The 40,383-nt window shown below is 70.4% G+C and carries 30 protein-coding genes and 1 pseudogene; 8 read left to right on the forward strand and 23 right to left on the reverse strand.

Annotated elements, in window-relative coordinates:
* From ACWGE1_RS19340 to ACWGE1_RS19355, 4 genes and pseudogenes are all read right to left on the reverse strand, one after another.
* Positions 1–726 (reverse strand): annotated as a pseudogene (locus ACWGE1_RS19340) (hypothetical protein); the annotation flags it as partial.
* A 100-nt stretch (positions 727–826) separates the two neighbouring features.
* Positions 827–1,207, reverse strand: coding sequence for a PPOX class F420-dependent oxidoreductase (locus ACWGE1_RS19345; protein WP_453421706.1), 381 nt, complete (start codon positions 1,205–1,207; stop codon positions 827–829).
* A gap of 43 nt (positions 1,208–1,250) precedes the next feature.
* Positions 1,251–2,450 (reverse strand): alginate lyase family protein, encoded by a 1,200-nt coding sequence (locus tag ACWGE1_RS19350; protein WP_453421707.1) that lies wholly within the window; start codon positions 2,448–2,450, stop codon positions 1,251–1,253.
* A 108-nt stretch (positions 2,451–2,558) separates the two neighbouring features.
* Complete coding sequence (locus ACWGE1_RS19355; protein ID WP_453421708.1) at positions 2,559–2,810, reverse strand: helix-turn-helix domain-containing protein; 252 nt, start codon at positions 2,808–2,810, stop codon at positions 2,559–2,561.
* Between the two features lie 64 nt (positions 2,811–2,874).
* Between ACWGE1_RS19355 and map the strand changes: the two genes are divergently transcribed.
* Positions 2,875–3,642 carry a type I methionyl aminopeptidase gene (gene map / locus ACWGE1_RS19360; protein WP_453421709.1) on the forward strand — a complete coding sequence of 256 codons (768 nt, stop codon included), beginning with the start codon at positions 2,875–2,877 and terminating at the stop codon, positions 3,640–3,642.
* Positions 3,643–3,650: 8 nt separating this feature from the next.
* On the opposite strand, the gene ggt is transcribed toward map, so the two are convergent.
* On the reverse strand, positions 3,651–5,450 hold the full coding sequence (gene ggt, locus ACWGE1_RS19365; RefSeq protein ID WP_453421710.1) for a gamma-glutamyltransferase: 1,800 nt from the start codon (positions 5,448–5,450) through the stop codon (positions 3,651–3,653).
* Positions 5,451–5,551: 101 nt separating this feature from the next.
* On the opposite strand from ggt, the gene ACWGE1_RS19370 reads away from it, so the two are divergent.
* Positions 5,552–6,277: a hypothetical protein gene (locus tag ACWGE1_RS19370; protein WP_453421711.1), complete on the forward strand. Its 726-nt coding sequence runs from the start codon at positions 5,552–5,554 to the stop codon at positions 6,275–6,277.
* Here ACWGE1_RS19370 and ACWGE1_RS19375 read toward each other — a convergent pair.
* The 6 genes from ACWGE1_RS19375 to ACWGE1_RS19400 all read right to left on the reverse strand — a co-directional run bounded on the left by ACWGE1_RS19375 (position 6,237) and on the right by ACWGE1_RS19400 (position 13,100).
* Complete coding sequence (locus tag ACWGE1_RS19375) at positions 6,237–7,496, reverse strand: cytochrome P450 (RefSeq protein WP_453421712.1); 1,260 nt, start codon at positions 7,494–7,496, stop codon at positions 6,237–6,239. The two genes, ACWGE1_RS19370 and ACWGE1_RS19375, sit on opposite strands and share 41 nt — an antisense overlap.
* 72 nt (positions 7,497–7,568) lie before the next feature.
* The gene (locus ACWGE1_RS19380) at positions 7,569–8,105 is read right to left on the reverse strand and encodes a GerMN domain-containing protein (RefSeq protein ID WP_453421713.1); all 537 of its coding nucleotides are present in this window, start codon (positions 8,103–8,105) and stop codon (positions 7,569–7,571) included.
* Positions 8,102–9,547 (reverse strand): ATP-binding protein, encoded by a 1,446-nt coding sequence (locus tag ACWGE1_RS19385; protein WP_453421714.1) that lies wholly within the window; start codon positions 9,545–9,547, stop codon positions 8,102–8,104. The genes ACWGE1_RS19380 and ACWGE1_RS19385 overlap by 4 nt, the downstream gene beginning before the upstream one ends.
* A gap of 6 nt (positions 9,548–9,553) precedes the next feature.
* Positions 9,554–10,237: a response regulator gene (locus ACWGE1_RS19390; RefSeq protein WP_453421715.1), complete on the reverse strand. Its 684-nt coding sequence runs from the start codon at positions 10,235–10,237 to the stop codon at positions 9,554–9,556.
* A 41-nt stretch (positions 10,238–10,278) separates the two neighbouring features.
* Positions 10,279–11,988 (reverse strand): murein biosynthesis integral membrane protein MurJ, encoded by a 1,710-nt coding sequence (murJ, locus tag ACWGE1_RS19395; protein ID WP_453421716.1) that lies wholly within the window; start codon positions 11,986–11,988, stop codon positions 10,279–10,281.
* A complete protein-coding gene (locus ACWGE1_RS19400) occupies positions 11,985–13,100 on the reverse strand; it encodes a lipid II:glycine glycyltransferase FemX (protein ID WP_453421734.1) in 1,116 nt (371 codons plus the stop codon). Before ACWGE1_RS19400 ends, murJ begins: the two co-directional genes overlap by 4 nt.
* Positions 13,101–13,401: 301 nt before the next feature.
* Here ACWGE1_RS19400 and ACWGE1_RS19405 point away from each other — a divergent pair, with 301 nt between their 5' ends.
* Together ACWGE1_RS19405 and ACWGE1_RS19410 are read left to right on the forward strand one after the other, a co-directional pair.
* Positions 13,402–14,571, forward strand: a complete 1,170-nt coding sequence (locus ACWGE1_RS19405; RefSeq protein ID WP_453421735.1) for an Ig-like domain-containing protein — start codon at positions 13,402–13,404, stop codon at positions 14,569–14,571.
* Between the two features lie 137 nt (positions 14,572–14,708).
* Positions 14,709–16,295 (forward strand): CocE/NonD family hydrolase, encoded by a 1,587-nt coding sequence (locus ACWGE1_RS19410; RefSeq protein WP_453421717.1) that lies wholly within the window; start codon positions 14,709–14,711, stop codon positions 16,293–16,295.
* 46 nt (positions 16,296–16,341) lie between these two features.
* Here the strand turns inward: ACWGE1_RS19410 and ACWGE1_RS19415 are convergent, their stop codons facing one another.
* The 9 genes from ACWGE1_RS19415 to ACWGE1_RS19455 form a co-directional block, all read right to left on the reverse strand.
* The gene (locus ACWGE1_RS19415; protein ID WP_453421718.1) at positions 16,342–17,085 is read right to left on the reverse strand and encodes an amino acid ABC transporter ATP-binding protein; all 744 of its coding nucleotides are present in this window, start codon (positions 17,083–17,085) and stop codon (positions 16,342–16,344) included.
* A 126-nt stretch (positions 17,086–17,211) separates the two neighbouring features.
* A complete protein-coding gene (locus ACWGE1_RS19420) occupies positions 17,212–17,652 on the reverse strand; it encodes a DUF6278 family protein (protein ID WP_453421719.1) in 441 nt (146 codons plus the stop codon).
* A gap of 68 nt (positions 17,653–17,720) precedes the next feature.
* Complete coding sequence (locus tag ACWGE1_RS19425) at positions 17,721–18,506, reverse strand: exodeoxyribonuclease III (protein WP_453421720.1); 786 nt, start codon at positions 18,504–18,506, stop codon at positions 17,721–17,723.
* Positions 18,507–18,536: 30 nt separating this feature from the next.
* On the reverse strand, positions 18,537–19,169 hold the full coding sequence (locus tag ACWGE1_RS19430) for an MBL fold metallo-hydrolase (RefSeq protein ID WP_453421721.1): 633 nt from the start codon (positions 19,167–19,169) through the stop codon (positions 18,537–18,539).
* Positions 19,170–19,196: 27 nt separating this feature from the next.
* Entirely contained in the window at positions 19,197–19,787 is a 591-nt protein-coding gene (locus ACWGE1_RS19435) for a hypothetical protein (RefSeq protein WP_453421722.1), read from the reverse strand.
* A complete protein-coding gene (locus ACWGE1_RS19440; protein WP_453421723.1) occupies positions 19,784–20,956 on the reverse strand; it encodes an ROK family glucokinase in 1,173 nt (390 codons plus the stop codon). The genes ACWGE1_RS19435 and ACWGE1_RS19440 overlap by 4 nt, the downstream gene beginning before the upstream one ends.
* A complete protein-coding gene (locus ACWGE1_RS19445; RefSeq protein WP_453421724.1) occupies positions 20,953–21,933 on the reverse strand; it encodes an ATP-binding cassette domain-containing protein in 981 nt (326 codons plus the stop codon). Before ACWGE1_RS19445 ends, ACWGE1_RS19440 begins: the two co-directional genes overlap by 4 nt.
* Positions 21,900–22,943: an ABC transporter permease gene (locus tag ACWGE1_RS19450; protein WP_453421725.1), complete on the reverse strand. Its 1,044-nt coding sequence runs from the start codon at positions 22,941–22,943 to the stop codon at positions 21,900–21,902. Before ACWGE1_RS19450 ends, ACWGE1_RS19445 begins: the two co-directional genes overlap by 34 nt.
* The gene (locus tag ACWGE1_RS19455; RefSeq protein WP_453421726.1) at positions 22,940–23,950 is read right to left on the reverse strand and encodes a substrate-binding domain-containing protein; all 1,011 of its coding nucleotides are present in this window, start codon (positions 23,948–23,950) and stop codon (positions 22,940–22,942) included. Before ACWGE1_RS19455 ends, ACWGE1_RS19450 begins: the two co-directional genes overlap by 4 nt.
* Before the next feature lie 217 nt (positions 23,951–24,167).
* Between ACWGE1_RS19455 and ACWGE1_RS19460 the strand changes: the two genes are divergently transcribed.
* Complete coding sequence (locus ACWGE1_RS19460) at positions 24,168–25,181, forward strand: Gfo/Idh/MocA family protein (RefSeq protein WP_453421727.1); 1,014 nt, start codon at positions 24,168–24,170, stop codon at positions 25,179–25,181.
* Positions 25,182–25,250: 69 nt separating this feature from the next.
* On the opposite strand, the gene ACWGE1_RS19465 is transcribed toward ACWGE1_RS19460, so the two are convergent.
* Positions 25,251–26,165, reverse strand: a complete 915-nt coding sequence (locus ACWGE1_RS19465) for a DMT family transporter (RefSeq protein WP_453421728.1) — start codon at positions 26,163–26,165, stop codon at positions 25,251–25,253.
* Between the two features lie 133 nt (positions 26,166–26,298).
* Between ACWGE1_RS19465 and ACWGE1_RS19470 the strand changes: the two genes are divergently transcribed.
* Positions 26,299–26,667 carry a hypothetical protein gene (locus ACWGE1_RS19470; RefSeq protein ID WP_453421729.1) on the forward strand — a complete coding sequence of 123 codons (369 nt, stop codon included), beginning with the start codon at positions 26,299–26,301 and terminating at the stop codon, positions 26,665–26,667.
* Between the two features lie 269 nt (positions 26,668–26,936).
* On the opposite strand, the gene ACWGE1_RS19475 is transcribed toward ACWGE1_RS19470, so the two are convergent.
* Positions 26,937–27,551, reverse strand: a complete 615-nt coding sequence (locus ACWGE1_RS19475; protein ID WP_453421730.1) for a dihydrofolate reductase family protein — start codon at positions 27,549–27,551, stop codon at positions 26,937–26,939.
* 600 nt (positions 27,552–28,151) lie between these two features.
* Positions 28,152–35,513 (reverse strand): polymorphic toxin-type HINT domain-containing protein, encoded by a 7,362-nt coding sequence (locus tag ACWGE1_RS19480; protein ID WP_453421731.1) that lies wholly within the window; start codon positions 35,511–35,513, stop codon positions 28,152–28,154.
* Between the two features lie 575 nt (positions 35,514–36,088).
* On the opposite strand from ACWGE1_RS19480, the gene ACWGE1_RS19485 reads away from it, so the two are divergent.
* Positions 36,089–39,211 carry a DNRLRE domain-containing protein gene (locus tag ACWGE1_RS19485; protein WP_453421732.1) on the forward strand — a complete coding sequence of 1,041 codons (3,123 nt, stop codon included), beginning with the start codon at positions 36,089–36,091 and terminating at the stop codon, positions 39,209–39,211.
* A 171-nt stretch (positions 39,212–39,382) separates the two neighbouring features.
* On the forward strand, positions 39,383–40,120 hold the full coding sequence (locus ACWGE1_RS19490) for a 3-oxoacyl-ACP reductase family protein (protein WP_453421733.1): 738 nt from the start codon (positions 39,383–39,385) through the stop codon (positions 40,118–40,120).
* The last annotated feature ends 263 nt before the right edge of the window (positions 40,121–40,383 follow it).

Genomic DNA, 40,383 nt, shown 5'->3' on the forward strand with positions numbered 1-40,383 from the left:
ATCCGGTGTGCCGTCCCCGCCGGGATGGCCCGGCGGCGGGGTGAAGGCCGGGGCCGCGGGGGCCGCCGAGCCCGCGTAGCGGGCGCCTCCGGCGCGCCGGGCGCCGCGCAGCCACCGCCCCTCGGCCCGCCCGACCGGCGCTTCGGCCGGTGCAGGGGGCTCCGCCGCCGCGGCCGCTTCCTGCCCGGCGGGCTGTTCGGCCCGCGCCGTCCGCTGCCGGGGCACGCCGGGCAGCCACTTCGCGTCCTCCGGCCGGTCGGGCCACAGCCCGTCGGGGCCTGCCCGCAGGGCCCGCAGGCGCGCCGCCAGGTCCTCGTGCCGGGCCGCGGCGCGGGCCACGTCGTCCTGGGCCCAGGAGAGTTCCCGGGTGAGCAGGTCCGTCTCGGCCCGGTCGGTGGCCCCGCCGAGCCGCACCGTCAGGCTGCGCAGGGCCTCCTGCGACTCGGCCCGCTGGGCGATCGCCGCCGCGAGCAGGGTGCGCAGCTCCACCTCGCCGCCGGGCAGCCGGTCCCACACCGTGACGGCCGCGGCCCGCAGCTGGGCCGCGTATACGGTCTCGCGGGCCGCGAACTCCGCGCCGCGCGCTCCGGCGAGGTCCCGCAGCAGGGATTCCACCAGGTCCCACGGGGGCATTGCCGCCCCGTCGAGACAGGCCCGCAGGCCCTGCGGATCCCGGCGCAGGAACTCCCCGTACCAGCCTGCCCCGGGATCCAGCCTTTGCGTCAATCCCCGCAAGTATCCGGAGAGTTGACTGATCGCCAGTGAAGTCGCGGTCTCCATGGACCGCATTGGATCCCACCCGTGTTACGGGCGGGCTACGGGAATCTCAAAGCTTGACGGCGATCGCGGTGTGCGGGCGCTTGCCGCGGCGGGCCACCGTGGCGGGCACGTCCAGGACCCAGAACTGCCAGGTGTACTTGCGCGACATCAGCTTGCGCACCCGCCGCAGCCCCGCCTCGTCGAGCAGCCGGGCCTCGCCCTCCCACACCCGCGCCCCTTCCTCGACACGTCCGCGCAGGTCGCACGCGGTGACGGTGACCCGCCCGCTGTTGCGGATCCGCTTGACCTTCCACGTATCGGTGCGCGTCCACACGTAGAGCTCACCCCCGTCGGCCACGGCCCACACCGGTGTCGCCACGGGCGTGCCGTCCTTGCGGAAGGTGGTGAGACTGACGTACCGCGCTCTGCCGAGCTCTTCGAGATCCATACCGGCACCCTAGGGGGTGTCCCGCGGGCCGTGTCGGGCCGTGTCAGGACGGCGGGGTCTCTCCGTGGCTGACCGTCTCCCAGGCCACGAACAGCTCGTCCGTCCCGGCCGGCCGCGTCTTCTCGACCAGGGTGCGGGTGTACGGGAGTTTCGCGCCGGTCCGCGTCTCGTAGTGGTGCAGAGCCACCTCCAGGTCGGGTCCCATGGTCCGCTCCACCTTGCCGCCGCACAGCCACTTCGGGGCCTCGGCCCCGAGCTGGTACTTCGCGTGGAACTCCAGCGCGGTGCGCAGCCGGGCGGACTGCTCCCCGTACAGGTCGACGCCCTGGTGCCAGGCGGTCTCGGCGATGTGTGCGGACGCGGCGAGCGCGTAGCCGACGTGCATGAGGTTGCGGCAGGTCTCCTGGGCGATGCCGTCGACGTAGGTGCCCTGGTCGAACCAGTACGCCTTGACCTGGTCGGCGGTTTCGATGGCGGCGTAGGGCGGGGCCATCGGGCGCGGGCCGTCCATCCTGAGGTAGAAGTACGCCGGCACGCGCGCCCGGAAGCGTTCCAGGGACTCCCGGAAGACCGCCTGGTCCTCCAGGAAGACCGCGATGGAGACGGCGGCGTCGGTCATGGCCAGTTCCCAGTTGCCGTTGTAGGCGGGCACCTGGGCGCGGACGGCCGGCAGGTAGGCCCTCCGCAGCATCTCCTTGAACCGGGTGACCCGCGGTTCCTCCCAGTTCGGGTAGTCGGCGTGCACGATCTCGGCGGCCCGGGCCCAGCTGGATCCGGACCAGGCGGCCTGGAGTCCGGCGTTGTCCTCGCGGTGCTTCTTCATCACGGCCGACCATGCGTCCATGATCTGCACGGCCTTGCGGGCGTGGGCAGTCCTGCCGTTCACCGACCACAGCAGGGCGTGGGTGTAGGCGGCGATCGCGTCCTGCCGTTCGTCGAGGCAGGACTGGGGGCCGCTGTTGAAGGGGCAGGGCACGACGTCGGCCGGGTGCGGGGTGTAGTCGAGCGAGGCGTAGCGGGTTTTCAGGAGTGCCCGGTACGCCGAGAGCCACGGTTCCCTGCCGGCCGCGACCATCCGCTTCGCCTGCCGGAGCTGGTCGTGGCTGACGACGACGCCGGGATGGTGGAAGACCACGTCGCCGGGGCGGGGGCGGTCCTCGGGGGCGGCGCACGCCGCGAGCAGCAGGCCGCTCGCGAGGAGGGCGCCGACGACTGCGAAACCGACTCGCTTGGATGCGTTCATGGCTGACACGCCTTCACGCTTGCCCCGTGCTCCGGGCACCCCACCGCCGATTGGGCCGTTCGGCCGCCGGGCCCGCCCGAACGGCAGGCCCGGGCCGCCCCTTACGGATCAGGCGGGTACGACGGCGCAGCGCTGCAGCAGGTCGTCGAGCGAGAGCCCGAGCGCCGCGGCGAGGGCGGCGACCGTGAAGAAGGCGGGGGTGGGCGCGCGGCCGGTCTCGATCTTGCGCAGGGTCTCGGCGGAGAGCCCGGCGCCGGCCGCGACCTCGACCATGCTGCGGCTGCCGCGGGCCTCGCGCAACAGGACGCCGAGCCGCTCGCCGCGCTCGCGCTCTTCGGGTGTGAGGGGGGTACGGACCATGCCGTCATCCTACCCCGCACACCAATAAGTATCCCGTTATTGTTATACCGGTATAGTTATTGGCATGGTGAGACTGAAGACGGACCGAGAGATCGACGAGATGCGCGCCGCGGGCCGGGTGGTCGCCCGCGCCCTGGCGGCCGTACGGGAGGCCGCCGACGTGGGGGTGTCCCTGCTGGACCTGGACCGGGTGGCCCGCGAGGTGCTCCGCGAGGCCGGCGCCGCCTCGCCCTTCCTGGGCTACCGGCCGCAGTTCGCGCCGGTGCCCTTCCCCGCCGTGGTGTGCCTCTCGGTGAACGACGCGATCGTGCACGGCATCCCCGACGGGTACCGGCTGCGGAGCGGCGACCTGGTCAGCGTCGACTGCGGGGCCGTGCTCGGCGGCTGGGCCGGGGACGCGGCGGTCAGCTTCACCGTCGGCCGGGCCCGCCCCGCCGACCTCCGGCTGATCGAGACCTCCGAGGCGGCCCTCGCCGCCGGGATCGCCGCCGCCGTACCGGGCAACAGGATCGGCGACATCGCCCACGCCATCGGGACCACCTGCCGCGCCGCCGGGTACGGCGTCCCGGACGGCTTCGGCGGCCACGGCATCGGCCGCGCCATGCACGAGGACCCGGGCGTGCCCAACGAGGGCCCGCCGGGGCACGGCATGAAGCTGCGCCCCGGCCTGGTCCTCGCCATCGAGCCGATGCTGATCGCCGGCGGCATGGACGACTACGCCTGCGACCGGGACGGCTGGACCCTGCGCACCGTCGACGGCAGCCGGGCCGCCCACTCGGAGCACACGGTCGCGATCACCGCCGACGGCCCGCGGATCCTCACCGCCCTCTGACCGCCCCCCTACGGCTTCCCGTGCGGGTGGACCACCATCGCCGAGCCCCCGCCGCGGCGGCTGGTCTCGGCCGCCGCCAGCCAGCGCCCGTCCGGCAGCCGCTGCACACCGGTCGCCGCGCCGATCTCCGGGTTCTGCCGGAAGGCCTGGCCGATCGCCTCCAGCTCCGCGCGCAGCGGGCTGTTCCACAGACCCGGTTCCAGCTCGGTGGTGGTCTGGTTGCGCTGGCTGGCCCGCGGCGCGGCGATCGCGTCGACCAGCGGCAGCCCCCGGTCGAGGTGGCCGGTCAGGGTCTGCAGCACGGTGGTGATGATGGTGGCACCGCCCGGCGAGCCCATCGCGAGCACCGGGCGGCCGTCCTCCAGCACGATCGTCGGAGCCATCGAGGAGCGCGGCCGCTTGCCGGGGCCGGGCAGGTTCGGGTCCGGAACGCCCGGCGCGGCCGGGGCGAAGGAGAAGTCGGTGAGCTCGTTGTTGAGCAGGAAGCCGCGGCCCGGGACGGTGATCGCACTGCCGCCCGTGGACTCGATGGTCAGGGTGTAGGAGACCACGTTGCCCCAGCGGTCGGCGGCCGTCAGGTGCGTGGTGTTCTCCCCCTCGTACGTGGTCGGGGCGGCTTCGCCCGTGGTGGCGCAGGGCGCGGGGTGGCGCGGGTCACCGGGCGCGAGCGGGCTGGTCAGCGCACGGTCCGGCGAGATCAGGCAGGCGCGCGAGTCGGCGAACCGCTGCGAGAGCAGTTCGCGCGTCGGCACCTTCACCGCCGCCGGGTCGCCGACCCAGCGGCCCCGGTCGGCGAAGGAGATCCGCGAGGCCTCGATGAAGCGGTGCAGGTACTGCGCCTCGGAGAGCTTCGAGAGGTCGGTCCGCTCCAGGATGTTCAGCGCCTCGCCGACGGTCGTGCCGCCCGAGGAGGAGGGCGCCATGCTGTAGACGTCCAGGCCCCGGTAGCCCACCCGGGTCGGGTCCTGCCGCTTGGTCGCGTACGCGCGCAGGTCGCCGGTGGTCAGGTCGCCGGGGCGGACCTTGCGGGTGGCCGCCGGGCTCACCGGGGGTGTGCGGACGGTCCGGACGATGTCCTCGGCGATGGGCCCCCGGTAGAGGGCGCCGGTCCCCTTGCGGCCGAGTTCGGCGTAGGTGGCGGCCAGGTCGGGGTTCTTGAAGGTGGAGCCGACCACGGGCAGGGCGCCCCCCGGCAGGAAGAGCTTCGAGGTGTCCGGGAAGTCCTTGAAGCGGTCCTGGTTGAGCTCGGTCTGGGCCCGGAAGGTGGCGTCCACCGTGAAGCCGTCGCGGGCCAGCTTCTCGGCGGGCCGCAGCAGTTTGTCCAGCGGGCGTGTGCCCCAGGCGTCGAGGGCGCTCTTCCAGGTGGCGGGGGTGCCGGGCACGCCGACGCCGAGACCGCTGGTCTGGCCCTCCGCGAAGGGGATGGGCAGACCGTTCTCCTGGAACAGCCCCTCGGTGGCCGTGGCGGGTGCGGTCTCGCGGCCGTCGATGGTGTGCACCCGGCTCGATCGCGCGTCGTAGTAGACGAAGTAGCCGCCTCCGCCGATGCCCGCCGAGTAGGGCTCGGTCACCCCGAGGGCGGCGGCGGTGGCGATCGCCGCGTCCACGGCGTTGCCGCCGGAGCGCAGGACCGCGATGCCCACGGCGGAGGCGTCTGCATCGACGCTGGCGACCGCCCCGCCGTGACCGACGGCGACCGGCACCTTGGCCGGCGGGGCCGCGGCGGTGGGCGGGGCCGCCGCCCCCGTGGAGACGAGCGCCCCGGCGAGGGCGACGAGCGCTAACTGACGTGCGGCGGGACCACGCATCCGGTTCCTCCAGTCGACGGCCGGTCAGGCCTGGCTCGCGCAGCGTAACTTCACCGCACCCCCCGCGTCAGGAAGGCGGGGCGGCGGCTACCATCCGCCGCATGAACGACGACGTGCGCAACATCGTGCTCGGGGTGATAGCCACCGCCGTCAGCGGCGGGTTCGGCTGGTTCGCCCGGACCTATCTGTGGCGCCGTACGCTGCGCCGCAAGCAGGGGTTCTTCGGGCTGCCGGCCGGCGCCGAGTGCCTGTTCGTGGTCAACCGGCAGATGGGCGGCAAGGAGTCGTCGGTGCACCGCAACGACGCCTTCGCCCTGCTGGAGATATCCGCGCTGATCAAGGACTGCGGGGCCAACGTCCAGATCGTCACGCACGACGAGGCGCGTCAGGGCTTCGGCGACCGCGCCGAGTTCTGTGTCGGGGGCCCGACGTCCAACGCCCGTACGGTGGCGCACCTGGCCTCGATGCTGCCGGGGGTACGGGTGAACGTCGACACGCGGGAGAACGAGGACCGGGGCGCGATCCAGGTGGGCGGCGAGAGCTACCGGTGGGCCAAGGGGCGGGTGGAGTACGTGCTCCTGGCCAGGCTGACGGGCGCGCAGGGCGGCCGTCCCGTCTTCCTGCTCTCCGGGCAGACGGCGGTCAGCAACCAGGCTGCCGCCCGCTATCTGGCCCGCAACCACGAGAGGCTGGCCCGCAAGTACGGGAAGGATCCCTTCTGCCTGGTGCTGAAGGTGGTCAACTCCGACGCCTACGGCCCCGATGTGACCGAGCTGGCGGCCGATGTCACCCGGGCCGCCCTGACACCCGAACCGGCAGCCGCGTGATCCCGTTGATGAAGTTGGAGACCAGCCGCCGGGGCGGGCCCGCCAGTTCCGGCACGGGCATGGCCGCGCACCACTCCTCGTAGAGCGTGCGCAGCTGGAGCCGGGCGAAGTGGGCTCCGAGGCAGACGTGCGGGCCGTCCCCGAAGGAGACGTGCGGGTTGGGCGTGCGGGCCAGGTCGAGACGGCGGGGGTCGGCGAAGACGCGCTCGTCGTGGTTGGCGGAGGCGTGGAAGACCACGACCTTGTCCCCGGCGCGGATCGGCTGCCCGCCCAGTTCGGTGTCGACGGCGGCCGTGCGGCGGAAGCTGAGCACCGGCGGGTGGACGCGCAGGAGTTCGTCGACGGCCCGGTCGAGCGGGACGGAACCGGCCGCGAGCCGGCGGTAGGCGTCCGGGTCCTGCGCGAGGGCGAGCAGGCCGCCGGGGGCGGCGCTGCGCACGGTGTCGTTGCCGGCGACGGTGAGCAGGAAGAAGAACATCTCCAGTTCGGCCGGGTCGAGCCCGGCCTCGGCGAGGGCGGTCATCACGTCGTCGCCGGGGTGCGCGCGCTTGTGGGCGGCCAGTTCGCGGGCGTACGCGAACATCTCGCCGAGCAGGGCCGGGGAGCGCGGGTTGAGCGGTGTGCCGTCCGGGCCGAGGACGGGCGCCGGGACGTCGTCGGGGTCCTGGTAGCCGATGATCCGGACGGTCCACTCCAGCAGCAGGGCCCGGTCGGCGGCCGGCACGCCCAGCAGGTCGGTGAGGTTCAGCAGCGCGTATTCGTCGGTGACGGTGCGCACCAGGTCGGTGCAGCCGTCCTCGGCGCCCTCCCGGGCCGCGGCGAGCAGGGAGCGGGCGCGGTCCCGTACCCGCTGGGTGAAGGCGTCGACGCGGGCGGGGGTGAAGGCGCGGGACACGAGGCGCCGCAGCCTGCCGTGCTCCGGCGGGTCCTGGTTGAGCATGGTGCGGCGCAGGAAGGGCAGGTCGGCCGGGTCGGGGTCGCGGATCTGGGTGGCGCCCAGCCAGGAGGTGTACGTCCGGTGGTCGCGCAGGACCCGTACGACGTCGGCGTGCCGGGTGACCGCCCAGAAGCCGGGGCCTGCGGGCCAGCCCTGGATCTCCGGCTCCGCCTGCCGGGCCACGGGGTGCCGCTCGCGCAGGAGCCGGTAGCTGTCGTGCGGGATGCCGGAGGCGTAGATGCGGGGGTCGAAGACGTCGGGAACGTCCGCGGCGTGATCCATGGGGTCACCGTGACGGGTGCGCGGCCCGCCCGCAAGAGCGCGGGCGCAGCGGCTCGCGGACGGCGGCGCCCGTCAGCGCAGCACGTCGCATTCGGCGGGCGGGAGGGTGGTGTCGGTGCCCTGCAGGGTGACCGGGCTGAGGGTGTCCGCCACGGCGGAGATGCCGACGGTGCACACGAGTTGCTTGCGGGCCAGTGCCGACAGGTCACCCACGGCGAACGGCACCCGGACCGTCATGCCCCCGTCCCGCGTGTACGGGCTCACGGTCACCGCGTCCCCCTTGCCGGCGGGCAGTTTGGGCAGCGCCGTGGTGAGCCCGGCCTCTCCGGACCGGCCGCGGGGGCCCTCCAGCAGCAGGCGCACCAGCGCCGCGGGCGCGATGGTGTAGCCGTCGAACAGCGTGGACGGCGCCGGGACTAGCCGGTCGCCCTCCTTGGAGACGAAGTAGAGGACGGTGCTCTTGCCGGCCCCGGGGACCTTGACGGTGGCGGCGTGACCGCTCTCGATCACCCCGGTGCGTTTGATCCCGCATCCGGTGAGCAGCAGGGCGCAGCCCACCAGTACGGCCGTCGCCGCGGCGGCCCGGGATCTCGTCTTCCGCCCTGTCATACGCGGGCCTCCAGCGGCATGTCGAGGGTGAAGACCGCTCCCCCGGACGGCCCGTTGCCCGCGAGGAGGGTCCCGCCGTGCAGGCGGACGTTCTCCAGGGTGATCGCGAGCCCGAGGCCGCTGCCCGCGGAGCGGGTCCGGGCCGCGTCGGCCTTGAAGAAGCGGTCGAAGATGTGCGGCAGCACCTCGGGGGCGATGCCGGGGCCGCTGTCGGCGACGTCGATCAGCAGCCGTTCGCCGTTCTCGCCGGGCACGGTCCGTACGGTGACGCGTACGGGGGCGCCGCCGTGCCGCAGGGCGTTGCCGACGAGGTTGGCGAGGATCACGTCGAAGCGGCGCGGATCGAGCCGGGCGCGCACCCCGTCCGGCAGCTCGGTGACGATGCGGTCGTCGGTCCAGTGGCGGCGTTCCAGGGTCTTGCGGACGGCTTCGGCGATGTCCACGTCGTCGAGGTTGAGCTCGGCCGCCCGTGCGTCGAAGCGGGAGATCTCCATCAGGTCCTCGACGAGAACGGCGAGTTTGCCCGTCTCTGCGCTGACCAGGCGCAGGGCCTTGGCGGTGTCGGCGTCGAGGCGCTCGGCGTCCTCGTCGAGGACCTCGGTGACGGCGAGCATCCCGGCGAGGGGGGTGCGCAGTTCGTGGGAGACGTCGGAGGCGAAGCGGCGGGCCCGGGTCTCCGCGTCCTGGAGTTCGCGCACGGACTGCTCCAGGGCGCGGGCGGTCTCGTTGAAGGTGCGCGCGAGCCCGGCGAGTTCGTCGGCGCCCCGGACCTCGATACGGGTGTCGAGGCGGCCTCGGCCGAGGTGCTGGGCGGCCCGGCGCATGTCGCGGACCGGCCGCAGCACGCTGCGGGCGGCCAGCAGCGCGGGCACGACGGCGATGGCCAGCCCCGGGACGGCGCCCTGCTGGGCGGCGTCGACCATGGCCTCGACGGTCTGCTTCTCGGTGGAGAGCGGCACGCTGGCGAAGAAGACGGCCCCGGTGGCTTCGGTGTAGCCGTTGTGTTCGAAGAGGGCGGGGACGCCGATGGTGAGCCACGGGTTGCCGCGCTGGTCCTCGACCCGCTGGAAGGCGGTGTACTTGTTGCTGCGGACCTTTTCGCGCAGGCTGTCGGTGATCACACCGGAGGTGGGCGTGCCCGGGTTGGTGGAGACGCGCACGCTGCCGTACTCGCCGAAGACGATCCACGGGTGCGGCTTGCCGCGCTTGCCGAGCTCGATGACGATGCGCTGGAGCTCCGGCTGGTCCAGCGGAAGGGTGATCTCCTGCTGCTCGACCTGGTCCCGCAGGGTGCTGACGGCGGTGTCCTGGGTCTGTTTGAGGATCGCGTTGCGCGCCTGCTGGTAGGTGAGGGCGGCGGTGGTCACCGCGCTGATCGCGGCGACCAGCAGGAAGGCCGCGATCAGCCGGGTGCGCAGGCCCAGGGGCGCTATGCGTCGCACCGCGGCCTACAGGGGGCCGAAGCGGTAGCCGAAGCCGCGCACGGTCTGTATGTAGCGGGGGCTCGCGTCGGGGTCCTCGACCTTGTGGCGCAGCCGGCGGACGCAGGCGTCCACGAGCCGGGCGTCGGCGTGGTAGCTGTGGTCCCACACGTACTCGAGGAGTTGCTGGCGGGAGAAGACCTGCTCGGGCGAGGCCGACAGGTGCAGCAGGAGCTTGATCTCGCTGGGGGCGAGGGGGACGCGCTCGCCGTTCTTGGCGACGCTCAGCCCGGCGCGGTCGATGGTCAGTTCACCGTGGTGCTCGACCCCGGGGCGGGCGCCCACGGGGTCGCTGAGCCGGCGCAGTACGGCTTTGATGCGGGCCTCGATGACCTCGGTGCGGGCGGGTTTGACGATGTAGTCGTCGGCGCCGGCCTCGAGGCCGATGACGATGTCGAAGTCGTCGCCGCGCGCGGTGAGCATGATGATCGGCACCTGGCTGGTCTCGCGGATGCGGCGGCAGACCTGGACCCCGTTGATCCCCGGCAGCATCAGGTCGAGCAGGACGAGCTCGGGGCGGAAGCCGCCCATCAGGGCGAGCCCCTCTTCGCCGGTCTCGGCGGAGCTCACTTCGTGGCCGCGGCGGCGCAGGCCGAGGCCCACGCCCTCCCTGATGGAAGGGTCGTCCTCGATCAACAGTACGCGTGGCATCCGGTCAGTATCCCAAGGTGTTGCGTGGCCCTGTCTCTTCGCTAGCGGCCGCTCCTGCGCCGCAGGGAGTCCAGCAGGTCGGTGATCTCCGTCAGGCGCAGCGGCCCCGCGAGGAGTACGACGACCAGTGCCAGCGCCGTGGTTCCCGCCCCTACCGCGGCGAAGTCGCCGAAGCGGTCGGCGGCGCGGGCGGCGGCGTATCCGGCGACGGCGGCCGGGACGCAGGCGACCAGCAGCCGCAGGTGGGTCCGTACGGCGGTCGCGCGCCGTTCGGTACGGGTCCCCGCGCGCGGGCCGAGCCTGCGGGTGAGGGCGTAGGCGGTGACGGCGGCGCCCGCGAGGAAGGCGATGGAGGAGGCCGCGGCCATGCCGGTGACCACCCAGCGCGGGGACAGCAGGAAGTAGGCGGCGGCGGACAGTCCGGCGGTGAGCGCGGCGATGACCAGGTTGAGGAAGAAGGGGGTCCGGGTGTCGGAGAGGGCGTAGAAGCCGCGCGAGAGGACGTACTGCGCGGAGTAGGCGATCAGGCCGGGCGCGAAGGCGATGAGGATGCCCGCCATCACCTCGATGTCGGCGGCGCCGGTGCGGCCGTACTCGAAGACGCTGCCCATCACCCAGGGGGCGAGGGCGGCGAAGAGCGCGGCGGCGGGTACGACGAGGGCGGCGCTGGAGCGCAGGGCGTAGGAGATGTCGCGGCGCACGGCGCCGAGGTCGCCCTCGGTGGCGGCCGAGCTCATCCGCGGCATGAGGGCCGTCACGAGGGAGACGGTGATGATGCCCTGCGGGACGATCCACAGCTGGTAGGCGTTGCTGTAGGCGGTGTAGCCGGCACCGCCCGCGAGTCCGGCCTCCACGGCGTGCTGTCCGGTGGTGGTGGAGAGCCTGGTGACGACCCAGTAGGCGATCTGGTTGGTGAGGACGAGCATCACCAGCCAGCCCGCGTTGCGCAGCGGGCGGCCGAGGCCGCTGCCGCGCCAGTCGAAGCGGGGGCGCCAGCGGAAACGGGCGGCGCGCAGCGAGGGGACGAGGGCGAGGGCCTGGATGACGATGCCCAGGGTGGTGCCGAGGCCCAGGAGCCGGGTCTCGGCGGCGGTGAGGCCTGCCGCGGCGTCGTGGGAGAGGTGGAGGAAGAGCCCGAAGACGCCGATGATGACGAGGTTGTTGAGGACCGGGGTCCACATCATGGCGCCGAACCGGCCGCGGGCGTTCAGCACCTGTCCGAGCAGGGTGAAGAGCCCGTAGAAGAGGATCTGCGGCAGGCAGTACTGGACCAGGGCCACGGTGGTGCTCGCCTGGGCCCCGTCGTAGTCGGTGTACACCGAGACGATCAGCGGGGCGGCGAGGACCGCGACGGTGGTGAGCGCCACGAGGGCGGCGGTGCAGGCGGTGAGCAGCCGGTCGGTGTAGGCGGCTCCGCCGTCCGCGTGCTCCTTGGCGGCCCGGACGAGCTCGGGTACGAAGACGGCGTTGAGCGCGCCTCCGATGAGCAGCATGTAGATGATGTTCGGGACCGTGTTGGCGACGGCGTAGCTGTCGCCGAGGAGTCCGGTGCCCAGCGCCGCGACGACGACGGCGGAGCGGATGAAGCCGGTTGCGCGGGAGACGATCGAACCGGCCGCCATGAGGGCGCCGCTGCGCAGCACCGAGGTCTTCCCCGGTGTCGGGCCGCCGCCGTCCGGGGCGGCCGCCCTGCTGCCGGTGCCGGATTCGGCGTCGGTTTCGGCGCCGGTTTCGGTGTCGGTGGCCGTCACCGGCGGGCCAGGTATGCCTGGAACGCCTTGTAGAGCGCCGTGTTGGCGACTCCGTCCATCGGTATCTCCCACTCTCCGAGCGTCTCGACGACCTGTCCGCCGGTGCCGAGCTTCCAGCGCAGCAGCCCGAAAGAACGTTCGTCGGGGTCGAGGGTGGAGGGTACCCCGCGCATGTCGTACTCGTCCGCTCCGAGGGCGTGGGCGTCGCGCATCATGCGCCACTGCAGGGCGTTGCTGGGGCGCACTTCGCGCCGGTGGTCGGCGGAGGCTCCGGTCTGGTACCAGACCCGGTTGCCGGCGGAGATCATCGTGTGGGCGGCCAGGATCTCCCCCCGGTGGATGCCCAGGTAGAGCCGCATGCGGCCGGGCTGTTCCTCGTTCAGGACCCGGTACTGCTGCTCGTAGTACGCGAGGGAGCGGCCGAGCCGGAAGCCGTCGCGCTCCTCGGTGATGCGCAGCAGCCGGTAGAACTCGGGCAGGTCGGCGAAGGTGCCGATGACCGTCTCCACACCGGCCTTCGTGGCCTTGCGCACGTTGCGCCGCCATTCCTGGTTGAGGCCCGACCACACCTCGTCGAGGGTGCGGCCGGCCAGCGGCACGCGGAAGACGTGGCGGGGCTGTGCGTCGCCGTCGTCCTCGCCGCCGCACCGCTTCCACCCGCGGGTGCGCAGCCGGTCGGCGAGGGCGGCACCCACCGGGTCGACCTCGGTGGCGAGCACGTCGGAGATCTGCCGTCCGGGCCCGGTCGCGGCCTTGGCGGTGGCCGCGTCCCAGCGGCGGTAGGCGGGGGTGGGACCGATGCGGACGGCGAAGGCGCCGGAGGCGCGCAGGTGGCGCAGGAGCGGCTTCAGCCAGCGGTCGATGTGCGGATCGGACCAGTCGACGACTGGCCCTTCGGGGAGATAGGCGAAGTATTTACGGGTGCCGGGGAATTGCCGGTAGAGAACGAGCCCGGCTCCCTGAATCTCGCCGTCCGGATAGTGCCATCCGACCCTTTCCGAGCGCCAGAGGTCCTTTACCCGGGCCCAGGAGGGGTACTGGAGAAAGCTCGCGCCTCCGTGCCAGTGGAGGAAGGTCTGGTATTCGGTGACGGACAGGGCGCGCACCCGCAGCTCCCCGTCCTGGTCATGGTCCTGCTGGGCGGGGTTCACGAGCAGTGCACACACGGCCGGCGACCTTCCTGTTCGTACTGACGGTCTCTCACAGGACTCTCACAGCCGACCGTGACCGAAGTGCGCAACGTTTGTGACCGAATGATGACCGTTTCGCTGCGGTCGACGTCACAAGAGATGGCACGAGCTTTTCTGCCGAATGCGGAACCTAAAGTCGCCTCGTTCGCATCTCCTTTTGCGGACGTTCACCGCCACCACCACTCGAAGGGGCCCTTCGTTGAGCCGTATACGCCGCACCGCCATGGCGGGCACCGCACTTCTGGCCGCCTCGCTCACCGCCTGTTCGGGCGGGAGCGACGGTGGCGGCGACGACAAGGGCAAGGCCGAGCTGAAGCCGAAGGCGCCCATGGCGGTCGCGGTGAACCTCACGGGCGATCAGGTCAAGGCGGGCCAGCCGGTGACGGTGACCGTCGCCGAGGGCAAGCTGGCCCAGGTGAAGGTGACCGACGCCAAGGGCGCGGAGCTGCCGGGGAAGATATCCGACGACGGCAGGACCTGGACCTCGGAGCGCAACGCCCCGCCCGGCGCGGAGTACAAGGTCGAGGCGCAGAACACCGAGAGCCAGAGCGCCACCACGCAGTTCAAGACCGGACCCGCCGACAAGGTGAACAAGGTCTCGATCAACATCTCCAAGGGCAGCTCGGTGGGCGTGGCAATGCCCGTGTCGCTCGTCTTCGACAACCCGGTGACGAACAAGGCCGAGGTCGAGAAGCAGCTCAAGGTCACCACCTCGGACAACACCGAGGGCTCCTGGGGCTGGATCAAGGATCACGACGGCAAGGACCGCGTCGACTGGCGGCCCAAGGACTACTGGAAGTCCGGCACGGACGTGAAGGTCGACATGCACCTGAACGGCGTGGACTCCGGCAAGGGCGGCGGGCTGTTCGCCCGGGACTACAACACCGAGTTCAAGATCGGCAAGGACCGCCGGGTCCAGGTCAGCCTCGACACCAAGAAGATGTCGGTGACCCAGGACGGCCAGGCGCTCAGGACGATCCCGATCTCGGCCGGCACTCCCGGCGGCAAGAAGGCCTCCTGGTCCGGGAAGATGGTGATCATGACGAAGGAGGGCACCATCCGGATGGACTCCCAGACGGTGGGCCTGGACAACGCCTACGACAAGATGGTCGATTACTCGATGCGGCTGACCTGGTCCGGCATGTACGCGCACGCCGCCCCGTGGAACGCCGGCAACTTCGGCCGCACCAACAGCAGCTCCGGCTGCGTGGGGATGAGCGACGCCGACGCCAAGGAGTTCTTCGGCCAGTCCCAGGTCGGCGACCTCTTCGAGGTGGTCGGCGAGGGCTCGAAGGGCCAGGCGCCGATCGGCAACGGCTACGGCGAGTGGAATCTGTCGTGGGACGAGTGGAAGACCAAGAGCGCCCTGTCCGGCGCCCCGCAGAACGGCTGACGGCCGGCCTGCGGCCGTCCACCGCAATCATCCAATCGTTACCAGTGCGTAACTTACTCATGGGTTACTTTCGGTAACACGCTCCCGTTACCGTCGGGTCACTTTGATAATCCCGGCGCACGCGCGAGGAGCGACAGATGCAACGCACCACCACCGCCGCGACCGTGGCGACCCTTCTGGCGGCAGCCGTCCTGGGCCTGGCCCCCCATCAGGCCCAGGCGGCTCCCGTCACCACCGCGGCAACAGCAGCCGACGCCTCCTCGCAGGTGCGCTTCCACGACATCCCGGGTTCCGGCGGCATCACCCTCAAGGGCAACGTCTTCACCCCGGCCGGCGCCGAGAGCGGCCGGAAGTACCCGCTGATCGTGCTGCCCACCAGCTGGGGCCTGCCGCAGATCGAATACATCGCCCAGGCCAAGAAGCTCGCCGACTCCGGCTACATCGTGGTCAGTTACACCTCGCGCGGCTTCTGGCTCTCCGGCGGCAACATCGAGGTCGCCGGCCCGCCGGACATCGCCGACGTCAGCGCCGTCATCGACTGGGCCCTCGCCAACTCCCCCGCCGACGCGGACCGCATCGGCCTCGGCGGGGTCTCGTACGCCGCCGGCATCACCCTGCTGGCCTCCGCCCACGACCCGCGCGTCAAGGCCGTGGTCGCGATGAGCGGCTGGGCCGACCTCATCGAGTCCATCTACTCCGGCCGCACCCAGCACCTCCAGGCCGCCGCGATGCTCGGCGCCGCCGGATACCTCACCGGCCGCCCCGGACCCGAACTCCAGACGCTCCTCGGCAACTTCCTCGGCTCCCGGCTGGACCAGGAGCAGCAGATGATCGAGTGGGGCAAGAAGCGATCGGCCTCCGAGCAGGTGGACCGGATCAACGCCAACGGCGCCGCCATCATGCTCGGCAACGCCTGGGGCGACACCATCTTCCCGCCCAACCAGTACGCGAAGTTCTACGAGCGGCTGACCGGCCCCAAGCGGCTGGAGTTCCGGCCCGGGGACCACGCAACCGCCGAGGGGACCGGCCTGCTGGGCCTGCCCAACGACACCTGGACCAGCGCGCACCGCTGGTTCGACCGCTACCTCAAGGGCGAGCGCAACGGCATCGACGCCGAGGCCCCGGTGCAGATCAAGTCCCGCAGCAACGACGGGTACGAGGGCTACGCCGACTGGAAGTCGGTCGGCTCCGGCGGCACCGAGAAGCTCGCGCTCTCCGACAGCGAGCACCTCTTCGCCAATGTCGACTCCGGCGCCAACGGCGGCATCCTCCTCCTCTCCAGCGCCCTCGACCAGTTCGTGAAGGCGCCGCCGATCGCCTCCGTCCCGCTCCTTCCCCGGGCCTTCGCCGCCGTCTGGCAGTCGGGGCGCTACGACGAGGACCGCCGCGTGCGCGGCACCGTGAAGCTGCACACCACCGTCACGCCCACCAAGACCGACGGCACCTTCGTCGCCTACCTCTACGACGTCGGCCCGCTCGGCATCGGCAAGTTGATCACCAACGCCCCGTACACCTTCCACGGGAAGGCTCCGGGCCGGGCCTTCGGCGTGGACCTGGAGCTGTTCTCCACCGCCTACGACGTCCCCGCGGGCCACCGGCTCGCCCTGGTCGTCGACACCGTCGACCCGCTCTACATCGAGCACAACCCCACGGGGGCGCAGCTGACCTTCTCCTCGCCGCGCACCGACCCCAGTTACGTGTCGGTGCCGCTGCGCGAGCAGTGACGCACGGCTGCTGCCGGGTCCGCCCGGCAGCGGCCGCCCGCTGCCGTCAGTGCTTGAGGATCTTGGAGAGGAAGTCCTTGGCCCGGTCGCTCTCGGGGGCGGTGAAGAACTGCTCCGGGGTGCGGTCCTCGATGATCTGCCCGTCGGCCATGAAGACCACGCGGTTCGCGGCGGACCGGGCGAAGCCCATCTCGTGGGTGACCACCACCATGGTCATGCCCTCGCGCGCGAGCTGCTGCATGACCTCCAGCACCTCGTTGATCATCTCCGGGTCGAGCGCGGAGGTGGGCTCGTCGAAGAGCAGGGCCTTGGGGTCCATGGCGAGGGCACGGGCGATGGCCACGCGCTGCTGCTGACCGCCGGACAGCTGGGCCGGGAACTTGGCGGCCTGGTCGGCGAGGCCCACCCGCTCCAGGAGTTCCCGGGAGCGCCGGTCGGCGTCGGCCCGCTTGCGCCCCCGGACCTTGACCTGCGCGAGCGAGACGTTGGCGAGGACGGTCTTGTGCGCGAAGAGGTTGAAGGACTGGAAGACCATCCCCACCTCGGCGCGCAGCCGGGCCAGCTCCTTGCCCTCGGCGGGCAGCGGCTCACCGTCGAGCAGGATCCTGCCCGACTCGACGCTCTCCAGCCGGTTGATCACCCGGCACAGGGTGGATTTCCCGGAACCGGAGGGGCCGATGACCACCACCACCTCCCCGCGGCCGACGGTGAGGCTGATGTCCCGCAGTACGTGCAGGGCTCCGAAGTGCTTGTTGACGTCATGCAGCTCGATCAACGGTTCGACGGCCATGTGCTGCCCTGCCCACTTGTCGGTGAAGCTGTGTCCGGGTGTCCGGGTGTCCAGCGCAAACTATCCGGCCGCGGAAGGGCACTTCGCACGGTACGGGGGCTGCGACACGCCGGGGCACCGGCCGCGTCAGCCCTCGGATGCCTCCGCGTACGCCTGGCTCAGCTCGGGTGATCCGGTCACCGCCCAGGACACCCCCGACTCGATCACGTTCAGCTCCCGGCCCGAGGCCAGCCGGATCACCGGCTGGCCGTTGGGCCACACCCGCCAGCCGGCTCCCGGGATGGTCCGGATGATCACGGTCCCGAGGTAGAAGCCGGCGTCGTTGCCGAGCCAGGGCACCACCTCGGGGTCCCGCCGCCAGCGCGGCATGAGCTGGTCGAGGGCCTCCAACGAGGCCCCGGTCTCATCGAGTTCGAGCCCGGCCGCCCGTGCCTGGCTGCGCAGCATCTCGCACTCCGAGAACAACTCGGCGACACCCTCGGGGTCGTCGGCGAAGGCGGCGGCGAGTCCCGTGCCCTGTTCCGTTTCGCGTCGGTTCAGCCAGTTGGCCAGGAAAGGGATGTTCATACCGCCCAGCGTCGCACCAGGATCCGCCGCTGGCCACAGGGCGCGCCTGGATCCGCCGGCCCGGATGGCTACCGGCCGAGATCCAGGTCCACGACCACGGGTGCGTGGTCGGACGCGCCCTTGCCCTTGCGCTCCTCGCGGTCGACGTAGGAGTCGATGACGGCCTTGGTGAAGGGCTCGTTCCCGTAGACCAGGTCGATGCGCATGCCCTTGTTCTTGGGGAAGGCGAGCATCCGGTAGTCCCAGAAGGTGTACGGCCGGTCGTACTTCAGTGCGCGCGGGAACACGTCCGAGAGGCCGGCCGCGCGCAGCGCCTCCAGGGCGGCCCGCTCGGCGGGGGTGACGTGGGTGAGGCCCGCGAAGACGGCCGGGTCGTAGACGTCCTCGTCGGTCGGGGCCACATTGAAGTCGCCGAGCACCGCGAAGGGGCGCGGACCCGCCGCGTCCTCGGCGACGGCCGTGGCCAGGGAGCGGAACCACTCCAGCTTGTAGCCGTAGTGGTCGTGCTCGACCTCGCGGCCGTTGGGCACGTACACCGACCAGACCCGCACGCCGCCGCAGGTGGCGGAGATCGCGCGGGGCTCCTGGACGCCCTCGTAGTCGGGCCCGCCGGGCAGCCCCGGGGTCACGTCCTCCAGGCCGACCTTGGAGAGCAGGGCCACGCCGTTCCAGCGGCCGGTGGCGTTGACCGCCGATTCGTAGCCCAGCTCGCGCAGCTCGGCGTGCGGGAACTGCTCCGCCGAGCACTTGGTCTCCTGGATGCACAGGACATCCGTGCCGGAGCTCTCCAGCCAGGCCAGCAGGCGCGGCAGCCGGGCGGTGATGGAGTTGACGTTGTAGGTGGCGATACGCATACGTGCCAACCTACCGCCCGGCACCGACAGTCACAGGTCGGTGGAGTCCCCCGCGGTGAGTCGCCCGTGATCGGTGCCCCCGAGGGCGTTCAGGGCGTGGTCGTAGATCGGCCGGGCGATGTCCGACAGGTAGGCGTCGTGGATGTCGAGGGCCCGGCGCGGCTTGACCTCGCGGAGGTAGTCGATCACCTCGGAGACCTTGTTCCAGGGGGCGTGCACCGGGACCATCAGGGTCTCCACGGGCACCCCGGGCACGGTCAGCGCGTCCCCCGGGTGGAAGAGGGAACCCTCCACGAGGTAGCCGACGTTCGTCACGCGCGGGACGTCCGGGTGGATCACCGCGTGCAGTTCCCCGTGCACCTGGACCTCGAATCCGGCCGCGGTGAAGGCGTCGCCGTGGCCGACCGTGTGCACCCGGCCCGGATAGGCGGGGGCGAGCTTCTCGGCGACGCTGCGCAGGGTCCACAGTTCGACCGCGGGATCGGCGTCGAGGGCGGCCCGCAGCCGGCCCTCCTCGAAGTGGTCGGGGTGTTCGTGCGTGACCAGCAGGGCGTCCGCCCCCAGCCCCGCGTCCGGTTCGCTGAAGGCGCCCGGGTCGATGACGAGCGTGCGCCCGTCCTTCTCCAACTGGACGCAGGAATGCAGCCGCTTGGTGAGCTTCATGATCCCAAGGCTAAGGGCTCGGGGGCCTCAGGGGGTGGTGGAGGAGACGACGTAGACCTTGGAGACCTTGGGGTCCGTGAGATCGACGGTGATGTCCCGGGTGGGTCTCGGGTCGGCCTGTTCGAGGGTGGTGCCGAGCCACTCGGTGCGCGGTGTGAAGTTCCAGCCCGCGACCGAGGTGTCGTGGTCGGAGATGGACACGCCCGGGGTCAGCTTCTCCCGGCTGGTGCCGACGGAGGCCAGGAAGGCGTCCAGGTCGGACGGGGTGACGGCGAACTGGGTGTACAGCCGGCTGGTGCGCCAGTTGTTCGTCTCCAGGAACCCGACCCGCCATGCCTTCGGGGGGATCGGCACCTCGTAGATGCTGCGCTGCACCTTGGAGGGCCAGCCGGGGCGCACCTTGGACGCACCGATCCTGGCGGCCTTGTCGCGGCCGCTCTCGCGGCTCTGCTGGGTGGAGATGGCGAGGTAGCCCGCCGGTACGCCGACCAGCAGCAGGATGATGATCGCGGTGATCCAGCGGCGCTTGACGACGTGCCTGCGGTCCTCGGCGGCGGGGCGCGGCGTGCCTTCCGCGTCGGGGGCGGAGGCCTGGTGGGGCAGGGTGGGCGGGTTCACTGTTTGTCCTGGTCATCGGGGACTGCGGGCTCGCGCCGGCCCAGCTGCTGCGCGTAGCGCTCGTACCGTTCGTAGCGCTCGACCCGCCGGCGGGTGGCGCGGCGGAAGCGGCGGGCGACGAGGCGGGCGAGGTCGGCGGCGCCGACCATGCCCGCCTCGGGTCCGAGCTGGGCCTTGGCGATACGGGCCTCGGGGCGGTAGCCGCGGCCTGTGAGGTGGCGGCGGAAGGCGTCGCGGGCCGGGCCGATCAGGAGGTCGTCGGCGGCACTGACTCCACCGCCGATGACGAAGCAGGACGGGTCGAGGGCGGCGGCGAGGTTGGCGATGCCGACGCCCAGCCACTGGCCGATGTCCTGGAGCAGCTCGACGCACATGGCGTCGCCCTCGCGGGCCAGCTCGGTGATGAGCGGGCCGGTGATCTCGGAGACGTTGCCGCCGACCCTGGCGATGATGTTGTACGCGACCGGCGAGTCGGCGGCGGCCAGCTCGCGGGCCTCGCGGACCAGGGCGTTGCCGGAGCTGTACTGCTCCCAGCAGCCGCGGTTGCCGCAGGGGCAGCGGTGGCCGCCGGGGACGACCTGCATGTGGCCGAATTCGCCCGCGACCCCGTACCGGCCGCGTTTGACCTGGCCGCCTTCCAGGATGGCCCCGCCGATGCCGGTGCCGAGCGTGATCATGACGAGGTGGTCCTCGCCGCGCCCGGCGCCGAAGCGCCATTCCGCCCACGCGGCGGTGTTCGCGTCGTTGTCGACCATGACGGGGACCGCGAGCCGGGACTGGAGCGCGTCGCGCAGCGGCTCGTCGCGCCAGGCCAGGTGGGGTGCGAACAGCACGCGCGAGCGGTCGGCGTCGACCCAGCCGGCCGCGCCGATGCCCACCGCGTGCACGTCGTGCCGGTCGGAGAGGTCCAGCACCAGCTCGACGATGGTGTCCTCGACGACCTTGGGGCTCTTGGACTTGTCGGGGGTCTCGGTGCGGATCTTCTCCAGGATGATCCCGTCGGCGTCGACGACGCCGGCCATCACCTTGGTGCCGCCGATGTCGATGCCGACCGTGGGGACGCGCGGGGCCGTCAGGTGCGACCGGCGCTCCCGGGTCCCGATGGTCCGCAGGACGGTGCCTCGCGCCGACCCGCGGTGGGTGAGCGTGAAGTCCCGGTACGTGCTCATCGAGTCGTGTCGTCCCTCTTGGGTGCGGTGGTTTCGGGAGCCGGGTCGGCCCGGTCGGCCTCGTCGGCCGGGGTGTTTCGGCCGGCCGCGCCGTCCGTGGCGGCCGTGGCGTGGGGGGCGCCTGCCCCTGATTCTGCCACTCGCTCCAGTTCGTGGCTCAGTTCGTCCAGCTCGGAGCCGCCCGCCATCTGGCGGGTGAGCTCGTCGAGCGTGATCGATTCGCGGGTGTGGCTGCCCGCCATGGTGCCGCGCTTGAGGAGGACGAAACGGTCCCCCACCAGGTACGCGTGGTGCGGGTTGTGGGTGATCAGGACCACGCCGAGGCCCGCGTCCCGGGCGGCGGCGACGTACTTGAGGACCACGCCGGACTGCTTGACGCCGAGGGCCGCGGTGGGCTCGTCCAGTACGAGGACCTTCGCGCCGAAGTGGACGGCGCGGGCGATGGCCACGCACTGCCGTTCGCCACCGGACAGGGTGCCGATGGGCTGGTCCACGTCCCGCAGGTCGATGCCCATGCGCAGCAGCTCGGCGCGGGTGGTCTCGCGCATGAGCTCCACGTCGAGGCGGCGCAGGGGGCCGCGGCCCCGGGTGGGCTCGGAGCCGAGGAAGAAGTTCCGCCAGACGGGCATGAGCGGGACGACGGCGAGGTCCTGGTAGACGGTGGCGATGCCGCGGTCGAGGGCCGCGCGCGGGTTGGCGAGCGCGGTCTCCTCCCCCTCGATCTCGAAGGTGCCGGCGTCGTGCCGGTGCAGCCCTGCGATGATCTTGATGAGGGTGGACTTGCCGGCGCCGTTGTCGCCGAGGACACAGGTGATCCCGCCCGCGGAGACCTCCAGGGAGACCCCCTGCAGGGCGCGGATGTTCCCGTAGTACTTGCTGACGCCGGTCAGCCGCACCAGGGGGGCGGGCGCTCCGGGCGCGGTGGCGGTCGGTTCGGTCGCGGTCACTTGGTTGCCTCCGCCCGCTTGCGGACCCATGCGTTGAGCAGCGTGGCCAGCAGCAGCATCGCGCCGAGGAAGAACTTGAACCAGTCCGGATTCCACTGGGCGTACACGATGCCGTTGCTGGTCATGCCGAAGATGAAGGCGCCGACCGCCGAGCCGATGGCGGAGCCGTAGCCGCCGGTCATCAGACAGCCGCCGATGACGGCCGCGATGATGTAGAGGAACTCGTTGCCCACGCCCTCGCCCGACTGGACCACGTCGAACGAGAAGAGGATGTGCTGTCCGGAGACCCAGGCGCACAGGGCGACGCCCATGTACAGCCCGATCCGGGTCTTGACGACCGGCACGCCGACCGCGCGGGCCGCGTCGGCCCCGCCGCCCACGGCGAAGATCCAGTTTCCGGCGCGGGTGCGCAGCAGGATCCACGTGGCGACGGCGACGATGGCGAACCACCACAGGACGGTGACCTCGAGGGTGACCGACCCGATGGTCCACTGCGAGGCGAAGAGGGCGCGGGCCGAGGAGAAGCCCTCCATGTCGGCGATGGTCTTGGTGGAGACCGTGCCGGTGATCAGCTTGGTGAAGCCGAGGTTCAGGCCGGTCAGCATCAGGAAGGTGCCGAGCGTGATGATGAAGCTGGGCAGCTCGGTGCGGGTCAGCATGAAGCCGTTGAAGAAGCCGATGGCCAGGGTGACCAGCAGGGACACGCCGACTCCGACCCAGACGTTGGCGGTCATCTGGTAGCTGAACATCGAGCTGACCAGCGCCGAGGTCGTGACCATGACACCCGCGGAGAGGTCGAACTCGCCGCCGATCATCAGCAGGGCCACCGGAGCGGCCATGATCCCGATGGTGGAGGCCGAGTACAGGATCGTGCTCAGGCTGGAGGCCTGCAGGAAGGTGGGCGCGACGATGGAGAAGAAGACGAAGACGGCGACGGCGCCGACCACCGAGCCCAGCTCCGGGCGGGCGAGCAGCTTGCGCAGGGTGGAGGTGGGGGCGAGCCGTTCGTCGCGCCCGCCGGCGGGTGCGGCCGCGCTCATCGGCTGCCCCGCTTGATGTACTCCTCCAGCTTGCCCGCCTCGGCGGCGGTCACGATCTGCGGTCCGGTGAGCACCGGGCGGCCGCCACCGAGCACGTTCGCGTTGTAGCGGTAGAGCCAGAGCAGGTCGATGGCCTCGTAGCCCTGCAGGTAGGGCTGCTGGTCGACGGCGAAGCCGAGCGCTCCGGACTTCAGGTCGCGGGCGACCGATTCGTTGAGGTCGAAGGTGTCCACCTCGGCCTTGCTGCCGGCCGCGTCCTTCGCCTTGACCGCGGTGGGCGCGAAGGGCGCGCCGAGGGTGACGATGGCGTCGACGGAGGGGTCGGCCTGCAGCTGTGCCTGGATCGCCGCCTGGACGGAGGGCATGTTGGTGCCCTCGACGTACAGGTTCTCCATCGTCCCGGAGAAGGTCTTCTTCGCACCGGCGCAGCGCTGCTCGTGGCCGACGTTGCCCTGCTCGTGCAGGACGCAGACGGCCTTCTTGCGGCCTCGCTTGTTCAGCTCGGTGCCGACCGCCTCGCCCGCGATCTCCTCGTCCTGGCCGATGTGGGTCAGTGCCCCGTACGCGGCGGACTGGGCGGAGCCGGAGTTCACCGTGATCACCGGGATACCGGCCTTGACGGCCTTGGCGAGGACGTCCTTGAGGGCCTCGGGCTTGGCCAGGCTGACGACGATCCCGTCTACCTTCTGGTCGATGGCGTTCTGCACGAACTGCGCCTGCTGCTGCGCCTGGTCGTCGTGGGCGTAGACGAAGTTGATGTTGTCCTTCGCCGCGGCCTCCTTGGCACCCTTCTGGACGATGTCCCAGAAGGTGTCGCCGTCGCCCGCGTGCGTGACCATCGCGAAGGTCCAGCGCGGGGTGGAGACGGCGGGCCGGCCCGCCTCGGCGGCCCGCGCGCGCTCCTCCGCGCGCTTGCCCCCCGTACTGCTGCAGCCCGCGAGCGAGGCCCCCAGTACCGCCGCGAGCACCGCGCCCACGACGCGTACCCCTGTCCGAACCCTAGCCACGTCGCCGCGCCCTTCCCTCGTCACCAATGCGGTCCGTCGTCGAGACCAATGCGGTCCGTCGTCGAGCCGGTCACCAATCCGGTCATTCCGGCTCCATTCCGGTCCAGCCGTTCAGTATCCGCCACAGTCGACCATGAAGGGTCATCGGGGCACGCACGGGCAGGTTGACATGCGTGGGCAGATTGACAGGTCCCCCGTACGGGGCCAGGTTGAGTGCATGCGCATCGGGCTCATCGGAACGGGCCGGATCGGGTCCTTCCACGCGGCGGTACTGGCCCGTCACCCGGAAGCGGGCTCGCTCCTGCTGGCGGACGCCGATCCCGCGCGGGCGGCGCGCCTCGCCGACCGGCTCGGGGCCACCGCCGCGCCCTCCGTGGAGCAGGTCTTCACCTGGGGCGTGGACGCGGTGGTGGTGGCGTCCGCGACCGAGGCCCACGCGGACCTCGTGGTACGGGCGGTCCGCGGCGGGCTGCCGGTGTTCTGCGAGAAGCCGCTGGCCCCGGACCTGAACCGGTCCCTGGCGGCGCTGCGGGAGGTCGCCGCTGCGGGCGGACTGCTCCAGGTGGGCTTCATGCGCCGCTTCGACGCGGGCTACGGCACGGCCCGCGAGCTGGTCCGTTCGGGAGCCCTGGGGCGGCTGCACACCGTCCGGACGATGACGGCCGATCCGGCGCCGCCGGCGGCCGCGTACCTGGCGACCTCCGGCGGGCTGTACCGGGACTGCCTGGTGCACGACTTCGACATGGTCCGCTGGGTGACCGGGCACGAGGTGGTCGAGGTGTACGCGGCCGGGTCGGACGCGGGACCCTCCCTGTTCCGGGAGACGGGCGACATCGACACGGCGGCCGCCGTCCTGACGCTGGACGACGGGACCCTGGTCACGGCCACCGGCACGCGGTGCAACGGCGCCGGGTACGACGTGCGGATGGAGCTGGCCGGGGAGCTGGACCAGGTGTCGGTGGGCCTGGACGACCGGACGCCGATCGCCTCCACCGAACCGCACGGACCGCCCCCGGCGAGCAAGCCGTGGACCGGCTTCCTGGAACGTTTCGCCCCGGCCTACGAGGCCGAGCTGGCGACCTTCGTCCAGCTGGTGCGGGGCGAGGCCGCCAATCCGTGCGACGGCCGGGAGGCGCTGGCGGCGTTCCGGATCGCGGAGGCCTGCGAGCTCTCGCGCCGGGAGCGGCGCCGGGTCCGGCTGGAGGAACTCCCGGACCTGCCGGCTCGGTAAGGGGGGCACGGGCATTGGGCCACCCTACGGCGGGGGTTCACCCCTGGCTGCGGCGTTTTTCGGCCACCCTCAGGCGGTGGTGACGGCGCGCCGGCCCCAGGCGGTGCCGACCAGCACGAGGGCGGCGCCCGCGTACCCGGGCAGGCCCAGCTCCTCCCCGCCGACGGCGATACCGGCGACGGCGGCCCACAGCGGCTCGGTGCCGAGCAGCAGGCTGACCCGGGAGGGCGAGGTACGGCGTACGGCCCACATCTGCACGAAGAAGGCGAAGAGCGTGCAGAAGACGGAGAGGAAGGCGAGCCCGGCCCACTCGGCGGGCCCGAAGTCCGCCGCGGCGGACCACGGGGTCGCGCCGGTGCCGGGTACGGCGGCCAGCAGCGCAAAGACGAGGACCGCGGCGCCGAGCTGCACGGTGGTCAGGGACAGCGAGTCGGCGTCCTGGACGGCCTCGATGCGGGCCATGAGCAGGACGTGCAGGGTCCGTGCGAGGGCGGCGCCGAGGATGAGCAGGTCACCGGGGCTGGGCGCGGTGAAACCGGCGCCCTGGGTCAGCAGCACGACGCCGGCGACGGAGACGGCGGCGGCCCCGAGGAATCCGGCGGAGGGTGCCTGCTTGCGTACGGCGGCCTCGGCGAGCGGGGTGAAGATCATGGTCAGGCTGATGATCAGACCGGCGTTGGTGGCGGAGGTGTGGACGACCCCGTAGGTCTCCAGGAGGAAGATCCCGCCGAGTACGAGGCCCAGTCCCCCGGCGCCGCGCAGCTGGGCGGGGGTCAGGGCCCGCAGCCGCGCCCACCCGGCGACGACGAGCACCGGCAGCACGAGCGCGAACCGCAGCACGAGCACGGCGATCACGGTGTGGCCGGTGGTGATCCCCTTGGCGGCGAGGTAACTGCCGCCCCAGACGACGGCGACGGCCAGCACGGGCAGATCGGCGAGCCAGGCCCGGCGGGGCGCTTCGAGGGCGGGCGAGATCACGGTCAACGAAGGTCTCCGACGTCACGGCGGGGGTGGAGACATCGGCGGCTCGCACGGGTGCGGGCACACCGTACCGGAGCCGATCATGCCGGGCGACCCATTTCCGGGCCGCGGGCGACAGCCCCGTAGCATCGGCGACATGGCTGATCTCTACGCCCTGGACCTGGCGTTCGACCTGCTCGACACCACGCCCGACGACGTGCTCGCGGAGGTGCGGCGCCAGCTGACGGGGGACGGACTGCTCTCGACCCGGGGGCCGGCGTGGCGGGTCGGCGGCATGCTCGTCGGCGAGTTCGCCCCGACCGACCGCGGCGGCTGGGCCCTGACCAGCCGCCAGGAGGTCCACGAGGAACAGCTCCCGGAGGTGGAGGACCTCCTGCTGCTCCTCGCCCCCCACATCCGCCCGCCGGGCCCGGTCGGCCGCCTCCGCTTCTACGAGCACGAGGCCCCGGACCTCCTGGTCCTGCGCGAGGGCCGCGTGGTCCAACTGGCCCTGGACCCGCGGTAGGCCGTCCCTTTCGGTTCTCGCCGGGCGGGACCAGCTCCACGTAGCCTGGGCGGCCGGTCCGGAGAGCCGTCCGAACCTCGGTGGCATCGGCATCCACTACGACGGGCCGACCCGGTTGCTCACCGCGCACCGGCAGCCGGCGGACGGTGCGCGGCGGCTGGTCGGCGAACCGGGGTCCGACGCCGACGCCCGCATGCCAGGTCGGCGGGCTCGACCATTGGTTCCAGTGGCATCCGAGCAGCTGAGGACCGATCCGACGGCCTCCTCCGTCATCCGATGGTGCCGAAGGTGGCCCGCCCCGTCGGCCGGTAGGTGTGGATGGCGGTGCCGGCCTGCGTCGTACGGGAGGCGGTCAGCTCGTAGGCCGTCGGCAGTCCCCCGGTGGGGAACAGCCGCCGGCCGGCCCCGAGCACCACCGGGAACACCATCAGATTGATCTCGTCCACGAGGTCCCGGGCCAGCAGCCACTGCGCGAGCTGCCCACTGCCGTGCACCTGCAGCTCCCCGCCCAGCGTGTCCTTGGCCCGCACGATCTCGCTCTGCAGGTTCTCCCCGTCGAGCACGGTGGCCGGCCCCCAGGCCGGCTCCTCGATGGTGGTGGAGGCCACGTACTTGGGCAGCCGGTTCAGCTTGCCCGCGACGGGGTCGGCCGGATCGTCGTGGTGCGGCCAGTACGAGGCGAAGATCTCGTACGTCTGCCGCCCGAGCAGGAACGCCTCGGCCCGGCCGAACACCTCGGTGATGAACTCCCCCATCCCCTCATCGGCGAACGGCACGAGCCACCCGCCGTACTCGAACCCCCCGCTGCGATCCTCATCGGGCCCCCCGGGCGCCTGCATCACGCCGTCCAGCGTCACAAAGGTGGTCAGGGTCAGCTTCCCCATGTCTCCGCGCTCCTTCTCGGCAGTCCGTCCACAGATGCAGACTCCCGGACCCCCAGGAACTCATCGCGACGCCACGCGAGCCCCCACCCGTTTCGACCGATCAGACGACGCGTCTCGTACGTCCGGCCGAGCAGCCTCCTGCACATCGCCCGATGGCCGAGGTGAGGCCAGCGCGGAGCTGGGAGGTCTCCCCCGATTGCACGCCATCGCGACAGACCGCACTGAGAGAAAGGCCGATGGGTTCCACGGTTAACACCGGGAACCCATCGTCACTTCTCATTCAGCAAGGTGTGTCCCGAGGCCAAGACTTCGGATCACGCGGCACCAGGGTACCGATCCTCTGCTCGATCTCGGTATCCGAGAGGAAGCCTCCAGTTGCATGCCAGCTCGTGATGCGCTTTGCATCCCTCAAGGGCATTTCGAATGCATGGTGCATGCAGACAGTAACACCAAAGGCGATTTCTCCAGGATCGTCACTTGGACCGAGGTCCGACAACAGGAGACGCAAGACGCCGATGATCGACCGTTCGCTTGCCCAACACTCCTGAAGAAGTCGAGCAGTTCTATTCATATCGGACCACTGACTCTCTGAGCTCACCCTTACCCCCCCGGCCTCGTAAAGTGCACCATGATCTCCCTGTATCCGCCTCCAGGCATTGGCAGGGAGTTATCCTTGTCGATCCACGCGTTCGTGAATCCCTTTCGCTGAGCAAATTTTCCGGTGAACGTTTTCCAGACTGCCTCGTCGGGTGTCATTCCACCTTCCAAGATTGCCTTGTTGAAGCTGTCGAGATTTCCGGTCAAACCATCAGTAGAGTTCCATGATGCGCGAATGCCGGTTATCTTCCGCCCCACACCCTCGAAGGCCGATATCGCACCTTCGAGCATCTGCGATCCACTGGGGAGCCCAGGAACATCCTTCGGCGAGCGCACCACCGCCTCAATCAATCCATCTTCTTCAGTCGCCGAGATCCCTTGTCTCTTCAGTGATCCGCCGTAGCTGTTGACCCACTGCCTATTTCCGGCAGTGAAGCTACCGCCACAGTTATGGACGAGGACGGGGGTGGCCCCTGCAACCACATAGTACGTGTGGAGGTCGGCGACAGTGAGGTTGTAGGTCTCCTTGAAGGCCTCGTACGTGCGGATCGCGCTTACAGCAACGGATTCGCCATCGTCGGTACGGAGGTTCTCGCCCGGCTTGAGGTCTCCGGCGTCCTTCCAGACATGGTCGGATTCAGACCAGAAGGGGTGATGATCCGTTGTAGTGATGGTCTTGACGCCATCACTGGTCTGGATGCTGAGGTCGGTGTACTTCTTGTCGTCCTCGGTATAGATGGTTGCGGTGACCGCCTTGGCACCGGTCTCACCGGTTTCGGGGTCGGTGGCCCGCACTTCGTCGCCGGAGGCCAACTCTTCAATCGGCTTACTGCCGCCGTTTGCCAGAAGGACCATGGTTCCGGCGACGAAGCTGTTGCAGGGCGGCTTCTTGAACAAGCGGGAAACGGCTGCTGCAGATTTCCGTACCAACCCCGGCCCCGCTGCCGCCTTGGCCGCGGGCGGCATTGGCGCGAGTACCTCGGCGATGATCGATTCCCAGGAGTCCTCGTCGGATTCGACACCGAACTTCTTGAACAGCCAGTTGGCCTGATCGCGTCCGGAGATACCGAGGAGTGACAGAATCGGACCGTGGGGAGCCACCTGATCGGCACTCGCCCACCCTCGAACCACACCTGTCCAGATATTGGTCCAGGTCGAGGGCTTCTTCTTCTTTACAGTCCTATTGGCCTGATTCCAGGCGGTCTCCCGGGCCGCACGCTGGGTGATGCGCCTCTGCGCTACCTCCACCACTTTGCTGGCCTCGGCCTGGAAGCCGCCGTCGCTGTCACCCTCGAAGTACTTGAGGCCGTCCGGGTCCAGGTTGGTGATGGGGTTGCCGTTGGCGTAGGTGTACCCGTTCATCTGGAGCGGGTCGGTGATGTCGATGACCGGGTCGACCGTGATGAAGCGGCCGGTGCCGGCCTCGTATTCGCGGGCGCCGATGTGGATCAGGCCCGTGGTGTTGTCGTCCGTGCCCGTGCCGAGGAAGGAACGGTCTCCGGGCCAGTTGGCGGGCTGGCTTCCGCGGGGGTTGCCGTACGGGTCGGACTTGCGGCGGGCGGTCGGCTGGCCGGCCTTCTGCTCGACGCTGATGGTGGCGGTGTTGTGGTGGTCGGTGAGCAGGTGCGACAGGGTGTGGCCGGTGGACTTGCCGTTGGTGCGGCGCACCGTGGTCGGGGCGCCGGGGCTGCTGTAGTAGCGGACGGCGTCCATGGCCTTGCCGGCCTTGTCGACGGTGATCTCGGTTTCGCCGAGGTAGAGCGTGCGGGCACTGCCGGTGTCCTGGATGACCCGGTTGCCGGACGCGTCGTAGAGATAGCTGGTGACGTTGCCGAAACTCCACTGCTGAGCCGGCGTGGCGGCCGGGCTGGCGCACGTGAAGGTGTGGAGGTCGTTGCCCTCGGCGTCATTGTCGTTGGGGACGGTGAGGCACTGGTTGGTGCCGGTGATGAGGGCCTTGTCCGTCTCCCGGTAGGTGAACTTCTGGCTCGGCTCGCCCGGCTTGCAGGCCTTCAGGACGGCCTTGCCGTTCTCGGAGGTGAGGCACTTGCCGAGAGCCTGGACGGTGTCGCCGGTGATGCGCCACTGCTGGGGCTTGGTCTCGTTGCATGACAGCAGCTGGACGGGAGTGCCGTCGGCGGTGCTGCCGTCCTGGACGTCGAGGCACTTGCCGGAGAGGCCGGTGACCGCGACGGAGCCGATGCCGGGGCTGGTGGCCGAGAGGAGCTTGCTGCGGCGGTCCCAGTTCAGGGTCTGGGTGTCACCGTCGATGGTGCGGGTCTTGGTGCTGCCCGCCGCGCTGTAGGTGTAGGTGGACAGGGAGTCGACCGTGGAGCCGGGCGTCCTGGTGGTCTTGTTGACCTTGGTCAGGGCGTGGGGCTGCTTCTTGGGGTTCGGAAGGGCGCCGCCCGTGATCTCCACGCCGTAGGTGTATGTCGTCTCGTCGTCGAGGGCGCTGTTGGTGGGGTCGCGATCGGTGAGCTTGGTGCGGTTGCCTATGGCGTCGAACTGATAGTCCTGCCAGTAGGCATCACCCGGCGTACCCGATCCCACCTCCGTGCGCGCCGGACCCGTGGGACTGGTGGGGCAGCCTTCCGTCTTGCCCGTCCAGGCGCGAACGAGCTGGCCCATGGCGTCGTAGGTGTAGCACTGACGGTCGACGAGGGCGGGGGACTGCGGGGTGGCACCTGGGTAGGTGTCCGTGATGGCCGTCGGATTGCCGACCGCGTCGTACGTGTAGCCGATCGAGGAGAGGAGATTCGAGTTGGACGCGGAGTCGCGCGTCTCCTTGTGGCTGGTCGCCGAGGCGACCCGACCGGTGTGCGGGTCGTAGGTGTTCGTCGTCCACACGCGGTGGGGTGCGTTGCCGGAGGCAGTACGCAGGATCTCGCCGTACGGGCTGTAGACGGTGTCGGAGGTGTACCAGGACAGGCCCGACATGGTCTGCACCATGCCGTCGGCGTTGTAGCGGGTGATCAGCTTCTCGGCGGCGAGACCACCGATGGTGGCGGGGAGGGTCGTCGACTGGACCTTGCCCGTGGGGGTGTAAGTGGTGCTGTAGGCGTAACTGCCGGCCAGGCCCTTCGTGGCGGGCAGGTCCGGGACGGTGACCCTCGATCCGGTCGGCCGGTACTCGCTGTCGTAGCCGGTGACCTCGGTCTTGTACGAGCCGGTGCCCCACTTGCGGGTGGAGGCAACGGGCTGGCCCTTGCCGCCCGGGAGGGTGTCGTAGGTCCAGGTGGCGATGGGGTCCGAGGTTTCGGAGTCGTCGCGCAGCGCGGTCTTACGGCCGAGCACGTCGTAGGAGGTGTACTGGGTGACGTTGTAGACGTTGGTCGTCGACACCTGCTGGTCGAGGTTGTTGTAGGTGAACGTCGACTTGCCGGTGTCGGGGTCGTCGGACGAGGTCATCCGACCGCGGGCGTCGTGGCTGTAGGTCCAGTTGTTGCTGGCCGTGTCGGTGACCTTGGTGAGGTTGCCGCGCACGTCGTAGGTGTAGCCCGTCTTGGTCGACGTGCTGAGGTCGGTGGCGGTGTAGTGCTCGATCTCGGAGGTGCGGCCCAGGGCATCGGTCCAGGTCTTGGCGGCACGGCTGCCGGGCAGCGGGGCCGACCCGGTGGGCGACATCCCGCTACGGGTCAGGGTCCAGTCGCCGCCGTACTCAGTGAGGGCGGACTGCCGGGCTTCGCCCTTCTCCAGGGTGGTGACGCGCACGGCGCGACCGAGGCCGTCGTACGCGGTCTGGGTGGATCTGGGTACCTCGGTGACCGACTTGGGGACGTAGAGCTCCGTGCTCAGCTTGCCTTCGGCGAGGTAACCGTTGTTGGTCTGGCTGACGGTCCCATTCGCGCTGTGCAGGGTGTCGGTGATCAGCCGCGCGCCGCCCGGGCCCTCGGTCTGGGTCTGGCGCGGTCGCAGCAATCCGTCGTAGATCGCGATCGAGGTGCTGTAGGTGCCGTTGTCCTTGAGGGTGCGGGAGATGACGGCCGGCGTCTTGAGTTCGGCGATCTGGTATTCGAACGTGTAGGCCGCCGGATCGGTGGACTTCTGCGAAGGCGTCCGGACCTCGGTGCTCCGGCCGAGCTCGTCGTAGGCCGTGGTGACCTTGCGACCGTTCGCGTCGGTCGTCTCCAGGACGCTGCCGCGGGCGGGGTCCACCTTGGTGGTCACCGTGTGCCCGATGGCGTTGGTCGCCGTCGTGGAGAACGCCGGTCCGGTCGGAGGGCTGAAGGCGGTGCTCGACGGGTTGCCCGCGGCGTCGTACATCTTGATGGCGCGGCCGAGCACGTCGTACTCGGTGCGGCCGGACGTCGTCCAGCCGGTGCCTGCCGCGTCAGTGCTGTCGACCTGGTACGGGAGGCCCTTGGTGGGCGCGGCGCCGAAGGCGTTGACCGCGTCGTAGGACGTTCGGGTGGCACTGAGGCGCGTGCCGGCCTCGACACCACCGCCGGCGCAGTCACCTGTCGTCTCGATCACCTCGGACGGAAGACCGATCAGGTTGCTTGCGGGGTTGTGGACGTACTTGGGCTGGGTGCAGGACTGCTTGACGGTGGTCCACCCGGTGCCCTTGTTCTCCAGGACATCCGTTTGCGTCGACTTGAGGAGGCCGTACGCCTCCTTCCCCTCATAAGTGCTGAGGGTTCTCTGCACACGGGACTTGCCACCACTGACGGACTCGATGCCGTCGGTCCGGGCGACTCCCGTCTGGTACGCAACCAGATCGCTGCTCTCGAGCCTCTTGCGCCTCGCCGTCTCCATGCTCCGCGGCCAGGTCAGCTCGCGGCTCTCGACGCTGCCGCCGGCCTTGCTGTAGGTGATGGTCTCGGCGACCTGACCCTGGTACTGGGGCAGGTCCTCGCCGAGGTCTTCCGTTCCCGAGGAATCCTTGACGATGACCTTGGCAGTATCGGTGGACAGGCCACGGAAGTACCGCCTACGGGTCTGGGCCTGCTCGGTCGCGGTGGCCTTGCCCGCGTTCTCCGTCGTACCCGTGGTGGTGAGCACGCTGGCGTATCCGCGCCACTGACTGTACGTACGGCGATCGGGCTTGGTGAACTCGTCGTCCTCCTTGGCCCAGGCGGCGTCCTCATACTTGTAACTGGTCGTGACGTCGGGGCGCTGTGCCACCCGGTCCCTCTCGACCACGCTGTCCACGACGTACTTGTTGAACAGCTCGATCGGCGGGACCTTGCCCGGATCCAGTCCTGAGTCCGCGGACCAGTGCACGGGGAAGCAGCGTGTGGTGTTCTTCGCCAGGTCGGGGACGCTCGTCCCCTTCGCGCACGGGGCGGAGTACTTGACCTCGATCGCGCCACCGGTCTCGGTGAGGATGGTCTCCACGCGCAGTCTGTCGAAGTCCGGTGCGGCGTCCGGCTTCCCGTTGACGTCGGCCTTCACGACCCGGTTGGGCATGTCGACTTCATTGGCCTTGAAGGAGACCGGCGGGAGCGAGACGCCGAGGGTGCTGTTCTTGGCGCCGTAGGCGGTCCGGGTGATGGACTCCAGCCACAGCGGGGGGCTCGTGTCCGTGCGGTGTTTGGGCAGCGACTGCTTGAGGGCCCACTGGTCGACCTTGGTGAGCGCCGTCGAGCCCTCGGTGCGCTGACCGTAAGTGGTGACACGGTCCAGGCGCATGCGCGACCAGAACGTGGGGGAGAAGGTTTCGCAGGTCGCCGCGTCCATCTTGCAGTTCAGGGAGGCGGGGGTGTCATACCATCCGATTCCGTTCTTGGAACCGAACAGGGACTCGGCGCAGGAGATGTCCTTCCCCTCGAAGCACCGCTGCTCCACCCCGAACTCGACTCGGCCCGCGGGGGCACCGGCGAGGTTGTCGGCGCGGAGTCCGTAGAGGATGCGGGTCGGGTATCCACCGCGGATGTATCCGACCTTGGCGCGGTCCTTCTCGTTGACCTTCTCGTTCTTGGCGTAGCGGTTCTCTTCCTTCGCCCAGTCGATGATCATGGCGTTGCCGTGGATGTCCTCGACGTAGTCGAGGTTCCAGCGCCATGCCTGGGTGCAGGAGGAGTTCGCGTAGGCCGCCTGATAGCAGGGCTCGCCAGGGTGGTTGCCGAAGACCGGGACGGTGAAGACAGAGTCGGTGACGGTCGTGGGTGAGGTGCCGTCCCCGTGGGTGCCGACGCTGTGGCGCCCGTAGTGGTAGCGCATGCCGTCACGCGTGGTGACGACCCAGTACTCGCCGTCCTTCGCGCCGTTGCCGCTGCCGGTCTTGAGCTCGACCTTGGAGCCGTCGTCGGAGGCGGGGACCCAGGCGCCGCTCGCGGCGTCGTGGACGAGTTCGGTCGTCGACCCGTTGAGGGACAGGACGACGTTGTCGCCGGCCCAGCACAGGTCGCCCTTCTTCTTGTCCGTGGTGTTGTCGTTGTTCGGCTTGCCGCTTGACGAGGCATTCAGGTCTTCGGAGCAGGAGCGGTAACGGCGTTCGACGAAGCCCGGGTTGTAGTCCCAGCCGTCACCGACCCAGGACGCCTGACCGTTCGTCACGGACGTCCTGCCGTCCACCGCCTGCGAGGAGTACGAGAACGCGATGGACGGGGTGGGTCCCGCCGGTGCCGGGGGCACCGTCAGCGGGTAGGTCCAGGAGAAGCCGCCCCCGCTGCCGCCCGCGGTCCATGAGCCCGAGGGCGAGAGGGAGGTGGCCTTGTACGAGCCGCCCGCGCCCGCCGCTCCGTCGGAGGCGACGACTGCCATGGCCCCGGCGGCGCTGCCGGCGCTCATGGTCTGCATGCCCTGAACGGGGGTCGCAGCCGGGTCGAGGGTCGCGATGACCTTCTTGCCGCCGGGATCGTTCGAGCTCGGAACGTCTACGGAGACCGAGCATTCGGGCAGTTCGGGGTGGTCGAGGAAGCACGCGGGGTATTGCCGCAGCTTCAGGCGCGAGGCCCATTCGGTGCCGTACAGGTCCTGGAACTTCGAGTAGTCCAGAGCGATGTCGACCGGGTTCACTGCGTCGACCGGCGGCGTGATCTTGATGATGGCGCCGTCCACGCCGGCGGCTTCGGTCTTCGTTCGGCCTTCGACGGCCGCCGACCAGGTGCCCGTCGGTGCGGTACCGGTCCCGGGGACCTTGCCGATGCTGACCGGCAGCGAGCCGACCTGGACGAAGTCGGCAGCAGGGACCGGCGCCAGCGGGATGCTGGCAGAGGCTTCCACGGGCGGCGCCACAGCGGTCGGCGCGTACCCCTCGAGCGTGTTCGGCGGATCACCGACCCATCGACCGAGCGCGTCCATGGCGGCCTGGTCGGGCTTGGCCTTGGGGTCCTTCTGGAGCCCCGGCAGCTCAACGCCGCTGCGGTCGCCCGGTGGTGCCGCCCATGCCTCGGCGGGTAGAAGAGTTGCGGCCAGCACCACGGACAGTGTGATGCCGACGCGCCCGGCAAGGCGCGCGCGTGCTGCGCGCGCCTTTCTGTTTCCGGGCAGGCGGAAATTCGCCGAGAACGGCGACATGCGGACCCCCCACGATCTGCCGCCACGGCAATGGCACACGGCCGGCAGGAAACTGACAATGAATCACCGATTCTGGGACCAGCGGGCCGGAAAAGCCATGGTTCCGATATCCGCTGTGGGCTTTGTCACTTGCCGGGGTGTCTACCCTGGGGTAATCGGAGCAAATCAGTCGCTAACGGCGCGCCCTGCGGTGAATGCCGGGGATGAAGATGTCGCCGGGATGGTTCATGCTCAGCTCGCACGCCCTGTGCCTCAACGGCCGGGCGGGGCCGGCCGTTGCAGTTCTTGAGGCCAATGGCCGCAATCATTTAGTGAGTGCCGAGGGCTGCAAAGTCGGGCGCCCGAGGGGGGAGAAGTACGTCGTGTCTGTCAGTGATTCCGCGGGCGAAAGTCCGCCAACAGGGGCTGGGTCAGCAGAAGGCCCCGTACCCGCGCGTCGGTGGTACAGGCGCCGGCGTGCCCTGGGAGGTCTGGCCGTGCTGCTGGCCACCGCCGTCGCGGTGCCGGTCGGTGTTCAGGTGATCGGCGACGGGACCTCGCACAGCCGACCCGACAAGGATGCTCCGGTCGACGAACCGCAGGCGCGGCGACTGGCCCAGAAGAGCGGCAAAGAGGTTGAGGTCACTGCCGCACGCAGTGCCAACACCACGACATGGGCGCAGCCTGACGGGTCGTTCCGCAAGCAGATCTTCAGTTCGGCCTTCCGTGCCAACGTGGACGGGCGGTGGAAGCCCATCGACACCGGTCTGGAGCGGGTGGAGGGCGGCTACGCGGCCAAGGCGGTCAACGGCCGTGTCTTCTTCAGTGGGGGGTCGAAGGAGCAGGCCAGTGGCGAGGAGCGCGCTTCGCGTGCCGTGAACCGGGTGTCGCTGCGGCAGGACACACCCGGCCAAGTGTGGTCCGAGCTGGTCCGGTTGAACACCGGCGGCCACGACATGACCGTCAGCTGGCCCGGTGCCCTGCCCGCGCCCGTCATCGACGGCCCGCGCGCCCTGTACGAGAACGTCCGCCCCGGGATCGACCTGGTGATGACCGCGCAGGACGGCGGCTACTCGCACCTGCTGATCGTCAAGGACAAGCAGGCTGCGGCCGATCCACTGCTGGGACAGCTGCAGTACCGCCTGGCCAGCCCCGACATGACCTTCCACCTTGATGACGAGTCGGACGCGCTGAGCGCCCGTGACGCCAAGGGCGAAGAGATCGCGGGCTCGCCGACCCCGATGATGTGGGACTCCAGCGGCAAGGTCGCCACCACCGACGACAAGCCGGCCTGGAAGCCGACCGGTGTCGCGAAGCAGCACCCGACGCTGGCCCTGGCCGGCCTGGCCGGCGCGGAGGGCGCGCGCCTGAAGCCCGTCGCGGCGGCGCTCGCCGACAATGCACTGTCCCTCACCCCGGACAATGCGCTGCTCAACGCTCCGGAAACGGTATATCCGGTCTTCATCGACCCCTCATTCAAGGGGCACAAGCACGCCTGGACCCTTCTTTACAAGACTGCAGGAAATTCAAGCTTCTACAACGGGCAGAACTTCAACGCGAGCGGCACGCACGAAGCCCGCGTCGGATACGAGTCCACCTCCGGCGGAACATCCCGCTCCATATTCAACTTCGACTTCGGCAGTCAGCTCCACGGCTCCGAAATCATCTCGGCCAGCGTCCGGGCGTTGCAGACCTATTCGTGGTCGTGCGACAGCAAGAAGATGCTCATCTTCTCGACCCCGTACATCTCGTCGTCGAGTACCTGGAACAACACCGACAACGCGGCCCACTGGGGCAAAGTGGTCGCCTCGGAGTACGCGGGATACGGCTACAACAGCTCGTGCCCCGACAACTGGATCGCACCCGACATCAAGGGCCTCGTCGCCGAAGCCGCCGGCAGCGGCTGGGGGGCGCTGTCCCTGGGGTTCGCCGCCCCGAACGAGTCGGACTCGTACTACTGGAAGAAGTTCATCGCCAACGGCGAGACCGCTCCGTACATCGAGGTCGTCTACAACAACCGTCCCGACATCCCCGTCGCGGCGAACATGCAGACCATCCCCGGCGGCCCGTGCCAGACCAGCGGCTCCGGCACCGCCATCGGCAAGACGAACGTGACCTTCCAGGTCAAGGGCTCCGATCGCGACGACAGGCCCGATCAGCAGAACCTCGACCAGGTCCAGGTCGAGGTGTGGCCCGCCGCCGGCGGAGGGCCGGTCTACGACAAGTGGCTGCCGGCCAACATTGATGGCGTCGTCACCGCCGAGGTACCCCTGGACACCTTTACCAATGGCCAGACGTACTACTGGCTCTCCCGTACCAGGGACAAGGACGGCGCGTGGTCGGGCGGAAGCGGGCCGCTCAATTCCGGAAGCACCGGATGGTGCACCTTCACCGTCAGCCACACCGTCCCGCCCAACCCCGCCGTCTCCTCCGCCGCCTTCCCGCCGCAGGGCGACACCTTCAGCGAGTGGAGCACGGAGCCCGCCAGCACGCCCGGGCAGACCTTCACCATCAAGGGCAACGGCGCCAGGGCGGAGGACATCCGCGAGTACCAGTGGAGCCTGAACCGGCCCCTCTTCGACCAGAAGGCCGTGCCCACCGCCGGCAGCGACGTGGCCTCCGTCCCGCTCCAGGTGGACACCTCCGGTCCGAACGTCCTCTACGTCCGCACCGTCAGCAAGTCCGGCAACATCTCCACCCAGAGCGTCTACGGGTTCCTCGTCAGGCCGAGGCCCGGCCAGGACAAGCCCGGCGATGTCACCGGAGACGGCCACCCCGACCTCCTGGCCATCGACAAGGACGGCAACCTGCGCACCTACGCGGGAGACAGCGTCGGTGACACCGACGCCTACATCCCCGGCGCGGTCGAGAACGGCCAGCCCGTGGCCCCCGGGTACTGGAAGGATCCGGCCACCGGCCAGTCCGCGCTCATCGGTCACGCCACCGACTGGTATCCCGGAGACGGCCTCACGGACCTGATCGCACGGATGCCCGACGGCAAGCTCTACATCTACCCCGGCACCGGCACCGGCCAGTTCGACGTCGGCCGCCGCATGCAGATGCAGATGCCGCTCAGCGCTCCCGACCCGTCCGTCTTCCGGCAGCTCGTCGTCACCGAGGACGCCGACGGCGACGGCCTGGGCGACCTGTTCGCCCTGGACGCCGACGGCTTCTGGGTGTTCTCCGGTTACACCGGCTCCAGCTTCGCCTCCTACAAGAAGATGGCCACGGGCTGGGCAGGCCGCGACATCGTCGGCGTCCGGGACGTCTCCGGGGACAAGGTCCCGGACCTGATCTTCCGGGACAACACCAACGCCAACCGCGGCCTGGCCCTGCGCAAGGGCAAGCCGGGAGTCAACGGCGGAGTCGACCTCACGTCCCTGGAGTCCAAGGCGAACTCCGAGGGCGCCGAGGACTACACCTACGCCACCACCGGCTGGGGCAGGGCCGCCTACCCCAAGGTCCTCGGCACCCCCGATGCCAACGGTGACGGCATCCCCGACATCTGGGCCGTCGGGACCAACGAGAACCAATGGATCTTCCAAGGCGGAACCAACACGATCGGGAGCCCCATGGGTCGTGACGAGGACGGCTGGAACACCTTCCTGACCATCGGTTAGTCAGGACGAAGAGCGGTAACCGCGAGCGCCCTGCCGGGGGATCACTCCTGGCGGGGCGCTTGCGCGTTCCCCCTCCCCCGCATGGACAACGCCAGGTCGGATTCCTGCCAGCGGTGTTGATCCCGCGGAGATTTGATTGAAGCAGCAACCAATCGATGCGGGAGGAACGGCATGGACAGCAGCAGCACCGTCGCGCTGGTGACCGGTGGGAGCAGGGGGATCGGGGCGGCCGTCGCGTTGCGGTTCGCCGAGGACGGGGCCGATGTCGCGATCACCTACGTCAACGACGCGGAGGCGGCGGCCGAGGTCGTCGGGAAGGTCGAGGCGCTCGGGCGGCGGGCCGTCGCGCTGCGGGCCGATGCGGGGGACGCCGCTCAGGTCGCGAACGCCGTCGGGGAGACCGTACGGCGCTTCGGGCGGCTCGACGTGCTGGTCAACAATGCCGGGGTGGGCTTGCTCGGGCCGTTGGAGGACCTGGCTCCGGCGGACGTGGAGCGCGTACTCGCGGTCAACGTGCGCGGGGTGTTCCACACCACGCAGGCGGCAGCCGCGCACCTGGGTCCCGGCGGGCGGATCATCACCATCGGCAGCTGCATGGCCCAGCGGGTGCCGGGGCCGGGCGGGACGCTCTACACGATGAGCAAGTCGGCGCTGATCGGGCTGAACAGGGCCCTCGCCCGGGAGTTGGGCGGGCGCGGGATCACCGTGAACATCGTCCACCCCGGGCCCGTGGACACGAACATGAACCCGGCGGACGGACCGTACGCGGGGGCGCAGGCGGCGATGACGGCCCTGGGGCGGTTCGGTGCGCCGCGGGAGGTGGCGGCCGTGGTGGCCTTCCTCGCGGGGCCGGACGCCTCGTACGTCACGGGAGCGGAGTTCGCCGTGGACGGCGGCCACGCCGCGTAGCCCTCGCCGGGCGTGCGTGGCCCCTCGCCAGGCGTGCGTGGCCCTCGCCGGGCGTGCGTGGCCCTCGCCGGGCGTGCGTGGCCCTCGCCGGGCGTGCGTGGCCCTCGCCGGGCGTGCGTGGCCCTCGCCGGGCGTGCGGGCGGTCCCGGGGCCGCGCGCCCCGGCGGGCGGGTGCGGGCTGTGTGCACGGGGCTCCGCCCCGGACCCCGCGCCTCAAACGCCGGCGGGGCTGAAAGGGCGGAGCCCGCCCCGGGGGTGTCGGC

The organism is Streptomyces sp. NPDC054932, assembly GCF_053610205.1.

Bases quoted from the DNA above. Each gene is read 5' to 3' on its own strand.
- ACWGE1_RS19345 (WP_453421706.1), bottom strand. From the start codon at position 1,207: ATGGATCTCGAAGAGCTCGGCAGAGCGCGGTACGTCAGTCTCACCACC.
- ACWGE1_RS19350 (WP_453421707.1), bottom strand. From the start codon at position 2,450: ATGAACGCATCCAAGCGAGTCGGTTTCGCAGTCGTCGGCGCCCTCCTC.
- ACWGE1_RS19355 (WP_453421708.1), bottom strand. From the start codon at position 2,810: ATGGTCCGTACCCCCCTCACACCCGAAGAGCGCGAGCGCGGCGAGCGG.
- map (WP_453421709.1), top strand. From the start codon at position 2,875: ATGGTGAGACTGAAGACGGACCGAGAGATCGACGAGATGCGCGCCGCG.
- ggt (WP_453421710.1), bottom strand. From the start codon at position 5,450: ATGCGTGGTCCCGCCGCACGTCAGTTAGCGCTCGTCGCCCTCGCCGGG.
- ACWGE1_RS19370 (WP_453421711.1), top strand. From the start codon at position 5,552: ATGAACGACGACGTGCGCAACATCGTGCTCGGGGTGATAGCCACCGCC.
- ACWGE1_RS19375 (WP_453421712.1), bottom strand. From the start codon at position 7,496: ATGGATCACGCCGCGGACGTTCCCGACGTCTTCGACCCCCGCATCTAC.
- ACWGE1_RS19380 (WP_453421713.1), bottom strand. From the start codon at position 8,105: ATGACAGGGCGGAAGACGAGATCCCGGGCCGCCGCGGCGACGGCCGTA.
- ACWGE1_RS19390 (WP_453421715.1), bottom strand. From the start codon at position 10,237: ATGCCACGCGTACTGTTGATCGAGGACGACCCTTCCATCAGGGAGGGC.
- ACWGE1_RS19405 (WP_453421735.1), top strand. From the start codon at position 13,402: ATGGCGGGCACCGCACTTCTGGCCGCCTCGCTCACCGCCTGTTCGGGC.
- ACWGE1_RS19410 (WP_453421717.1), top strand. From the start codon at position 14,709: ATGCAACGCACCACCACCGCCGCGACCGTGGCGACCCTTCTGGCGGCA.
- ACWGE1_RS19415 (WP_453421718.1), bottom strand. From the start codon at position 17,085: ATGGCCGTCGAACCGTTGATCGAGCTGCATGACGTCAACAAGCACTTC.
- ACWGE1_RS19420 (WP_453421719.1), bottom strand. From the start codon at position 17,652: ATGAACATCCCTTTCCTGGCCAACTGGCTGAACCGACGCGAAACGGAA.
- ACWGE1_RS19425 (WP_453421720.1), bottom strand. From the start codon at position 18,506: ATGCGTATCGCCACCTACAACGTCAACTCCATCACCGCCCGGCTGCCG.
- ACWGE1_RS19430 (WP_453421721.1), bottom strand. From the start codon at position 19,169: ATGAAGCTCACCAAGCGGCTGCATTCCTGCGTCCAGTTGGAGAAGGAC.
- ACWGE1_RS19440 (WP_453421723.1), bottom strand. From the start codon at position 20,956: ATGAGCACGTACCGGGACTTCACGCTCACCCACCGCGGGTCGGCGCGA.
- ACWGE1_RS19445 (WP_453421724.1), bottom strand. From the start codon at position 21,933: ATGGGTCCGCAAGCGGGCGGAGGCAACCAAGTGACCGCGACCGAACCG.
- ACWGE1_RS19450 (WP_453421725.1), bottom strand. From the start codon at position 22,943: ATGAGCGCGGCCGCACCCGCCGGCGGGCGCGACGAACGGCTCGCCCCC.
- ACWGE1_RS19460 (WP_453421727.1), top strand. From the start codon at position 24,168: ATGCGCATCGGGCTCATCGGAACGGGCCGGATCGGGTCCTTCCACGCG.
- ACWGE1_RS19470 (WP_453421729.1), top strand. From the start codon at position 26,299: ATGGCTGATCTCTACGCCCTGGACCTGGCGTTCGACCTGCTCGACACC.
- ACWGE1_RS19475 (WP_453421730.1), bottom strand. From the start codon at position 27,551: ATGGGGAAGCTGACCCTGACCACCTTTGTGACGCTGGACGGCGTGATG.
- ACWGE1_RS19490 (WP_453421733.1), top strand. From the start codon at position 39,383: ATGGACAGCAGCAGCACCGTCGCGCTGGTGACCGGTGGGAGCAGGGGG.